At 62.4% G+C, this 54633-nt stretch carries 55 protein-coding genes and 1 riboswitch (2 of these 56 cut by a window edge); of the genes, 25 read left to right on the plus strand and 30 right to left on the minus strand.

What is annotated here, in order from left to right; genetic code table 11:
* Positions 1-674: the 5' portion of an LTA synthase family protein gene (locus ACPDZI_RS01790; protein WP_438833904.1), read on the minus strand. 1291 nt of this gene lie to the left of the window's left edge; only the first 674 of its 1965 coding nucleotides appear in the window; the start codon lies at positions 672-674; its stop codon lies off the left edge, out of view.
* Between the two features lie 259 nt (positions 675-933).
* Here ACPDZI_RS01790 and ACPDZI_RS01795 point away from each other — a divergent pair, with 259 nt between their 5' ends.
* The 3 genes from ACPDZI_RS01795 (at position 934) to ACPDZI_RS01805 (ending at position 5148) form a co-directional block, all read left to right on the plus strand.
* Positions 934-1191 (plus strand): DUF2442 domain-containing protein, encoded by a 258-nt coding sequence (locus tag ACPDZI_RS01795; RefSeq protein WP_438833905.1) that lies wholly within the window; start codon positions 934-936, stop codon positions 1189-1191.
* Positions 1192-1437: 246 nt separating this feature from the next.
* Positions 1438-3405 carry a TonB-dependent copper receptor gene (locus ACPDZI_RS01800; RefSeq protein WP_438833906.1) on the plus strand — a complete coding sequence of 656 codons (1968 nt, stop codon included), beginning with the start codon at positions 1438-1440 and terminating at the stop codon, positions 3403-3405.
* A 123-nt stretch (positions 3406-3528) separates the two neighbouring features.
* Positions 3529-5148 carry an alpha-amylase family glycosyl hydrolase gene (locus ACPDZI_RS01805; RefSeq protein WP_408755827.1) on the plus strand — a complete coding sequence of 540 codons (1620 nt, stop codon included), beginning with the start codon at positions 3529-3531 and terminating at the stop codon, positions 5146-5148.
* A gap of 54 nt (positions 5149-5202) precedes the next feature.
* On the opposite strand, the gene ACPDZI_RS01810 is transcribed toward ACPDZI_RS01805, so the two are convergent.
* Positions 5203-5736 carry an MgtC/SapB family protein gene (locus ACPDZI_RS01810; RefSeq protein WP_175610280.1) on the minus strand — a complete coding sequence of 178 codons (534 nt, stop codon included), beginning with the start codon at positions 5734-5736 and terminating at the stop codon, positions 5203-5205.
* A gap of 24 nt (positions 5737-5760) precedes the next feature.
* Positions 5761-7203 (minus strand): RimK family protein, encoded by a 1443-nt coding sequence (locus ACPDZI_RS01815; protein WP_198505709.1) that lies wholly within the window; start codon positions 7201-7203, stop codon positions 5761-5763.
* A 187-nt stretch (positions 7204-7390) separates the two neighbouring features.
* On the opposite strand from ACPDZI_RS01815, the gene ACPDZI_RS01820 reads away from it, so the two are divergent.
* From ACPDZI_RS01820 to ACPDZI_RS01830, 3 genes are read left to right on the plus strand one after another with little or no spacing between them, the layout of a single operon-like run.
* A complete protein-coding gene (locus ACPDZI_RS01820) occupies positions 7391-7870 on the plus strand; it encodes a GNAT family N-acetyltransferase (RefSeq protein WP_438833907.1) in 480 nt (159 codons plus the stop codon).
* The gene (locus ACPDZI_RS01825; protein ID WP_270831440.1) at positions 7867-8112 is read left to right on the plus strand and encodes a DUF3624 domain-containing protein; all 246 of its coding nucleotides are present in this window, start codon (positions 7867-7869) and stop codon (positions 8110-8112) included. Before ACPDZI_RS01820 ends, ACPDZI_RS01825 begins: the two co-directional genes overlap by 4 nt.
* A 56-nt stretch (positions 8113-8168) precedes the next feature.
* Positions 8169-8915, plus strand: a complete 747-nt coding sequence (locus tag ACPDZI_RS01830) for an SDR family oxidoreductase (RefSeq protein WP_106553476.1) — start codon at positions 8169-8171, stop codon at positions 8913-8915.
* A 61-nt stretch (positions 8916-8976) separates the two neighbouring features.
* Here the strand turns inward: ACPDZI_RS01830 and ACPDZI_RS01835 are convergent, their stop codons facing one another.
* Positions 8977-10449 carry a C69 family dipeptidase gene (locus ACPDZI_RS01835; RefSeq protein WP_438377730.1) on the minus strand — a complete coding sequence of 491 codons (1473 nt, stop codon included), beginning with the start codon at positions 10447-10449 and terminating at the stop codon, positions 8977-8979.
* A gap of 464 nt (positions 10450-10913) precedes the next feature.
* On the opposite strand from ACPDZI_RS01835, the gene ACPDZI_RS01840 reads away from it, so the two are divergent.
* On the plus strand, positions 10914-11366 hold the full coding sequence (locus tag ACPDZI_RS01840; protein ID WP_202011703.1) for a hypothetical protein: 453 nt from the start codon (positions 10914-10916) through the stop codon (positions 11364-11366).
* A gap of 198 nt (positions 11367-11564) precedes the next feature.
* Here the strand turns inward: ACPDZI_RS01840 and ACPDZI_RS01845 are convergent, their stop codons facing one another.
* Complete coding sequence (locus tag ACPDZI_RS01845; RefSeq protein WP_146061944.1) at positions 11565-12146, minus strand: hypothetical protein; 582 nt, start codon at positions 12144-12146, stop codon at positions 11565-11567.
* A 211-nt stretch (positions 12147-12357) separates the two neighbouring features.
* Here ACPDZI_RS01845 and ACPDZI_RS01850 point away from each other — a divergent pair, with 211 nt between their 5' ends.
* Positions 12358-13533 (plus strand): iron-containing alcohol dehydrogenase, encoded by a 1176-nt coding sequence (locus ACPDZI_RS01850; RefSeq protein WP_080760932.1) that lies wholly within the window; start codon positions 12358-12360, stop codon positions 13531-13533.
* A 136-nt stretch (positions 13534-13669) separates the two neighbouring features.
* Here the strand turns inward: ACPDZI_RS01850 and ACPDZI_RS01855 are convergent, their stop codons facing one another.
* From ACPDZI_RS01855 to ACPDZI_RS01865, 3 genes are all read right to left on the minus strand, one after another.
* Positions 13670-14299 (minus strand): glutathione S-transferase family protein, encoded by a 630-nt coding sequence (locus ACPDZI_RS01855; RefSeq protein WP_026080202.1) that lies wholly within the window; start codon positions 14297-14299, stop codon positions 13670-13672.
* A 108-nt stretch (positions 14300-14407) separates the two neighbouring features.
* The gene (locus ACPDZI_RS01860) at positions 14408-15676 is read right to left on the minus strand and encodes an O-acetylhomoserine aminocarboxypropyltransferase/cysteine synthase family protein (RefSeq protein WP_011704479.1); all 1269 of its coding nucleotides are present in this window, start codon (positions 15674-15676) and stop codon (positions 14408-14410) included.
* A 156-nt stretch (positions 15677-15832) separates the two neighbouring features.
* Positions 15833-16009 (minus strand): hypothetical protein, encoded by a 177-nt coding sequence (locus tag ACPDZI_RS01865; protein ID WP_438833908.1) that lies wholly within the window; start codon positions 16007-16009, stop codon positions 15833-15835.
* Between the two features lie 100 nt (positions 16010-16109).
* Between ACPDZI_RS01865 and sgrR the strand changes: the two genes are divergently transcribed.
* Genes sgrR through ACPDZI_RS01880 form a run of 3 tightly spaced genes read left to right on the plus strand, consistent with a single transcriptional unit; the run spans position 16110 to position 19019 of the window.
* Complete coding sequence (gene sgrR, locus ACPDZI_RS01870; RefSeq protein WP_438833909.1) at positions 16110-17843, plus strand: HTH-type transcriptional regulator SgrR; 1734 nt, start codon at positions 16110-16112, stop codon at positions 17841-17843.
* Positions 17844-17878: 35 nt separating this feature from the next.
* Positions 17879-18274 carry an acyl-CoA thioesterase gene (locus tag ACPDZI_RS01875; protein WP_011704482.1) on the plus strand — a complete coding sequence of 132 codons (396 nt, stop codon included), beginning with the start codon at positions 17879-17881 and terminating at the stop codon, positions 18272-18274.
* Positions 18275-18305: 31 nt separating this feature from the next.
* Positions 18306-19019 carry a hypothetical protein gene (locus tag ACPDZI_RS01880; RefSeq protein WP_438833910.1) on the plus strand — a complete coding sequence of 238 codons (714 nt, stop codon included), beginning with the start codon at positions 18306-18308 and terminating at the stop codon, positions 19017-19019.
* A 45-nt stretch (positions 19020-19064) separates the two neighbouring features.
* Here the strand turns inward: ACPDZI_RS01880 and ACPDZI_RS01885 are convergent, their stop codons facing one another.
* Together ACPDZI_RS01885 and ACPDZI_RS01890 are read right to left on the minus strand one after the other, a co-directional pair.
* The gene (locus ACPDZI_RS01885) at positions 19065-19820 is read right to left on the minus strand and encodes a lipase secretion chaperone (RefSeq protein ID WP_438833911.1); all 756 of its coding nucleotides are present in this window, start codon (positions 19818-19820) and stop codon (positions 19065-19067) included.
* A complete protein-coding gene (locus ACPDZI_RS01890; protein ID WP_438833912.1) occupies positions 19817-20728 on the minus strand; it encodes a lipase family alpha/beta hydrolase in 912 nt (303 codons plus the stop codon). The genes ACPDZI_RS01885 and ACPDZI_RS01890 overlap by 4 nt, the downstream gene beginning before the upstream one ends.
* A gap of 290 nt (positions 20729-21018) precedes the next feature.
* Here ACPDZI_RS01890 and ACPDZI_RS01895 point away from each other — a divergent pair, with 290 nt between their 5' ends.
* Entirely contained in the window at positions 21019-21444 is a 426-nt protein-coding gene (locus ACPDZI_RS01895) for a hypothetical protein (protein WP_438834545.1), read from the plus strand.
* Between the two features lie 21 nt (positions 21445-21465).
* Positions 21466-22080 (plus strand): superoxide dismutase, encoded by a 615-nt coding sequence (locus tag ACPDZI_RS01900; RefSeq protein WP_336989398.1) that lies wholly within the window; start codon positions 21466-21468, stop codon positions 22078-22080.
* 53 nt (positions 22081-22133) lie between these two features.
* On the opposite strand, the gene ACPDZI_RS01905 is transcribed toward ACPDZI_RS01900, so the two are convergent.
* From ACPDZI_RS01905 to ACPDZI_RS01915, 3 genes are all read right to left on the minus strand, one after another.
* Positions 22134-23093 carry a SanA/YdcF family protein gene (locus ACPDZI_RS01905; RefSeq protein WP_408800132.1) on the minus strand — a complete coding sequence of 320 codons (960 nt, stop codon included), beginning with the start codon at positions 23091-23093 and terminating at the stop codon, positions 22134-22136.
* 211 nt (positions 23094-23304) lie between these two features.
* Positions 23305-26052 (minus strand): collagenase, encoded by a 2748-nt coding sequence (locus ACPDZI_RS01910; protein ID WP_438833913.1) that lies wholly within the window; start codon positions 26050-26052, stop codon positions 23305-23307.
* 500 nt (positions 26053-26552) lie between these two features.
* The gene (locus ACPDZI_RS01915; RefSeq protein ID WP_175610277.1) at positions 26553-26876 is read right to left on the minus strand and encodes a fimbrial protein; all 324 of its coding nucleotides are present in this window, start codon (positions 26874-26876) and stop codon (positions 26553-26555) included.
* 93 nt (positions 26877-26969) lie between these two features.
* Positions 26970-27055, minus strand: a riboswitch (cyclic di-GMP riboswitch).
* A gap of 1038 nt (positions 27056-28093) precedes the next feature.
* Between ACPDZI_RS01915 and ACPDZI_RS01920 the strand changes: the two genes are divergently transcribed.
* The 6 genes from ACPDZI_RS01920 to ACPDZI_RS01945 all read left to right on the plus strand — a co-directional run bounded on the left by ACPDZI_RS01920 (position 28094) and on the right by ACPDZI_RS01945 (position 34066).
* Complete coding sequence (locus ACPDZI_RS01920) at positions 28094-28636, plus strand: fimbrial protein (RefSeq protein WP_076361601.1); 543 nt, start codon at positions 28094-28096, stop codon at positions 28634-28636.
* 99 nt (positions 28637-28735) lie between these two features.
* On the plus strand, positions 28736-29125 hold the full coding sequence (locus tag ACPDZI_RS01925) for a hypothetical protein (RefSeq protein WP_323934269.1): 390 nt from the start codon (positions 28736-28738) through the stop codon (positions 29123-29125).
* A 67-nt stretch (positions 29126-29192) separates the two neighbouring features.
* Positions 29193-31727, plus strand: a complete 2535-nt coding sequence (locus ACPDZI_RS01930; RefSeq protein ID WP_168967962.1) for a fimbria/pilus outer membrane usher protein — start codon at positions 29193-29195, stop codon at positions 31725-31727.
* Positions 31728-31737: 10 nt separating this feature from the next.
* Entirely contained in the window at positions 31738-32469 is a 732-nt protein-coding gene (locus ACPDZI_RS01935; protein WP_438833914.1) for a fimbrial biogenesis chaperone, read from the plus strand.
* Between the two features lie 5 nt (positions 32470-32474).
* Complete coding sequence (locus ACPDZI_RS01940) at positions 32475-33503, plus strand: fimbrial protein (protein ID WP_124252487.1); 1029 nt, start codon at positions 32475-32477, stop codon at positions 33501-33503.
* Between the two features lie 11 nt (positions 33504-33514).
* On the plus strand, positions 33515-34066 hold the full coding sequence (locus ACPDZI_RS01945) for a fimbrial protein (protein ID WP_438833915.1): 552 nt from the start codon (positions 33515-33517) through the stop codon (positions 34064-34066).
* A 2-nt stretch (positions 34067-34068) separates the two neighbouring features.
* On the opposite strand, the gene ACPDZI_RS01950 is transcribed toward ACPDZI_RS01945, so the two are convergent.
* The 7 genes from ACPDZI_RS01950 to ACPDZI_RS01980 all read right to left on the minus strand — a co-directional run bounded on the left by ACPDZI_RS01950 (position 34069) and on the right by ACPDZI_RS01980 (position 42676).
* Positions 34069-35304: a winged helix-turn-helix domain-containing protein gene (locus ACPDZI_RS01950; protein WP_438833916.1), complete on the minus strand. Its 1236-nt coding sequence runs from the start codon at positions 35302-35304 to the stop codon at positions 34069-34071.
* A 301-nt stretch (positions 35305-35605) separates the two neighbouring features.
* Complete coding sequence (locus ACPDZI_RS01955; protein WP_438833917.1) at positions 35606-37012, minus strand: 2-succinylbenzoate--CoA ligase; 1407 nt, start codon at positions 37010-37012, stop codon at positions 35606-35608.
* 10 nt (positions 37013-37022) lie between these two features.
* A complete protein-coding gene (gene menC, locus ACPDZI_RS01960) occupies positions 37023-37952 on the minus strand; it encodes an o-succinylbenzoate synthase (protein ID WP_146061929.1) in 930 nt (309 codons plus the stop codon).
* Complete coding sequence (menB, locus tag ACPDZI_RS01965) at positions 37952-38812, minus strand: 1,4-dihydroxy-2-naphthoyl-CoA synthase (RefSeq protein WP_039215084.1); 861 nt, start codon at positions 38810-38812, stop codon at positions 37952-37954. Before menB ends, menC begins: the two co-directional genes overlap by 1 nt.
* The gene (gene menH, locus ACPDZI_RS01970; RefSeq protein ID WP_438833918.1) at positions 38805-39575 is read right to left on the minus strand and encodes a 2-succinyl-6-hydroxy-2,4-cyclohexadiene-1-carboxylate synthase; all 771 of its coding nucleotides are present in this window, start codon (positions 39573-39575) and stop codon (positions 38805-38807) included. The genes menB and menH overlap by 8 nt, the downstream gene beginning before the upstream one ends.
* The gene (gene menD / locus ACPDZI_RS01975; RefSeq protein WP_438833919.1) at positions 39565-41295 is read right to left on the minus strand and encodes a 2-succinyl-5-enolpyruvyl-6-hydroxy-3-cyclohexene-1-carboxylic-acid synthase; all 1731 of its coding nucleotides are present in this window, start codon (positions 41293-41295) and stop codon (positions 39565-39567) included. Before menD ends, menH begins: the two co-directional genes overlap by 11 nt.
* Before the next feature lie 34 nt (positions 41296-41329).
* Positions 41330-42676 carry an isochorismate synthase gene (locus ACPDZI_RS01980; protein WP_438833920.1) on the minus strand — a complete coding sequence of 449 codons (1347 nt, stop codon included), beginning with the start codon at positions 42674-42676 and terminating at the stop codon, positions 41330-41332.
* A 207-nt stretch (positions 42677-42883) separates the two neighbouring features.
* On the opposite strand from ACPDZI_RS01980, the gene ACPDZI_RS01985 reads away from it, so the two are divergent.
* Positions 42884-43789, plus strand: a complete 906-nt coding sequence (locus tag ACPDZI_RS01985; RefSeq protein ID WP_175610276.1) for a 1,4-dihydroxy-2-naphthoate polyprenyltransferase — start codon at positions 42884-42886, stop codon at positions 43787-43789.
* Between the two features lie 106 nt (positions 43790-43895).
* On the plus strand, positions 43896-44111 hold the full coding sequence (locus ACPDZI_RS01990; RefSeq protein WP_268014277.1) for a DUF6500 family protein: 216 nt from the start codon (positions 43896-43898) through the stop codon (positions 44109-44111).
* 76 nt (positions 44112-44187) lie between these two features.
* On the opposite strand, the gene ACPDZI_RS01995 is transcribed toward ACPDZI_RS01990, so the two are convergent.
* On the minus strand, positions 44188-45585 hold the full coding sequence (locus ACPDZI_RS01995) for a PepSY-associated TM helix domain-containing protein (RefSeq protein WP_168967971.1): 1398 nt from the start codon (positions 45583-45585) through the stop codon (positions 44188-44190).
* A 273-nt stretch (positions 45586-45858) separates the two neighbouring features.
* Here ACPDZI_RS01995 and ACPDZI_RS02000 point away from each other — a divergent pair, with 273 nt between their 5' ends.
* Positions 45859-46254, plus strand: a complete 396-nt coding sequence (locus ACPDZI_RS02000; protein WP_146061927.1) for a hypothetical protein — start codon at positions 45859-45861, stop codon at positions 46252-46254.
* Positions 46255-46423: 169 nt separating this feature from the next.
* Here ACPDZI_RS02000 and ACPDZI_RS02005 read toward each other — a convergent pair whose 3' ends face one another.
* Together ACPDZI_RS02005 and dbpA are read right to left on the minus strand one after the other, a co-directional pair.
* Entirely contained in the window at positions 46424-46714 is a 291-nt protein-coding gene (locus tag ACPDZI_RS02005) for a YkgJ family cysteine cluster protein (protein WP_016349308.1), read from the minus strand.
* 72 nt (positions 46715-46786) lie between these two features.
* Positions 46787-48163, minus strand: coding sequence for an ATP-dependent RNA helicase DbpA (gene dbpA, locus ACPDZI_RS02010; protein WP_011704511.1), 1377 nt, complete (start codon positions 48161-48163; stop codon positions 46787-46789).
* Positions 48164-48727: 564 nt separating this feature from the next.
* On the opposite strand from dbpA, the gene ACPDZI_RS02015 reads away from it, so the two are divergent.
* Complete coding sequence (locus tag ACPDZI_RS02015; protein ID WP_016349310.1) at positions 48728-49933, plus strand: NupC/NupG family nucleoside CNT transporter; 1206 nt, start codon at positions 48728-48730, stop codon at positions 49931-49933.
* Between the two features lie 92 nt (positions 49934-50025).
* Here the strand turns inward: ACPDZI_RS02015 and ACPDZI_RS02020 are convergent, their stop codons facing one another.
* The 4 genes from ACPDZI_RS02020 to ACPDZI_RS02035 all read right to left on the minus strand — a co-directional run bounded on the left by ACPDZI_RS02020 (position 50026) and on the right by ACPDZI_RS02035 (position 52065).
* Positions 50026-50526, minus strand: coding sequence for a metal-dependent hydrolase (locus ACPDZI_RS02020; protein WP_039215114.1), 501 nt, complete (start codon positions 50524-50526; stop codon positions 50026-50028).
* Positions 50527-50618: 92 nt separating this feature from the next.
* Positions 50619-51173, minus strand: coding sequence for a cytochrome b/b6 domain-containing protein (locus ACPDZI_RS02025; RefSeq protein WP_043125554.1), 555 nt, complete (start codon positions 51171-51173; stop codon positions 50619-50621).
* Between the two features lie 48 nt (positions 51174-51221).
* Positions 51222-51491, minus strand: coding sequence for a PepSY domain-containing protein (locus tag ACPDZI_RS02030; protein ID WP_011704515.1), 270 nt, complete (start codon positions 51489-51491; stop codon positions 51222-51224).
* A gap of 121 nt (positions 51492-51612) precedes the next feature.
* On the minus strand, positions 51613-52065 hold the full coding sequence (locus ACPDZI_RS02035; protein ID WP_011704516.1) for a YaiI/YqxD family protein: 453 nt from the start codon (positions 52063-52065) through the stop codon (positions 51613-51615).
* A 105-nt stretch (positions 52066-52170) separates the two neighbouring features.
* Between ACPDZI_RS02035 and zntB the strand changes: the two genes are divergently transcribed.
* Both zntB and ACPDZI_RS02045 read left to right on the plus strand, forming a co-directional pair.
* Complete coding sequence (zntB, locus tag ACPDZI_RS02040; protein ID WP_168967975.1) at positions 52171-53163, plus strand: zinc transporter ZntB; 993 nt, start codon at positions 52171-52173, stop codon at positions 53161-53163.
* Between the two features lie 9 nt (positions 53164-53172).
* Positions 53173-53691, plus strand: a complete 519-nt coding sequence (locus ACPDZI_RS02045; protein ID WP_039215075.1) for a mechanosensitive ion channel domain-containing protein — start codon at positions 53173-53175, stop codon at positions 53689-53691.
* Positions 53692-53733: 42 nt separating this feature from the next.
* Here ACPDZI_RS02045 and ACPDZI_RS02050 read toward each other — a convergent pair whose 3' ends face one another.
* From ACPDZI_RS02050 to ACPDZI_RS02060, 3 genes are all read right to left on the minus strand, one after another.
* The gene (locus ACPDZI_RS02050) at positions 53734-53982 is read right to left on the minus strand and encodes a hypothetical protein (protein ID WP_016349316.1); all 249 of its coding nucleotides are present in this window, start codon (positions 53980-53982) and stop codon (positions 53734-53736) included.
* A 63-nt stretch (positions 53983-54045) separates the two neighbouring features.
* Entirely contained in the window at positions 54046-54621 is a 576-nt protein-coding gene (locus ACPDZI_RS02055; RefSeq protein ID WP_438833921.1) for a DNA-J related domain-containing protein, read from the minus strand.
* On the minus strand, positions 54618-54633 hold the 3' end of the coding sequence (locus tag ACPDZI_RS02060; protein WP_438833922.1) for a cation:proton antiporter. It continues 1772 nt past the right edge of the window; the window shows 16 of its 1788 coding nt (coding positions 1773-1788); the start codon falls outside the window, past its right edge; its stop codon occupies positions 54618-54620. The genes ACPDZI_RS02055 and ACPDZI_RS02060 overlap by 4 nt, the downstream gene beginning before the upstream one ends.

A 54633-nucleotide genomic window follows, 5' to 3' on the forward strand; every position in this document is an offset into this window, starting at 1 on the left:
AGGGAGTAGGAGGAGTTGACGGTGAGCGCATTGACCAGCGGATCGCTGGCAAACGCCACCATGGCCGGGTTGAGGGCGCGGTGACCCAGGCTGGAGCGGGCACCGAGAAAACCGATGGCCAGGATCAGCAGGGCGAAGGCGGGCCGCCAGTACCAGCGCGGGAAGCTGATGCCGCGCAGCAAGCGGCCGCTCAGCCACCAGCCGCCCGCCAGCACGGCGCCGCTGAACAGCAGTGCCAGCATCAGCTCGCCCTTGCGGCCGGCCCACAGCATGGCGAACACTTCTTTGGGATAGATGAGGTATTCAATGTAGAGGCGATTGGGCCGCACCCCGTACTCGGTCACGAAGGAGGGGGTTGAGATCTCCAGGAAGAGCAGCAGCCAGAGCCCCAGGGTCAGCCAGACCCGGATGAACTGCAGCCAGGCACGGCCCACGGCATGGGGGCCGGCCAGCAGCAGGGTGAACACGGCGGGCACGCCCCACAGCCAGCAGAGGGTGGCGAAGTCGACCCGCAGCCCCTGCAGCAGCATCTCCTGCCAGCCGGCGACGGCGTCTACCCGTTCCAGCTGCCAGAGGCCGAGCGCAAGCCGGCTGGTGGAGAGAGATACGAGCGCGATCAATGAAAAAATGGCGATGGGCCAAAACGGTCCCAGCCATCGTCTGATAGTGGTCATTGTTGTTCCTACAAGCCTGTTTGCACCCGTCCACGAGCGCATTGTTTTTATATTGCAGGGTTATGACAGCGGGCCCGGGGAAAGGTTGCGTGTAGGTGCTGTTTAAAAGGATGTTTTGGCACGATTTATGATTTTTATGTGAGGGCGCGCAGGGATTGAAGACAGCATAAACGGCTGGAAAAACTGTGATCCTGCTGGCAAAGCGGTGCGGGGGGCTTATCTATAATGGCGCCGAATTTTCTCAATCGGAGCCGAAGGGATGCCGGTCTTTATCGATGTGGAATATTTGCAGGGGTGGAGCCTGTTCGTGGTGCTCTCGGACGGTACCACGGGGGCGCTGGACCTGACTCCCTGGCGCACCCAGCCGCTGTTTGCGGCGCTGGATTTGGAGCGGCGCTGCGCCCGGGTCTTCATCAATCGCCACCACCAGCTGGAGTGGCCCGCCGGCTGCATCCTGTCGGCCCACGAGGTCTATCACCTGATCAAGCCCATCGACGAGCGGGAAGCGTTCAGCTAACCCCCTGTTTTTGTGAGCCATCCCAAGATTCCTGTAACGGGAATGTTTGAGCGTTTGCCTTCCTTACCCAATTTGGGTAAAACCTGCGCAACATTTTGCCAACCCTAGCTTGGCTTCGCCTTAGAGGGCTTGCCGCCACTGCGCCGCAGGCCTTTACTGCAGCCTGACTGCAAACCTTCCAGCAGCTGAATGGTTTTGGCGGTTGGAATTAAAACAACAATATAAACAGAGAGATAAGGAAAGAGTATGGCTTGTCATATGCGCACCCCGCTGGCCCTGCTGGTGGGCGGTTTTGCCTGTCACGGCGCCGCCGGCCAGGAGCCGGTCCAGCAACTGGAGCCCATGGTGGTGGTCGCCAGTCGTCCCGCCAGCACCCTGGAGGTGACCCTGGATCCCAAGAAACCGGGCTCCCCCATGCCAGCGGCCGACGGTGCCGGTTACCTCAAGAACGTCACCGGCATGAGCATGGTGCGCAAGGGGGGCTTGGGTGGCGATCCCGTACTGCGGGGAATGGGCATGTCCCGCCTCAACGTGCAGATGGATGGCGGCATGCTGGCCGGTGGCTGCGGTGGCCGGATGGACCCGCCCACCGCCTACGTCTTTCCTCAATCCTTCGACCGGATCCGGGTGCTGAAGGGGCCACAATCCCTCGAGCAGGGGGCGACCCTGGCGGGCACCGTGCTGTTCGAGCGGGACAGGCCCGAGTTCACCGCCCCCGGCGTCAAGGCCGAGGCATCGGCGCTCTATGGCAGCTTCGGGCGTGACGACCAGATGCTGGATGCCACCGTGGGGGCGCCGCAGGGCTATCTGCGCGGCCAGTTCACCCACTCCGACAGCGATGACTATCGCGACGGCCACGGCGACAAGGTGCGCTCTTTCTACCGGCGCGAGAACGGCACCGCCCAGCTTGGCTGGACGCCCAGTGAGCACACCTGGCTCGAACTCACCGCCGAGCGCAGCAACGCCCGCGCCGCCTATGCGGATCGCACCATGGACGGCCCCATGTTCGATCGGGAATCCTTCGGCCTCAAGCTCAGGCAGGAGCAGATCAGCCGCCACTGGCAGCGCAGCGAGCTGACCCTGTGGGACAACGACATCGACCACATCATGGACAACTTCAGCCTGCGTCCGAACAGCGGCATGAAGATGCTCTCCAACCCGGACCGGCGCAACACCGGCGGGCGCTGGGCCAACGACATCGCCCTGCCGGCCGACTGGCTGCTGACCGCCGGGCTCGACAGCAACCGGGATCAGCACCGCAGCCGGGGCGGTGTCGACTATGCCACCAAGGATCGCCAGCGCACCCTGCGTTTCGAGCAGCAGGGCGGCTTTGCCGAGCTGGGCCGCCAGCAGGGGGCTCACAGTTACAAAGGGGGTTACCGGCAGGACAGGGTTGAGACTACCCGTTATGGCGCGGGGGATCAGACCCTCTACAGCGATACCCTGACCCTGGACAGCGGCTTTGGCCGCTACGAATACCAGTGGTCGCCGGCCTGGTCGAGCTACCTGGCCTGGGGCCAGGCGAAACGGGCTCCGGACTACTGGGAGCGCAGCAAGGACAGCGTGCCCTTCATCCTCAACCCCGAGCGCAGCCGCCAGTGGGACGCTGGGCTGGCCCTGCGCAGCCGCGAATTGGATCTGACCCTCTCCCTCTTTAGCGCCGACATTCAGGACTATCTGCTCTATAACAACAAGTCGAACAAGGTGCGCAACATCGACGCCCAGACCCGTGGTGGCGAGCTGGAAGGACGCTGGCAGTTTGCCGAGCAGTGGCGCCTCGACGGCGGTCTGGCGGTGGTCTATGGCGAAAACCAGAGCGATCACCTGCCGCTGGCCCAGATGCCGCCGCTCGATGGCAAGCTGGCGCTGGGCTGGCAACCAGCCGAGGCGTGGAACCTGACCCTGCTGGGCCGCGCCGTGGCCGCGCAGGATCGGGTTGATGTGGGCTCCGGCACCGTAGCCGGTCAGGATCAGGGGGAGACCCCAGGCTTCTTCACCATGAACCTGAGCGCCGCCTGGCAGTTCCAGCCGGGCTGGCAGCTGTCGGCCGGGGTCGACAACCTGTTTGACACCTTCTACTACGAGCACCTCTCCAAGGCGGTACACGCCAGTCAGGCCGGGCTGGGCTACGAGCAGGTAGGGCGGATTCCGGAGCCGGGCCGCGCCTACTGGCTCTCGGTCAGTTACCGTTTCGCCTCGGCCGGCGTGCTCTAGGTCGGCGCGCCAACCGACTGAGCCAGGTAACGTTTTCAGTCACAGACCCGTGCGGACGGGGCCGCTATCATGGCCCCAGTGCGGCGCTTTGGGCGCCGATACCACCACAGCGGGAACATAACAATGAAACAAGGAACGTTGCGCCATGGCGGCCTCATCGGGGCCGCCCTGTTATTGACGGCTTGCGGCAGCGGAGGCGGGAGCGGCTCCAGCGAGCCCCAGCAGCCCCCGGTCACCAACCCGCCGCCGGCCACCGCCAGCCGCGCCTGCTACGGCAATGATCAGCCTGCCTGCAATCTGCGCACCTATCAGGTGATGGTGGAGTCGTTCGTCGACGGCGACGGCAGCGCCAACTACGGCGTCGGTTACGGCCCCTCCCAGCACAACGGCGATCTGCAGGGGGTCATCGACAGCCTGGACCATATCAAGAGCCTCAACGTCAACGCCATCTGGCTGACCCCGGTGTTTGACTCCTGCGCGGGACAAGGCGGTGACGACAAGCTGGATGCCACCGGCTACTTCGCCTGCGACTTCTTCAACGTGGACCCCAACTTCGGCAGCAACGTCCAGCTCAAGAAACTGGTGGACGGAGCGCATCAGCGCGGCCTCTACATCTTCCTTGACGGGGTGTTCGGCCACGTCAACAAGGTGGGGGTGAGCAAGCCTTCGCCCGAGGGACGGCTGCCCGCCCTCAAGAGCGGCGGAGCCGGTTATCCCGGTCAGCTGGTGGATTACAGCCAGCCTCAGAGCCTGGCCTACTTCAAGGAGGTGGCCCGCTATTGGGTCGAGCAGTACGGCATCGACGGCTGGCGCCTCGATCAGGCCTATCAGCTCGGCCTCGACGACTGGCGCGCCATTCGCAGCGAAGTGGAACGGGCCAGCGCGGCGCGCAAGGCCGCCGGTCAGCAGTGGGGCACCCTCGGCTACATGGTGGGCGAGGTGTGGAAGGGCGCCGACGACATTCGCGCCGAGGCTTACGGCAGCAGCGACAACCCGGCGCTCTCGTCGGCGTTCGACTTCCCGCTGCGCTACGGCCTGGTGCAGGCGCTGGCGGTGGAGGAGTCCGGCAAGGGCGGGCAGGGGGCCAGCGTACTCGACGCCAGCTGGAACAAGGTGGAGAACTACCCGAATCACGCCATGCCCAACCTGATGCTGGGCAATCACGATCTGGTGCGCTTCGGCGATCTGCTGGAGCGCGGCAACTTCAATCCGGCGGATTACTGGCAGCGCCACAAGGCGGCCTTCAGCTTCCTGGCGGCCCGCTCCGGCCCCATCACCCTCTACTACGGCGAGGAGTTTGGCGACGAGGTGCCGGGTTTTGCCAAGCAGGTGGGAGGCGACTGTGCCGTGCAGGGGCTCTGTGACGATCACGTGGCCCGCAGCGATGGCAAGGTGCCCGGTGTCACCGGCTTCGTGCCGAGCAGCGAGCAGAGCGAGCTGAAACAGTGGCTCAGCCAGCTGCTGGCCCTGCGCGCCGCCCACCCCGCCCTCTATCAGGGGGAGCGGGTCAAGCTGGTGGCCGAGGGGAGCGTCTATGGCGACATCAAGCAGACGGCGGCAGAGCAAGTAGTCTACCTGCTCAACGTCTCCGGCACGCCTCAGAGTTACGCGGTGCCGGTCGGCAAGCTGCGCAGTGCCAGTGCCCTGGTGGATCTGCAGAGCGGCGAGAGCCTGGCCATCGGCGGCAGCAGCGTGACGGTGGATTTGCCGCCGCTGAGCGGTCGCTTCCTGCTGGTGCGCTGAGCGAGGTTGGCAACAAAAAGGGCTCCGTGATGGAGCCCTTTTTCATGGGGGAAGTTACTTCTCGATACCGCTGCCGAGTTCGTCCTGATGGGGGGCGGCCTGTGCGTGGCCATTGCCGTGCCGCCAGCTCTCCAGCCGGTTGTGCACCCCGCGGCGCAGGCTCTTGAAGCTGGTCTCCAGGTAGTCCACCCCCACCAGAATGGAGAGGGTGACGCCGGTGAGCAGCAGCGCCTGGTGCAGCATCTGCATGCCGATGAGGGCGCCGAGGGCGGCCAGCATCCAGACGGTGGCCGCGGAGGTGACCCCCAGTACCTGCCCATCCCGGGTCATCATCACCCCGGCGCCGAGAAAGCCGATGCCAGTGATTAGCTGGCCCAGCACCCGCGCTTGATCGGCGCTCTGGGGGCTGAGGGCGGCACCGATGGCAAGAAAGCAGTAGGTGCCGAGGATGATGAGCGAGGAGGTGCGGATGCCGACCGGCTTGCCGCGCAGCTGGCGCTCCAGCCCCACCAGAGTGCCGCACACCAGACAGACCAGGATGTTCTCCCAGCCAAGGGGCGCAATGTCCCACCAATCAGTCGTCATCATATCCACCTCTGCTATCGATGCTTGTTATCCGGCCGCGCTCTGCCCCCGGTTTTCCAGCCGCTGGCGGAAGGCGCGGGCGAGGCGCTCGTAGAGGTCCTTTGCCTCTCTGTCCTCAATATCGCCACGTATCCAGGGATTGTCGATGATTTCCAGCAGCACGCAGTCGCGCCCCTGCTGGCGCAGGTCGACTCCGAACAGGCCGTTGCCGAGCTGATGCACCGCACGGCGGGCAGTTTGCAGCACCCGCTCCGGCACTTCGTTGAGCGGCAGGGCTTCGATCCGGCTCATGTCGAGGGGGTGCTTGCGGCGGCGGATGCGGTTGCCGGGCTCGGGGCGGAAACGGCGGCAGGCAAACAGCGGCGAGCCATCGAGAAAGCCGATGCGCCAGTCGAACTCGGCGGGGATCCGGCTCTGCACCAGCAGCAGGGCGGAGCGGGCCAGCCCCTCGTCCAGCAGGCGAGCCAGCTGCTGCTCGTCGCTGGCCATGGCGAGGTCGCGCCCCTGTGCGCCGTCGGGCACCTTCACCATCAGCGGCAGGCCGAGCCGCTGCACCAGCTCGTCAACGTGGTGGCGGCCGCGGCGGGTCACCACCATGGTGGGCGGCATGGGCACGCCGCTACGCACCATCAGCTCGTAGAGATAGAGCTTGTTGCTGCAGGCGAGGATGGCGCGGGAGCTGTCGATCACCGGCATCTTGAGCTGCTCGGCGCGGCGGGCAAATTCGAAGGTGTAGTGGCCGACCGCCGTCTCGGAGCGCAGCCAGAGGGTATCGAACTCCGGCAGCCGCTCGATGGCAGACGGCGCCAGGATCTCGGCCCGGATCCCCTGCGCTGCGGCTGCTTTGATAAAGCGCTCCAGCGCCACTGCATCGCTGCTGGCGCGGCCGTCGTTGGGGTCGACCAGAATGGCGAGCTGATAGAGCGGCGCCGCCTGCTCCTCGTCGCCGGTGCCCACCAGTGCCTGGGCGTGGTGCAGCATCAACTCTTTCTCGCTTGGGCTCAGCGCCAGCGGCGACAGGCTCTGCTGCTGGCGCACCGACCAGCCGTGGCGGCCGCGCTTGAGGGTCAGCTCCTGCAGCGGCAGCTGGCTCAGGCCGTAGTAGTAGCGGGCCAGCCCCGCCAGCTCGCTCTGTTCGCACTGGCCGAAGATGGCGCGCACCCGGATTCGGTCCTCGCTCTGCTGGGCCAGCCAGCCCTGCAATTTTCGCCACAGCTTGGCCGGTGGCTGCTGGGGTTGCAGCTGGCTGATGGCCTGCAAACCCGGCAGGCAGTGGTGGCCGCGGGCCTGGGCCAGCAGCGAGCAGTAGTAGCCGGCACTGAGGTGCTCCAGATTGCGGCAGAGGTTGATGATGCGGGGGCGGCCGCCGGTGGTGGGCACCCCGTGTTGCAGGTAGGTGCGGGCGGTCAGCAGATAATCGGCATGGCAGGGCCAGTCGCCCAGCTCTTCGACGATGACGTAGGTACTCATATTTTTCGGCTCCACAGATGAAACTGCCTTAAGCGGCAGGATCCCCAGTGGGCTTCGATGCACCGACAAGCACGACAATGGCGCGAGGGGAAACAAGAGGTTACAGTGCCTAATATTCTGCCTTGGTAACTTGTGATACAAGTCGCATTTTTGGTGCTGAGGATAAATAACCGAACAAGGACTCCCCGTGTTGACCGTCCGCGCCGCCCGACCCAGCGATCTGGGCGCCATCGTTAAACTGGAACGCTACTGTTTTCCTCCCGAGGTCGCCTTTGGCCGCAGTCGCTGGCACTATCTGCTCGCCCAGGCCAGAGGCCGCACCCTGCTGGTGCTGGATGAGAAGGAGCTGCTGATGGGCTATCTCTGTCTGCTGGAGCACAAGGGGTGGGATCGCCTCATCGTGCAGACCCTCGCCATCCGCTGGACCATCCGTCGTCAGGGCTGGGCGCGGCGCCTGCTGGAGCAGGTGATCCGCGAAGGGCAGGAGGCTGGCTGGGGGGCGATCCGGCTGGAGGTGGCAGATGCCAACGCCGAGGCGCTGGCGCTCTATCGGGGGCTGGGGTTCAAAGCCACCCAGCGGCTGCCCGACTACTATGGCCCGGGTCAGCATGCCCATCGGCTGGTGTTGAAGCTGGCCGGAGAGAGGAGAGAAGAGGAGAGGGGATGAGCTGCGACAACTGCCTCGCCACTGCCATCAAGGCCAAGCTGGGGCGCTGCCCGGTTTGCGCCTGCCAGACCTTCGTCATCGGCCTGATCGGCTGGCTGGTCTGGTGGTGGTGTGGCGCCGACACCTCGGTCAACGCCCTCACCGGCCTGCTGTTCGCGCTGGGGGGATCGGGCCTCTTTCTGCTCCACCTGCTGGTGTTTGTCTGGCGCAAGGTGACCGGACGTGAATTGAGCGATGAATGAATCAGATTGATTTCAAACAGGTAAATAACAATAGCGCTGTAGATATGGAGGTTCAGATGATAGCAATGGTAACGGGCGCCTCGTCCGGATTTGGTGAGTCCATCAGCCGTCAGCTGGTGCAGGCGGGCTACCGGGTGATCGGTACCGGCCGCCGCGCCGAACGGCTGGCGGCGCTGGCCGACGAGCTGGGTGCGCAGTTCCTGCCGCTAGCGTTCGACGTGCAGGACAAGGCGGCCACCCGCGCCGCCATCGACGGGCTGCCTGCCGAGTGGCGCGAGGTGGACCTGCTGGTCAACAACGCCGGGCTGGCGCTGGGGCTGGAGCCGGCCCACAAGGCGGATCTGGAAGACTGGGAGCAGATGATCGCCACCAACATCAGCGGTCTGACCCTGCTCACCCGATTGCTGCTGCCGGGCATGGTGGCGCGCAATCGCGGCCACATCATCAACATCGGCTCCATCGCCGGCACCTACCCCTATCCGGGCGGCAACGTCTACGGCGCCACCAAGGCGTTCGTGAAGCAGTTCAGCCTCAACCTGCGCGCCGATCTGGCGGGCACCGCCATCCGCGTCACCAACGTGGAGCCGGGCCTGTGCGGTGGCACCGAGTTCTCCAACGTGCGCTTCCACGGTGACGATGCCAAGGCGGCCACCGTCTATCAGGGGGTGCAGGCCATTCAGCCGGAAGATATCGCCAATACCGTGCTCTGGATCAGCCAGCAGCCGGCCCACGTCAACATCAACAGCATCGAGATCATGCCGGTGGCGCAGACCTTCGGCCCGCTCAATATCAGCCGTCGCTGATGGCAGCAGCTGACGAAATAAAAGAGGCTCCCCTGGGAGCCTCTTTGCGTTGGCGAGCCGATTACAAGCTCATGATCTTCTTGAACTCCTCCGGCGAGTACTTCTGTTCGGTGCGCTTGGTGAGATCCGTCATCAGCTTGTAGCGCAGCTCTTTGGCCATCTGATAGGTCTGCTCCAGCTGGCCATAGGAGTAGTCGGCGGCCAGCCCGATGGCGGTGGCCTTGTCGCCGGCATAGGCCTGCTTCAGGCTCTGGTCGAGCAGGGCCACCTCCTGGTAGAGCTTGCTGCTCTCCTTGCCCCAGACGCCGCGCAGCAGCGGCAGGTACTTGTCCGGATCGGCGCTGGCCAGTGCGGTCAGGCTGCGGAACTGCCAGTAGGCGGAATCATCGGAGTAGCTGTCGCTGCCGCTGCGATAGGGCAGGGGGTAGGACTCCAGGGTGTTGTAGAGCGGCACCATCACGGATTCGGCCAGCACGCCGTAGCTCTGCCAGATCAATCCCTGCAACTCTTTGGGCATCTCCTTGCGCAGCTGGATGACGTGGGATTCGAGCTGGCGATCGATACGGATCGGCCGCTCCGCCTTGCCCGCCAGCGGCGTGCCGTCATAGGTGGCGCTCAGCAGCCTGGCCACGTCCGGCACGGCGATGGGGGCATCCGGCTTCATAAAGAGCGGATATTGCGCCTGCCGGGTCGGCTGCGGGTGGCTGGCGGTCAGCATCTTCTGGCCGAGCCACTCCCGATCCACGTTGTAGGGGTCGGCGATGACCCCGAACGCCTTGGCGAAGTTGAACTCTTTCGGGTCGGCATTATCCAGCAGTTTGTGTTCGCGTACGAACTCCAGCAGCTTGGGCGAGTGCAGCACATCGGCGCTGTCGAGATTGACGCCGTGGATGCGCAGGCCGTTGGCCACCATGGCGTAGCTGTCGTCCGGCACCCGCACCGCAATCCAGTGGTGGCCGGAGCCGATCTCCATCAGCCAGGCCTCGTTCACATCCGCCAGATAGAGGCTGTTGCCTTCCCCGGCGCCATATTGCTCCACATAACGGCCGAGCAGTGCGACCCCCTCTTTGGCCGTTTTGGCCTGCGGCAGGATCAGGGTGGGAATGATGGCTTCAATCACTCCCTTCTCGATCAGCGGATCGGCCTTCTGGGCCTTGTCGTTGACCTCGGCGCTGGTGGTGGCCGAGATGGCGACGTTGAACTCGTTGATGCCGCGCTCCTCGTAATACTTGCCTGCCGGGTCGCTGGTTGTGGCATCCCAGTCACGAATGGCTGAGTAGGCGAAAAACGCCTTTGGCATCGGTACTTCCAGCCCGTTGCCCAGTTTCCAGACCTTGCCCTCGTTCTGCTGGGCGGGCCGGAAGGCGAGGTACTTGTTCCAGTTGTTGACGCCAAAATCCTCGTTTCTGGCGATCATCACGCTGCCATCGGCAGTGGCGCCCTTGCCGACGATGAGGCCGGTACAGGCGTCGGCACTGGTGCCAAGCAGGGTGAGCAGGGTGGCGGAGAGAAGACTCAAGGTGTGTTTTTTCATGGGATTGCCCGAAGCGTAACTGTGAGTGAAAGCCAGGCGGTGGGATGCAGGTCTGCCGCAGTGCGATCAGCCGCCGATACGCTGCCGGGGGATCGTGCTGCTCATGGTCGATGACGCAAACATTTCATCCATAACACTGCTTGCTGGTCGTTTTGTGCGCCGAAATTGTATGCCTCGCTGGTTGTTTGTTTTGTGATCTATGAGTCGTTCCTTTGCTTTGTCTGGTAAAGCGTGAAAAAGCAGCGATATGCACCAGAAGCTGCCGATTGGGCAGCGCAGCGTCATGATTCTGACGTCGAGATGGTCATGGATCAGCTCGCGAGCCCGTGCGAGCCTGGATCTGCACCAATCTGGCAAGTTGGCCTGCAACTTGCTGGTTTTATTGCCAATGATGGGGCCTGGCGCCTCATGCCATCGAATCAGCGACCTCGTCATGCCGGATCGGCATGCAGACTGGAGCCCCCATGGATATCAAACCCTACAGCCAGCAGCTTGCCCAGAGCGCCTCCAACAACCGTGCTCTCGCCACCCTCAGCAGTGCCGACAGCGGCCAGGGTGGCGGCTGGGAAGATCTGGTCAACCTCTCCTCCCAGCGGATCACTGGTCAGGCCCAGCAGGCGCTGACCTATGAACACCTGGCCAAGAACAGCAAGCTGCCGCCGGCGCTCGACATCGGCTCCGACAAGGGGGGCGTGATGCAGCAGCTGGTGGACAAGGCGCTCGGCTTTGATCGCAAGAAGTTCAACGAGATAGAAGAGAAGCTCAAGACGATTGCCGACAACAAGCAGCTGACTGCCGAAGAGCGGGCGGCGCAGAGCAAGCCGCTCAACGAGCAGCGGGACGCCATGTTGCAGGATGCGATGGACCGCCTCACCGGCAAGAAGAGCAGCGCCAAGGAAGAGACCAAGAGCGCCTGAGCGGCGGGATGACTCGAACGGCAATCCATGGTCGGTGGGGGCAATCACTTGCCCCTGTCTGGGCACCATGAGCGGGTTGCCGATGCGGCGCAGCACGGGACGCTCTGCGCCGCTACAACGGCAACAAAAAAGGGAGGGCGGCTGCCACTCTCTTGATGACCGGACGGCGTCCGGCCGCTGCATCGGCTCAGGCCATCGCTACTTCTTCTCGGGCAGAATGCCGATCCCCACCGCCTGGGTCTGCACGGCCTTGATCTGGTCGCCCTTGGCGATCAGCGCAAACTGGGCCGGGTTGTGTACCTTGAGCACCAGGGTGTGATCCACCCCCTTCACCGTGATGGTCTGCTGCCCCTTATCGACCGCGATGACGTCGCCATAGAGAGTGACCTTTTTGCCGATCCCGGCGCCCGGCTTTTCGCCCGCCTCGGCCTTGTCGGCCGCCACTTCCACGATGCGTTTTCTCACCCCGGCGGTGCCCTTGAGCAGCTCCAGATCCAGCATCTGCAGGTAGCGGAGCGCCACCACGTCGCCCACCTTGAGGTTGGCCAGGTTGGTGACCTGCTCACCGGCGACGATGTCGAACGACTCGCCGGCGGCATTTTTCAGGCTGACCTTGCGGCTGGCCATATCGATGGCGGTGACCGTGGCCTGGGCCGAGACGGCCTCCACCAGGTTGGCCTTGCCAGGGGCCGTGGTGACTTCGGTTGCCACCTCGGCGGCCTGTGCCAAGCAGGTTGAAAGGGAGAGTAAACCGGCAATCCATGCATGTTTGAGTTTCATGTGTCAGACCTTATGAACAAAAGAGTGAGGAGGGCGGGAGTGGGGCGATGAGAGTGGAACACCCGGTTCCCAGAGAGACCATAGCAGAGCGGCACAGAAACAGGGGCGGCGCCGCACGACTTCCTTACGGCGGCCCGCCCCCCGCTGTGCAATTTGATAGCCGGCTCCCGTTTTTTGACCTGCCGGAGCCACAGGCGCACAATTCCCCTGCATGCATTCAACCGAGGGCTCTGCCGTGTACAACTTCCAATATGCCAATCCTACCCGCGTCTGTTTCGGTGAAGGCCAGATCGCCAGGCTGCCCGAACTGATCCCGGCCGGCAGCCGCCTGCTGGTGCTCTACGGCGGCGGCAGCATCAAACAGAACGGGGTCTATGAGCAGTTGACCCAGGCGCTGGCGGGACGGGAGTGGCTGGAGTTTCCCGGCATCGGCGCCAACCCCCAGTACGATCAGCTGATGGAGGCGGTGGCCCTGGTCAAGCGCGAGCGCATCGACTTCCTGCTGGCGGTCGGCGGTGGTTCCGTGGTGGATGGCAGCAAGTTCGTGGCCGCCGCGGCCTGCTTCGAGGGGGCGGATCCCTGGGAGATCCTGCTGCACAAGGCCCCCATCAAGGCAGCGCTGCCGCTGGGCTGCGTGCTGACCCTGCCGGCCACCGGTTCGGAGAGCAACCCGGCCGCCGTGGTGAGCCGCGGGGAGGCCAAGCTCTCCTTCATGAACCCGCTGGTGCAGCCGGTGTTTGCGGTGCTGGATCCCACCACCACCTACAGCCTGCCGCCGCGCCAGGTGGGCAACGGGGTGGTGGATGCCTTCGTCCACATCATCGAGCAGTACCTCACCTTCCCGGTGGGGGGCGAGGTGCAGGACCGGTTGGCGGAAGGGCTGCTGCAGGTGCTGGTGGACAACGGCCCGCGTGCGCTGGCGGAGCCCACCAACTACCAGGTGCGTGCCAACCTGATGTGGGCGGCCAGCCTGGCGCTCAACGGCCTCATCGGTCGCGGTGTGCCGCAGGACTGGTCCACTCACGCCATCGGTCACCAGCTCACCGCCCTGCACGGGCTGGATCATGCCCAGAGCCTGGCGGTGGTGCTGCCCTCCCTGCTGCGGGAGCAATCGGCCCAGAAGCAGGAGAAGCTGGCCCAGTTCGCCGAGCGGGTATGGCACTCCAGCCGCGAGGACAAGGCGCTGCGCATCGAGGAGGCGATCATCCGCACCGAGCAGTTCTTTCAGCAGATGGGGGTGGGCACCCGCCTCGCCGACTACGGCCTGAGCGAGAGCTGCATCCCCGGCATCTGCTCCAACCTCAAGCGCTTCGGCCTGACCGCCCTCGGGGAGCAGCAGGACATAGATCCCGACAAGGTAGCCAGGATCCTTTCCCACGCGCTTTAAGTCAGGGGACTCGCGCCTTGCAATCTGAGTGGCGCGGATCCTTTCCCGCGCACTCTGATCATCTGGCTGACGGCCGTAAAAGAGAACGCCCCGATCATCGGGGCGTTTTGCATGGTGTCGCCGGGCGCACAGCCGTTTATCCGGCGCTGCGGTCCAGCTCGCGCTCCAGCGCCGCCGCCTTCTGGCGGGCCGGATGGGTATTGAGGCGCTGCCAGTAGGCTTGCAGATGCGGGAACTGGGCCAGCTGACCGCTTTGCGCCAGCAGATCCACCAGGAAGGAGTTCAGGATGTCGGCGCCGGTGAGGCGATCGGCCACCAGATAGCGGCGGCTTGCCAGCACCTCATCGAGGTAGCCCAGCACCTTGGCGCACTCGGCTTTGGCGTAGTCCGGCAGGAAGCGCATCGGGCTGCCGTCCTTGCGCACGAACATGTCGAGCAGCAGCGGCAGAATGCCTGAGCTCTCGGCAAAGTGGAGCCACTGCAGATATTCGGCATAGTCGGGGCTATCTTGAGCCGGTGCCAGCCGTTGTGGGGCATGGCGGGCGATCAGGTACTCGGTGATGGCACCGGATTCCGCCAGCACCCGGCCGTCGAACTCGATGACCGGCGACTTGCCGAGGGGGTGGATGGCTTTTAGCTCGGGCGGCGCCAGAAAGGTGGTGGCATCGCGCTGATACGCCTTGATCTCATAGGGCAGGCCCAGCTCTTCGAGCAGCCAGATGATGCGTTGGGAGCGGGATTTGTTCAGGTGGTGCAGGACTATCATGGAAACCTCGACGCAGTGACGGAAGGCGGTGATACGCAGCGATGCGGTGGCAGGTTCACTGCTGGCCAAAAAAGAGCGGGCTGGATGCCCGCTCCTGCGTTGATTGACTCAGGCCTCCAGCGCCTGATCCAGATCCGCCAGTATGTCCTCGATGGCTTCGATCCCCACCGACAGCCGGATCATCTCGGGTTTGACCCCGGCCTTGGCCTGCTCCGCCTCGCTCAACTGGCGATGGGTGGTGGAGGCGGGGTGGCAGGCCAGCGACTTGGCATCGCCGATGTTGACCAGCCGCTTGAAGATCTTGAGCGCATCGTAGAAGCGCACGCCCGCCTCATAACCATCCTTCAGACCAAACGAGAGGATGGCCGAGGGGCGACCGGCCATGTATTTCTCCGCCAGCAGGTAGTGGGGGTGACCCGGCAGACCGGCGTAGCTGACCCAGGCCACCTTGGGGTGGTGCTTGAGGTGATGGGCCACCCGCAGGGCGTTGTCCACGTGGCGCTCCATGCGCAGGCTCAGGGTCTCCAGCCCTTGCAGCAGCAGGAAGGCGTTCATCGGCGCCAGCGCCGCGCCGGTATTGCGCAGCGGCACGGTGCGCACCCGCCCGATGAAGGCGGCCGGGCCAAAGGCCTCGGTGTAGACCACCCCGTGATAAGAAGGCTCGGGTTTGGTGAGTTGGGGGAAGCGCTCGGCGTGATCCGCCCAGGGGAACTTGCCCGAGTCGACGATGACGCCCCCCAGCGAGTTGCCGTGGCCGCCGACATATTTGGTCAGGCTGTGCACCACGATATCGGCGCCGTGTTCGATGGGTTTGCACAGCACTGGGGTGGCGACCGTGTTGTCGACGATGAGCGGCACGCCACGGGCGTGGGCCACCTTGGCGAAGGCCGCTAGGTCGACGATGTTGCCGGCCGGGTTGCCGATGCTCTCGCAGTAGACCGCCTTGGTTTTGTCGTCGATGAGGGCGGCGATGGCCTCGGCACTGTCATCCTTGGCGAAGCGCACCTCGACCCCGAAGCTCGGCAGCATGTGGGCGAACAGGGTGTAGGTGCCGCCATAGAGCTGGGGGGTGGAGACGATGTTGTCACCGGCGGCGGTCAGCGCCTGAATGGCATAGGTGATGGCGGCGGAACCCGCCGAGACCACCAAGCCGGCGATGCCCCCTTCCAGCGCGGCCATCCGCTGCTCCAGCACATCGTTGGTGGGGTTCATGATGCGGGTGTAGATGTTGCCTGGCACCGCCAGATTGAACAGATCCGCCCCGTGCTGGGCGCTCTCGAACTCGTAGGCCACCGTCTGGTAGATGGGCACGGCAACGGCCTTGGTTGTGGGGTCGCTGGTAAAGCCGTGGTGCAGGGCCAGGGTCGCATCTTTCATCACACACTCCTTGTTGGATGTTGCTGGGTAGCAGTTATAGATGGATAGACGTCCAATCTATCAGGCTCAGCGCCGATGTAAACCACCCAATCCGGCAAAGCAATTGCGCCCGCTGGCGAACTGCGACCTCCGTTGCGTGACCCGGGCGAGCGGGGCTCAGAGGCGGCGGCGATACTCCCGATCGTCGATCTGCTGCATGTCCCACTGCATCAGGCGGTTGAGCTGGCTCATGGGATCCTCGATCAGGGTCAGCGGCCTGGGCTGGATCCGCTTGAAGTAACGGCGCAGGATCTGCTGGATCCGGTTCGGTTTGATGGGGTTGGCGTGGCTCATGATGGTGCTCCTGTGTTGTGGTTCTCACGTTCGCCAGCAGTATTGAGCTAAAATGCGGAAGTAAAAACTGATGACTTTAAGCAACTGGATTTCCTCTTTTATGCCCACCAGCCGCCTTTACCAGCAATTCCAACGGCTCGCCCAGCAGCTTGGCTGTGACGAGCGGGAGATCAGCCTCGCCGAGGTGGCGGATCTGCTCTGCTGCACCCCGCGCAACGCCCGCCTGCTGCTGCGCCGCATGCAGGATCAGGGCTGGCTCAGCTGGGCGGCGGAGGCCGGGCGGGGGCGGCGCTCCCGGCTCACCCTGCTCGACAACCAGGAGAGCCTGACCCGGCGTCGGCTGCGGGATCTGCTTAGCCAGGGCCACCTGGCGCAGGCGGTACGGCTGGCCGAAGATCGCCTCGATCTGCTCACCCCGCTGCTGATCGAGCAGCTCGGCCAGGCCACTCGGGAAGGGCGCCAGATCCTGCGGGTGCCCTACTACCGGCCGCTGCCGCGCCTGCTGCCCACCGGCCCGCTGCGCCGCTCCGAAATCCACCTGAGCCGCCAGATCTTCAACGGCCTGACCCGGCGAAATGAGGAAAATGGGGAAATCGAGGGGGATCTGGCCCACCACTGGGAGTGTCTGGGCCCCTGCCACTGGCGTTTCTATCTGAGGCCGGCGGTGCGCTTTCACCACGGCCGCGAGTTGGTGGTGGAGGACGTGGTGGAGAGCTTGCTGGCCTTGCGGGATCGCCCGCTGTTCGCCCATCTGGCGCGGCTGGAGAGCCCCTGGCCGCGCACCCTGGATCTTCATCTCGACAGCCCGGATCCGCTGCTGCCCCAGCTGCTGGCCGAGCCGGTGGCGGCCATCCTGCCGCGCGAGCTCAAGGGGGAGGCGGGCTTTGCCCTGCAACCGGTGGGCACAGGCCCCTACCGGGTGACCGCCAACGACCCGTTGCAGCTGTGCCTCGAGGCATTCGACGACTACTTCGGCCTGCGCGCCCTGCTCGACGAGATCGACATCTGGATGCTGCCGGAGCTGGCGGAGCGGCTGGAGAGCCACCTGCAGCTGGGGCGCGACAGCCCCGAGCTCGGCACCATGCGCGGCGAGTCCGAGCTGGAATCCGGCTGTTACTTCCTGCTGCAGGACGACAGATCCGCATCCTTGCAGGATCCCGCCCTGCGCCAGTGGCTGGCTGGCCTGCTCAACCCCATCGCCCTGATGGCGCGGGTCGCCCCCGAGCTGCAGCGGGGGTGGACCAGCGCGCTCGGGCTCTTGCCCCACTGGCGCGAGGCGCAGCCGGCCCCGCTGCCGATGCCGAAACAGCTGCCGCGTCAGCTGGTGCTGGCCTGCTTCAACCAGCACCTGGAGTTCAACGAGTGTGCCAACGCCATGAGCAGCCTGCTGGCAGAGCAAGGGATCCGGCTCGAGGTGCGCACCCTGGATTACGGCCGCTGGGTGAGCGGGGCGGACGAGGATGTGGATCTCTGGCTCGGCACCCTCAACCTGGAGCACGAGCACGCTTTCGCCCCCTACGCCTGGTTGCAGGGCACCCCGCTGCTGCGCAAGGTGTGGGGCAGCCAGCAGCGCCTGTGGCAGGGGCTGACGCAGTGGCGCGCCAGCGGCGAGGAGCAGGGGCCGCGCGCCCTGCTGGCAAGCGTGCAGCAGCAGGGCTGGTTCGTGCCGCTGTTTCACCACTGGCTGGAGCTGGAGAGCCGGGTCGGCGTGCACGGGGTGCGGATGACGGCGCTCGGCTGGTTCGATTTTCGCAGCGCCTGGCTGCGCCCGGAGCTGGCCGTCGGCGCCGGCGATACGACGGGGGAGCTTGAGTCCAAAGGCGGGCCGCGTTAGCCTGAGCGCGGTCCCACGACAAGGAGTCGATATCCATGCTGGAAATGCAGATCCAACCCCGTTTTCAAGAGACAGATGCCCTCGGCCACATCAACAACACGGTGCCGGCGGTCTGGTTTGAATCGGCCCGCGACCCGCTGTTTCGCATCTTCTCCCCCGAGCTGGATGTGCACAACTGGCATCTGATCATCGCGGGCTACACGGTGCAGTTCAAACGGGAGCTGTTCTACGGCCAGCAGGTATTGATCAAAACCGGGGTCCGCCGCATCGGCTCCAGCTCCTTCACGCTCTGGCAGGAAGCCTGGCAGGGGGACGAGCTGGCGGTGACCGCCGAAACCACCCTGATCCATTTTGACTACCAGTCCCGCCAGTCCATCCCCCTGAGCGATCGCCACCGGGAGGGGCTGCGGGCCTGGCTGATAGAAAGCTAACCTTGGCCCACCGGCCAATCACAGGACACTTATGCGCAATACCGTGATCGCCCTGAGCCTCGGCTTGGGACTGGGGCTCTGCTCCCTGCCTTCCGTGGCAGCCTCCCTCGCCGAGCAGTTCTCCCTGATGGAAAAGGGGGCCGAGAGCGCCCTCGATACCCGTCTGTTCAGCCACGATGGCGTCGACATCAAGGCCTGGGTGGATGGCGCTCCCGTCATCATCGCCGTGCCCATCATGAACGAGCAGGGTAAGCTGGAAGGGGAGAGCCGCTACTACTTCAAGGGCGGCAAGCTGTTCGGGGTGAAGGAGCCCGCCGCCCAGTTCGCCTTTGACGATGGCGGCAAGCTGACCCAGTGGCTGGACGAGAAGGGCCAGCCCGCCGAGTTCGTCAGCAAGATGAGCATGCAGCAGCGGGAAGTCTGGCTCACCAAACGGGCGGCCGAGCTGGGTCAGCTGTTTGCGCCGAGCGTCGCCGAACAGAAGGCGGCCAAGGGGGGCGTCAAGCTCAAGGGGGCGGAGCTGGCCCACTGGCTCTGCAACGGCAAGCTGATGGCGCTGGCCGGGGGTGACAAGGTGACCTTCGAGCAGGCCAAGCTCAAGACCCGCGCCGAGGGCATAGAGGGGGAAGTCTCCCTGCGCCAGGAGAAGGGGTGGCAGGATCTGAGCCTCAAGTGCGAGGTGCAGGGACCCCAGGTGACCCGCCTCACCTGGCAGCCGCTGCCGGGGGCCAACAAGCCGCTGTAAGTACGGTAGTAGCAAAACGAGGGGGCCCAGATTCGGGCCCCCTTTTTATTGCGGTGACGGCTCGCCCAGTCTGAGCCGGGTGAGGGCTTCCACCCGTCGCCACTGGCCGGGCTCGAACCAGCGCGCCAGGAGCTCCGGCTGCTGTTCGGCCCGCCGCTCGGCGGGCAGGGGCTTGAGTTCGGCCAGATAGCCGGCCAGCTGCTGCTCGAACCCCTGCTGGCTTTGCGTCAGCTGGTGCAGCCGGTCTGCCGCCTCCGGCCCCAGCTGCTCGCGCAGCACGGCGTCACGCTCGGCCGCTGGCAGCCGCTCCAGACTCTGCAGGTCGCCGAGCAGGCGGCTGTTGGCCTCCGCCTCCCGAAACCACTGGGGCTGCTCCGCCAGCCAGAGCTCGAGCTCGCTCGCCAGCAGCGGCTTGTCGGCATCGCCAGCCTCCGCCAGCGCCTTGCGGCGCAGGGTCCACTGCTCCATCAGCCGATCTTCGGCAAACAGCTGCTCCTGCTCGGCCGGGGTGAAGCTCTGCTGGCGCAACTGCTCGCGCTCGTCGAACAGCACCTGCAGGCTGGCCAGGCCCGGATCGGTCGGCACCGTCAGGCTGCCTTCGGCGGCGAGAAAGGCTTCATAGCGGGCCTGCAGTGAGGTCTCATCGGGCGAGGAGGTTACCTGCCTAGCCAGGGGGGCGCTCGACCCGGCCTCGTCCACCGGGGGAGCGGCTGGGGTGGAGTTCGGGGCGGGCCACAGCTGCCAGCCGCCCAGCAGCAGGGCCGCACCCAGCGGAGCGGCCATCAGCCATGCCTTGTTCATAACCCCAGTCTCTGCAGGCGGTTGGCGTGCTGGCGATAGAGGCTGATCGGGTCGGTCTCGAACAGGTGGCGAATGCCGAACGATTGGTTCACCTCGTCCAGGTGGTTCATCCGGTAGTCGGTGCCGATCACCTTGCCGAGGTGGCTGCTGCATACTCCGACCAGGCCGTCGTTGGGCTCCTTGAAGAAGCTGCCGGTCAGCGCCAGCGCCGGATCCACCGGATCCAGGATGTTTGTCATGGTGCCGCGCCCGCTCCAGGAGAAGTAGTAGACCCCGTTGGCGGCCTGCATGGGCCCTTCACCGCAGTACTGGTTGGGCAGCCCCTCCGGGTAGCGCTGGTTGAAGCGCTGGGCGCCGGCGCTGGTGAGGGCGTCGAGGGCGGCGAGGGGATCCTGCGGCAGCTGGCTACCGCCGGAGAGCAGCGAGATGACCCCGGACAGGGCGGAGGCGGCGGCCACCGCCAGCTTCTCGGCCACCGAGCCTGGTGCCACGTTGGCGCGCACCAGATCGGCGATCTCCGAGCCGTAGTTGACCCCGCCCACACTGGTGGCGGAGGCGACCAGCTCAGGGGCGACCGAGGCGACATAGCGAATGGTGGGGCCGCCGTGGGAGTGGCCGATGAGGTTCACCTTCTCCGCCCCCGTGATGGCGAGCACCTGCTGCACCTGCTTGAGCAACTGCTCGCCGCGCAGTTCCGAGCTCTGGGTGGCGGAGACTTGGGCCACATAGACCCTGGCGCCATCCCGGGTCAGCGCCTGGGGGATGCCGTAGAAGTAGTCGACCCCGAGCAGCTTGTCGAAGCCGAACAGACCGTGCACCAGCACTATGGGGTAGCGGGTCTGGGTATAACCTGCCGCCTGGCCCAGCATGGGCAGGGCGCACAGCAGCATCAATAGCCATTTTTTCATCTTGTCCATCCTTGTGAATAAGGTTGCCACAGCGGCAACCACCGGCCTCATGCCAGTACCGACCAGCATGACGGAGCGGGACGTTTGCATCTGTGCAAATGATCACCAAACAGACAGATTCAAAAAAGCCCTACCCATATGGGCAGGGCTGTTGGCGGTGCTGGCACAACTATCCCTTGTGTTCGCCGCCCACATAAGTTAAATAATAATTATTATCATTTGCGGTGTTGAGGATCATGGCGGCGAGCTGGGTAAGAGGATGGGTGGGGACGGAGGAGAGCGACAGCAGCATGGTGCACTGGAAGGTGCAGACCATGAGCGGCAATCGCCACTTCGATGCCGGTGAGTACGGCAAGGCGCTCTCCTGCTATCAGCAGGCGTTGTGGCTGGCGCGCCAGCAGTTTGCCGGCTGGCCCGACGTGGACGAGGCGGTCGCCGCGCTGGTGGTGGCCCACCACAATCTGGCGGATCTGCTGATCGCCATGGCGCGGCCGGAGCGGGCTGCCGACCTGTTGTGCCACATCCACGACTGCCTGCTCGCCACCAGCCAGTCGCCGGCCAGTCCCGATCCTTTGCGGGATGCGGCCTTGCGCCATACCCGCAGCACCCATGCCGAGCTGCTCGCCTTCCTGCGCAAACACGGCAACCACGACGGCATCCGCCGCTGCCTCGGTCAGTGCCTGTGCCAGACCGAGTCCGCCCGCCAACTGCATTAATCACAATAAACAGAGGTGACCATGAGCCATACCCTGCCAGCCCTTGCCTATGCCTATGACGCGCTGGAACCCCACATCGATGCGCTGACCATGGAGATCCATCACAGCCGTCACCATCAGGCCTACATCAACAACCTCAATGCCGCCCTGGCCGATCTCCCCGAGCTGGCGGTGCTGCCGGTGGAGGAGCTGCTTGCCCGCTTCGACAGCCTGCCTGGCAAAGTGCAGGGGGCGGTGCGCAATCACGGCGGCGGTCACGCCAACCACAGCCTGTTTTGGCAGGTGATGAGTCCGCAGGGCGGTGGTGAGCCAGCCGGTGAATTGGCTGCGGCGATCGAGCGGGATCTGGGCGGACTGGAGGCCTTCAAGCAGGCCTTTACCCAGGCGGCGCTGACCCGTTTTGGCAGCGGCTGGGCCTGGCTGGTGGTCGATCGGAGCGGCAAGTTGCAGGTCGTGAGCAGCGCCAACCAGGACAGCCCCCTGCAGGATGGGCTGGTGCCCATTTTGGGGCTGGATGTGTGGGAGCACGCCTACTACCTCAAGTACCAGAACAAGCGTCCCGACTACATAGCCGCGTTTTACAACGTGATCGACTGGAACGAGGTGGCGCGGCGTTACGTGGCGGCGCTGGCCTGATCGCCGGAAATACCGAGCACAATGAAAGAGACCCGCCTGTTGGCGGGTCTCTGCTATTGAGGGGTCGGCGCGCTGCTGGCAGCCGGATTATCCACGGGTGTTGCTTCGCTCGGCACGGCTGCGCTGGTGGCCGGGGCAATGCTGGTTGGCATTGCTGCACTGGCGGCAGCTGGGCTATCCATGAGCGTTGCCTCGCTCGGCACGGCGGCGCTGGTGGCCAAGGCTCCGCTGGTTGCAGCCGCCGCACTGGTGGCGGTTGCCGCGCTCACTGCCGCTGCCGGTTTGGCCTTCGGCTTACGAGGGGGCGGTGCAATGGGCAGGCAGGGCTGGCTCGCGCCTATGGTGCTCAACGCCTGGCAGGGGACCGGGCCGCCGATGACGATGGGCTCGCCGAGGAACTTGGGACCCTTGTCCAGCACGTAGAGGTCGAGCAGCCCCATCAGGCGGGCGAACACCTCGCGCACCCGGGTCTTGATGCCCTGATAGGCGCTCGGATCCACGGCGTTGAAGCCGACCGCCTCGATGCCGAAATGGCGGGCGATGAAGATGGCGCGCTCGTTGTGAAAGGCCTGCGAGACCACGGTGAAGTGGGCCTGACCGAACACCTCCTTGGCTCGCACGATGGAGTCCAGGGTCCGAAAGCCGGCGTAGTCGCTGTAGATGGCGTTGGCCGGGATGCCGGCCTGGATCAGGGCTCGCCGCATCTGGCGCGGCTCGTTGTACTGCACGGTGGCGTTGTCGCCGGAGACCAGGATGTAGTCCACCTTGCCGTTGTTGTAGAGCTCGGCGGCGGCCTTGATCCGGTACTTGAAGTAGTGGTTCGGGCTGCCGCCAATCAGGTACTTGGAGGTGCCGAGCACCAGGGCGACCCGGTTGTAGGGCACCGCATTGACGTCGTCGTAGGTGTAGTGACGGGCGTCCGAGACGGTCCACTCGCTGTAGCCCAGCAGTGTGGCGACGGAGGCCAGCAACAGGCAGAGGCAGGCGAGCAGGATCTTGGCAAACTTCTTCATGCGCGGTGCGGTTCGGGTCTGAAGTAAGAGGTGACAGAGGGTCATTCTATTACAAGTTGCCGTCGTACGTCAGGCTTGATGACCGCCGAAGACGTCACTCGGGCAGAGGTTGTCGCAGGGAGAGGTCGGCTAACTGCTTGATCCTGAGCCGATTAAAATCGTTCATAAGAAGGGGCGGCCATGGCCGCCCCTTGTCATAGCCGTCTCGTCCTCAGTGGGATGAGTCGTTGGCCTTGCACTCGTCGGAGTCCTTGTTGGCTTCCCACCAGGGCAGCAGCTCGCGGCCGAGCCACTGCTGGTAGGCCTCGCTGTCATTGGCAATCAGCTGGTCCAGCTCGGCTTCGAAGGCACTCATGGCCTGCTGCTGATCCGGGTTGCGCAGGGCCTGGGCCATGGCCAGCCAGCTGGCGCCGCGACCGGTCTCGTTCAGGAAGCGGTGCACGGTGTAGGACCAGGAGTAGACCATCTCGCCGCCCTTGTCGTAATCCAGGTGCAGGATGTCGGCCAGGGCCGGACGATCGCTGGCCGGGCGGCCGGCGACGTTGTCCAGACCGCGGGCGAAGCACTGGCCGTGGGCGATGAACTCCGCCAGCCCTTCCGACCACCAGGTGGTGCGGTTGAGCGGGTAGTGGCCGAAGCTGCCGTACTGGTTGAAGCGGCCGTCCAGGTAGTGCACGTACTCGTGGCGCAGGTTCCACACCTGGAACGCTGGGCGCTTCCACTCCGCCTCGTAGGCGAAGAAGCGGGCCTGGTTGCCGGGGCGAGCCGGATCCCCTTCGAGGTAGATGCCGCCGTTGTCGGTGGAGACGCCACCGAACAGGGCACTGCCATAGCGTTTCCAGTCGGCGGAGGAGTTGAAGACCACCAGTTCCAGCGCCTCGTTGTGATCGTCCGCCACCGGCTGCCAGCCGGTCTCCATCTGCTGGTGGAACTGCTGCTCTTCGGCACCCAGTTCACGGCAGATCCCCTCGGCCTGAGCCATGGTCAGATCCTGGGCCCGCAGGCGCAGGGTCGGCGAGCAGGTGTGCTCGAAGGGCAGCACGTCCTCCACCCGGACAGGGGTGCAGAGCCCGGCGAAGTCACCGCTGATGCAGGCTTCGCTGGTGCGGTCCGTGTAGGTCAGGTAGTAAGTGGAGAGGGTCAGTGACATGTCTTTCAGCAGGTCCTGACTCTGCTGGCCACCGGGGATCAGGTCGTGGTGGCGAACCAGTGCGATGACGGAGTCATCCAGCAGCTTGCGGTAGCCGTCGAGCTCGTCCGGGCGGGTATAGCGGGCGACCCGGTAGAGGCGGGTGTAGGCATCCAGCACGTTGTTGAGCAGGAACAGATCGGCGCCATCCCTTCCTTGCCACAACGCGAGTTCGCTCATGCCGAGGGCGTGCAGCTGCTTGCGCAGCTCGCCATCCTGCTGGCGGAAGTCGTTGGCGAAGGGGTCGCTGTAGTCGCTGGCGAAGTCGAGGAAGTTGAGCAGATCGAACAGACCGGTCGCCCAGGCGTGCTGACCGTTGATCTCGCTGGCATGGCGGGTACTGTAGGCCAGCATCTGGTTGAATTCGCCGAGCAGGGTGCCAAAGCGGCTCTGCACTGCCGGGCTCTTGAACTGACCGTGCAGGGCGATGCTCCAGGCACCCATGACGGCACCTACCTCGTCGCTGGCCTGTTCCGGGAAGAGCAGCGGATGGGCGCCCAGCGCGGTCAATGCCTCGGCCAGCGCCTCGGCGGCAGCTGGGCCGTCTTCCTTGTGCTTGCCGTAGTTGTGGTAGTTGTGGGCACGCACGTATTCCAGCAGCAGCTTCATGGCCGGATGGGCCGGTTGATTGGCCGCCAGCAGGCTCTGGATGCCGCGCGACACGGCCAGCAGCTTGGTGTCATCGTGACCATAGTTCTCCTGCCAGACCGGTGCGGGCTGGCCACTGGCATCCTGCACTATCTTGGCCGCTTCGGCGTCCAGCAGTTCGGTGCCCGGCAGATCCGGCTCGGAACAGGCGCGACCGTCGGCACGGCGACAGTCGAGCTGCTCTTCCTTGCTGGCCAGCACGATAGGGCGGTTAAGCACCCGGCTCTCCTGCCACTCGGTTGTTTCCGGCAGGGTCTGCCATTCGCTGCCCCCCACCGGGTATTGATAGCCGGTGTCCTTCAAGACCACCTGCACTTCGCTGCCGGCGGGCAGGGTCTGACGGCACACCCGATAGCTGATGGTCTTGTCCCCTTCCTGACGGGTCTGGGGTTCATCGCACTCCTGTTGGGCCTTGATCTCGTCCAGCAACCAGGTGTACTGGCGCCAGACGTGCAACTCGCTCACCTGCTTGGCGGCCTGGCTGCCCGCGATGGGCTGCAGGCGGAAGAAGATCTGCTCGAGGCGGCCATCCCGTTCATTGGGGGTCTCTTCCAGCACCTTCAATTGCTGCCAGTTTTGCGGCTGGTACTGCCATGCCTGCTCGGCGCAGCGGCCTTCGGCGTTGAGCTCGCAGCGATCCAGCTCCTGCTCGCTGTGACCCAGGATGACCCGCTCAGCCAGCGGCAGACGATCCTGACGCGGCGCGGTCGGGGTACCCGCCAGCGGCTCCCAGCGGCCCTGCTTCATGCCGTAGCCATAGTCATAGCTGCTGGCCGGGACGGCCTTGCCGGCCGGCACCACCTCTTCACAGCTGAGGTAGCGGATCTGCCAGCCCTGCTCGATCTTGAGTTGCGGCTCGCCGCACTGCTGCTCTGCCAGCGCAGCCAGGTTGGCATCGCGCCAGTCGAAGCGGCGATATACCCTCAACTGCTGATAAGGGGCGTCGCCGCTGCGGGCGCTCAGCTCGTAGGTCACTTCGGTGAGACGATCCCCCAGCTGACGGCTGGATTCGCCTTTGAGTTGATACTGTTGCCAGTCGGAGGGGGAGTAGTTGGCCAGCGCCGAAGTGGCAAACAGGCTCGGTGCTGCCAGCAGCAGCAACCTGGTACCCAGATTGTTCATTTTTATCCCTTTGATTGATTGTCTGCGTGATTGACGCGTGCAATCTAATCAGCCCCAAAAGGATATCAACCCACCAGTCAGGCCATATAAATCATTTATTTAGATTAAATCAAAACGAAATAAGCCCCATTAGGGGCTCTACTGATAGCAAGGACTCATCTGCCATCTGGGGGGGCTCTCAGCCTAAGCCTGGCAACTGTGATCAAAGTCTCGTTTGAGGTTCTTTTACCAGATGGGAATACGACAGTCGCAAGCTGGTTAGCAGCAATAGAAAGTACTGAGCTGCCTGAGCAGAAAGCAGGATAAAGCAGGATGTTGTAGTGAGAAGCCACCGGGCGGCAGTCGGTATGGGAATCGAGAAAACGGGTGGGGGATTGGTGGATGGTGAGCGGGTGTTAACAATGACAGCCTAGGGGAGGCTGTCGGGTTCATCTTTCCAAAGGCGAACAGATCCGCCCGAGGTAATGAACAACCCCGGGCGGACGGCTGGCATGACGCAGTTAGAGGTAGCTGACGGTCACGATGGCCATGTTGCTGCTGCCAGCAGACAGCTTGTACTGCATGGTGCTGCTGATGGTATTGAGGCTGCCGGCTTGCTGCAGGCTGGCCAGATCCATGGTCTGGCGCTGGGTGCCGGAATAGCAGGTCACACTGTTGTCGGCGAAGTCGCAGGGGGCTTCATAGATGGTACCGGTGAAGGTGACGGTGCCGTCGGCGGCTGAGGCAGTGGCTGGAAGCAAGGCGGCACCAAGCAGCATGGCTGCGGCGGCAGAAGAGGCGAAACGGATGGCGCTGTTGCGTACGGAAGCGGTAGAAGTGTTCATTTTAATGTCCTTTTCGTCACGTGTCGTTGTACGAAAAGGGCAACGCAATCAAAGAGAATGACACAGATACAACTGATGACATCGCTCTTCTCAGATGGCAGCTCCGCTGTCTTAGGTTATGAACCCTTAGACCGGTGGCTTTGCGTCCCGACCTTTCGACCGGTTTGCCCTTCACTCTATGTTTAGATGATAACATCCCACTTTGAGAAATCAATCGCCATCAAAAAGTGTGGGATATCAGTCACAAATAATATTTTATATATGGTTGTGACAGGAGATATATGGATTGGCCAATATTTGGTGCGCATATCAGATCTTGTCCATCATTATTTTAAACTGGCTTTCGATGAAGTCTTGTTCTGTAGTGAACATGCACGACCGCCATCCGGTTAATTAAAATCAAGGTCACACCGGAAGGTGGTAAGAGCAGATATATCAACTTCCTTCCAGGCCCGATAGGTTAAAATGATTACCTGATTACCTGATTACCTGATTACCTGATTACCTGATTACCTGATTACCTGATTACCTGATTACCTGATTACCTGATTACCTGATTACCTGATTACCTGATTACCTGATTACCTGATTACCTGATTACCTGATTACCTGATTACCTGATTACCTGATTACCTGATTACCTGATTACCTGATGACCTGATTACCTCTTTTGAGGCGGTTTACGAAGTGGGTGATAACTATTATCAAATACTCTCAGGTTATTTTGGTTGTGTTTTTGTTAATTTGCTGTGAGTGATTTTAAATTCACTGTCTGACAATATTGAGATAGATGTTCTTTATATGAATGTTATTTATTTCATGATATCTGAACATGTTTTGGTGCTAGCTTAAGCTATTGTTTTTTAAGTGTTTATAAAATAATTTATATAAATCAAAATGTATTTGATGCGCATCAAATGAGTCGTTAATTTGTTCATCAAGCAAAAGCGGAACACGGCTTTCTGCACAGACGACAGGGATGTATGTAGTTGTGCAGATGAGGTGTAGCGGGAACTGCCCCTGAGCGGTGTGCTGCTTTTGCTTATTTAAATAAACCTTAAAAGGCACAGCTGATTATTGGCATGACCTCTCACCGGCTTAATGAGAGGTTGAGCACCAGCAGTTGCTGTGCTGTATATCGAGGCATCACTGAAGATCGTGACTCCAGCATGATTGGAGTGATGCAGTACAACACACGTTAATGTAGGTATAAACGAATGAAAGCTAACAAGATTTTGGTTGCTATGGGTGTTGGTTCCATCCTGCTGTGCGGCTCCGCTGTTGCTGCCGGTGGCGCTGGTTCAGGCAAAGTCACCTTCAATGGTGAAATCATCAACGCTCCTTGCTCCGTTGCTCCTGAGTCTGTTGATCAAGTAGTTGAAATGGGTCAGATCAGCACCAAAGAGCTGGCCAGCGGTGGCGAGTCCAACTCCAAGCCGTTCAGCATCAAGCTGCTGAACTGTGAAATCTCCGACAAGGAAGATGCCGTCAAGGTGACCTTCAGCGGCGCCAAAGACCCGGTAGATTCCAGCCTGCTGGTTATCGGTGGTGGTGACGCCGCTGGTGCCGGTATCAAGATGACCGCTCCGGGTGGTGCCGCGATCGTACTGGGTACCCCGACTGCCGCTTTCAGCCTGGTCAACGGTGACAACGAGCTGCCCTTCAGCGCCGTACTGAAAGGTTATGCCGATCAGACCACCAACCCGCTGAAAGCCGGCGCTTTCACTGCAGTAACCAACTTTACTCTCTCCTACGAGTAATAGAGTGCCTTAACGTGTGATCAGGGTTGTGGTGGTGCGAGCCACCACAACCTCACACATTCTGTTTCCTCACATCGAACCTTGATCATGAAAACTTCAATGATGGCAGCCATGGTGCTGCAGCTGGTGATGATGGCGGGATCAGTCCACGCCAACGAACGCACGGATGGACTGGCCGAATCGGGTTGTACGCTGGAGGTGCTGCGCAGCATTCCGCTGCAGGCTCAGCAACCAGGCACGCTGAAAATCAGCGGCTGTCAGGTCGAGGGGGCGACGGAGGCATCACTGCCTTTTATTTCCATGTCCGTACGCGGTGCCATGAGCGATGAGCTCGGCATTCTCAACAACGGCCAATATCACAAGGTATCCGGCGAGCATTTTATTGTTTCGGATATCGTTAACAGTGATTTGGAATTCAATTTGGGGCTTACCAGTAGTCAGCTGTTTTTTCCGGACAGTACGACACTGTTTGAACTCAATTATATGTAAGCAAGCCAATTGCTTAGTGTAGATACCTCATTACGTGAGACCGTTATGCAATTCCTAGAGTGAAAATATGAGCGTTTCAACATCAGACTCTGTGAGAAAAAAACATTATTCAAAAATGGCTTTTATGCTATGCGTGCCCGGCCTGATGGCGGTGGCAAATCACGCATGGGCAGAAACGGAGTTTAATATTGATGCGCTCGATCTGGACGAACGGACCAAGATCGACCTCTCCCAGTTTGCCGACGAAGGTTACATCCTGCCCGGCGACTACTACCTCGAAATCGAGGTCAACAAGAACAAGCTGCCCCTGCAGAAGATCCCTTTCTACGAGACTGACACCGGCAAGGGAAAGGGTGGGGTGGCCTGCCTGCCGCAAGAAGTTATCCCCAAGCTGGCGCTGACCGACGAGGCCATCGCCAAGATCGATACCTGGCACGATGGCCAGTGTGCCAACCTGCTGGCGCTGGACGGTGTGGTGATCTCCAATGACATAGGTAATGGCTTGCTGCGCATCGCCGTGCCTCAGGCGTGGATGAAATACAGCGATCCGAACTGGATTCCGCCCGAACAGTGGGATGAGGGGATCCCAGGGATGATGCTGGATTACAACATCAACGCCCAGGTCAACGAAGGGGATGGTTACTCCAATAGCAACATCAGCAGTTACGGTACGCTGGGGTTCAACTACGGCGCCTGGCGTCTGCGGGGCGACTATCAGGCCAGCTCTTACTGGGGCGACAATGAACGGACATCGACCGAGCTGAACCGTATCTATGCCTATCGCCCCTTGACCGACATGGCTGCCAAGCTGACGGTGGGCGAGCAGCAGCTCAACTCCCAGCTGATCGACGGCTTCCGTTATACCGGCGTCAACCTGGCCAATGATGAGCGCATGTTGCCGCCGAGCCTGCAGGGCTATGCGCCGGAAGTGAGCGGCATCGCCAAGACCAACGCCAAGGTCACCATCTCCCAGTCCGGCCGGATCATCTATGAGACCAACGTGCCGGCCGGTCCGTTTCGCATCCAGGGGCTGGACAGTTCGGTGCGCGGTCGTCTCGACGTACGGGTGGAGGAGCAGGATGGCAGTGTCAGCTCGTTCCAGGTAGACACCGCGACCGTCCCCTATCTGACCCGTCCCGGTTACGTCCGATACAACCTGGCGGTGGGTGCGCCTTCCGAGCAGACGGATTCGGTGCACGATGTGCACGGCCCTGCCTTCGTGACCGGTGATTTCTCCTGGGGGGTGGCCAACTCCTGGTCGCTGTACGGTGGCAGCCTGGTTGCGGGTGAATACAACTCCATGGGGCTCGGTATCGGTCGCGATCTCTATGCATTCGGTGCCATCTCGGCCGACCTGACCCAGTCCATCGCCAAGTTGCCGGGCCTTTCCACCAAGATTGGCCAGTCGGTGCGGGTGAACTACGCCAAGCAGTTTGATGAATACAACAGCTCGATCACCTTCGCCGGTTATCGCTTCTCCCAGCACAACTTCATGACCATGTCGCAGTTCCTGAGCAACAAGGATCGGCTGGAGAACAACACCACGACCTCGAGCGATGACTACAACACCTGGGGTGACAAGGAGCTCTACACCATCACCGCCAACAAGACCTTCTGGGCGGAAGATGCGGCCAAGGCGCTGACCGTCTATCTGGACTACACCCACAGAACCTATTGGGATCACGAGGCAGAGGATCGCTACGGCCTCTCCATCAACAAGAACGTGAACATCGGCAGCTTCAAGGATGTCTCCGTCTATGTGTCGGCCTACAAGACCAAGACCGAGAACTACGAGGATGACAAGAGTGTCATGCTGACCCTGAGCATGCCGATCGGGGACAGAAAGAGCGCGGGATATAGCGTGCAGTCCTCCAATGGCAAGGTCACCCATCTGGCCACCTATCAGGATTACAGCCGGCCCGATGATACCTATCAGCTGGGGGCGGGCGTGCAGAGCAACGGCCACGCCGTGGCGCGGGGTTACTACAACCATAACAGCGACATCGGAGCGGTCAGCCTCAATGCCTACAGCGTGCAGAGCGAATACACCTCGGTCGGGGCCAGCCTGCGTGGCGGCTTGACAGCCACTCAGCACGGTGCGGCCTTGCACCAGGCGACCCGTCGTGGCGGTACCCGCATGATGGTGGATACCGACAAGACCTCCGGCGTCTCCTTCAACAATGGCCGCGCCGTGACCAACCGCTTTGGCGTCGCGGTGATCAGCGACATGACCGACTATCGCAAGAGCGATACCCGGGTGGACGTGGATCAGCTGAGCGATGACATTGATGCGATGAACGCCATCAAGCAGGGGACCCTGACCGAGGGCGCAATTGGGTATAATGCCTTCGAAATCGCCGAAGGGTTCAAGCTGCTGGCCAACGTCAAACTGCCTGATGGCTCAGTGCCGCCGTTTGGCGCCACCGTCGTCAAGGATTCCGGACGGGTGCTCTCGGTGGTGGATGAAGATGGCCTGGTCTATCTGACCGGGGTGAAACCGAATGAAGCGTTTGAACTCTCATGGGGCGGGGCCCGCCAGTGCAAGATAGTGGCACCGCAACAAGTAACCGATCTGTCGATGAAGACTCTCACTTGCAAGTAATGGGATACCGATGAAAAAGCTGCTCTCTTATACCTGTCTGGCCGTGCTGGGCATGACCTCGCTCAACGTCAGCGCTGCCATCGTGCTGGACCGTACTCGTGCCGTCTATCCGGGCGGTGCCAAGTCCATCAGCCTCAACATCAAAAACGAGAACCAGAAGCTGCCCTACCTGGCGCAGGCCTGGATTGAAGATGCCCAGGGCCAGAAGATCGCGTCTCCCTTCGTGGTGCTGCCGCCGGTGCAGCGGGTGGATGCCAACCAGAAGTCCATCGTGCGCATCGCCAGCGTGCCGGCCATCGACAGCCTGCCCAAGGATCGCGAGTCCATTTACTACTTCAACTTGCGCGAGATCCCGCCCAAGAGCGAGAAGAGCAACGTGATGCAGATTGCCGTGCAGTCCAAGATCAAGCTGTTCTACCGCCCAGAGGCCATCCTGCCCGCACGTGGTGCCATCTGGCAGGATCAGGTGCTTGTCACCAAGCAGGGCAAGGCCCTCAAGGTCAACAACCCGACGCCTTACTACATCACCTACGTGGGCCTCGGCCATCCGCAGGGCAAGGAGCGGACCACCATCAAGGGTTTCTCCGCCTTTATGGTGGCCCCCAAGTCAGAGCAGACGGTCACCATCCCGGAAACCCTGGGCAATGAATTTGTGATCAGCTACGTCAATGACTACGGCGGATATATGGATATCAAATACCAGTGCACAGGCAATGCCTGTAAAGCCATGAAGAGCGAGTAAGGCCTATGCTACGCTCCATCTTCTGTTCAAGTCTTATGCTGTTTGCAGGAACGGCATTGGCAAATGGCTATGTGACGCCCAACCCAACTCATGATTACTATATATCGTTGGACAAGGCTGATATTCAAAACAAACCTGGTTTTACTACCAAGGCATTTGAGTGGAACTTAGGCGGGCAATATTCAGGTATTGTTACCTGTCCGGATAGAAGCATTCCACAATCTCCAGTGTACTATAAGGCGACCATGACGGATGGCTTGCCTCAAGCTGGTGATGGTTTTGTAAAGCTAAATGACTTTCTGGATATGAAGGTTGAAATTTGGATAGCCGGTTGGAAGAAAAAATTCGTTACAGCACCATTTCCGAATGAAAGTAACGATTACCCAAATTACTCTTGTACTAAAGGGAAAGAGACAAGAATAAGTAATTTCGAAAGTGGTAGCCGCGGGCGAGTAACCTTCCGTATAAGAAAGCAAATAATTAACGGTGTACAAATATCAGACCGTCAAGTGGTAGAAATGTATGGCCGCTTAGGGTCTACGACTACAGATTTCAATAATTTGCCAATGTCTCGAATTACGATTACATCTGCAATCTTATATGTTCCAGAAGAGTGCGTGATTAATGGTGGGCAGACTATTGAAGTAGAGTTTGGTGATTTGCCTGGCTCTGGATTGGATGGGAATAATTTTGAAAAGACGGTTCCTCTGACATTTCAATGTCGTGGTGGTGTCTTCGAAGGGGATGCCTTGAAGATCAATCTTGGTATTTCTGGAAAGCCAACCTCTTTCAGTCAAGACTATCTACGGACAACCCGGGATGGCTATCAAGGTGGAAATGTCATTTCCGATTTGGGGATCAAGTTCAAGCAGCTGGATGGTTCTCAGTTGCATTTGAATACGTTTTATCCGGTTTCCATGCAGGGAAATATTGGTGACTGGGGCTTTATCGCCGCACCGGTAACACCAGTAGGTGCGGATATCCCGGCCGGTGACTTTTATGCCACTGCTACTATCGTTGCCGAGTTCCAATGAGGGGTTGTTTTATGCTACGGACATTGTGGATAGGCTTGGCGCTGTGCCCGTTGTTGGCGGTAACGGCAGCTCCCCGTGCCAGCAATGACCTGGAGTTGCTTGGCAATACGGTCCATCTCCATGGCCGGATAATCGACCAGCCCTGTGTGGTTGCCCCCGAATCCCTTGAGCAGGAGGTCGAGATGGGGGTGGTCGATGTCAGGGAACTCTATGCCAACGGGGCTGGGGCTCAGGTGCCCTTTGTCATCCGCCTGACCAACTGCAAGCCGGGTATCTTCCGTATGGCCAAGGTGACCTTTACCGGTGCGCAGGACGCTCAGCTCAGCGGCGGGCTGGCCTTTACCGCGGGCATTGCCAAGGGCGCCGGCATCCGTTTGTATGACGTGACCCAGTCACCCTTGACGCTGGGAACGCCCTCCCGTGGCTATCTGCTGGGCGGCACGACGGAGAATGAACTGCAATTCTCTGCCCGGGTGGAAGGGCACCCGGACGCGCTGGCGGCCAAGAATATTCAGCCCGGTGACTATACCGCTGTGGCCAATTTCATCGTGGCTTATGAATAAACTCAGAGGTCGTTGCGTTGGACGACCTTTGAGTTACCGAGGCTGGGCCAGGTGATGACGCCACCCAGATAATTGGAGAGATAAATGCCGCCAGGCAGCTGAATAAATTGTGCCGTTTGTTTGGGGGGCGTCAGTGCCGCCACCAGAGTTGCCACCATGCCATTGCTGGTCAGCGCCTGCTGATCAATGAAATTGACGATGGTATTTTTTACCTCGACCGAAATATCGCCATCATCCCTTTCCAGATCCCCGACAGAATCGAGATTGAACAGAGTCTTTCCCTGGTTATCTGTGGCGATCACGGTTGCCACCACTATTTCCCTGTTCATGGTAACAATAAATCTGCTCTTTCTGGTCATCTCCACCCAGTTGTCCGGCGCCTGACAATTTCTGTGATATCGGACCGTGGTGTCAGGGTTGTGGTAATAGTTGTGGGAAACATTGTCTCCCTGCTGGGTCATGGTGGTGATCACACATTGCACTTCTTCAGCCACAGGGTGACCGCTGCGCAGCAGAAAGACGTTCTCTGATAATTTCCTGCTGTTATTGTCGATGGAAAAATAGCTGATGGCTTCTTTGCCAACCAGAATGGAAACCTGTTCATCCGCCTTGCGTGAAATACGCTGTATCAAGGGGGACAGCGAATCGATTTTCACATTCAGCGCCTTTTCCGTCTCGCTGGTCATATAGAGGGAAATCTGGCTGAGATTGATGGTCCGCAGCGTATTTGCCGTCGCATAGTTATAGATGACGATGGCCAGTGAAGTCAGTGAGACCAGCAGTAGCGCAAACAGTAGAATACGCTTTGGGCTGAAATAGCGGTCATATTTGCGGCGAGTATATTGCCGTCTGGCCTGAGGCACATGAGAAGGGAGCGCCGCTTGCTTTTCTTCATTTGGAGCTGCTTCTTCGCTCTCTCCTGCAGCCTCAATAGGGGCACAAAAGATATATCCCACTCGTGGAATAGTATCGATCGCGTCCATCAAACCGAATGATTCCAGCTTTCTTCTCAATGAGAGGATCTGCCGGTTCAGGTTGGTATCTGTATTGTCCTGGTTTGGCCACAAGGCATCTTGCAGTTTGCTTCTAGGAATGACACTGCCTGCCTCATCACACAGCATTTCGAGCAGCTCGGCTTCTTTGTTGCTGAGCTTGATGTCCTTTTCTCCCTTAGAGAGTCGGAATATTGCCGCGGAGAAAAATATCTCCTCTGCAATTTTATAATTTTTGTTACTCATGTGTGACTCGCCTTACTGCCAAGGAGAGCATTTTACCACCATGCAGTCTTTGTTCAAATAATGCTAAATTGACAATATCTTTAACTATCAAGCGGTTACCTTTCCATTGAAATGCATGATGGCGGATATGGTACTACAGGCAATTCATTCAGTTCAAAAAACGTGCAAAAAAATAGCCATTTATGTAATCGTTCTCACTTACTCCTGCCCGCGAGGGAGATTTTGACACCGCCAGCATTTTCTTTCGAATAATGTGCGTATTTGGATGACTCCTGCATGCCAAATTCTGTCGCAGGAGTGATTATTGCGTCTTAAGAATATTCTGATATTGCCTGCGCTGCGGCTTGAGGTGGCCGCCCAGATCGGGCCAGGGGTGCCACTGGTCCGGCACCATGAAACCGGGCAGGGCGTGCCGGATCCAGGCCGCCAGCTCGGTAGGGGGCACAGGTGCGCCATGCCAGTCGATGAAGGCGGCCGGCCTCTGCCCCCACTCATCGCTCGGCACCGGCACCACCAGCGCCTGCGCCACGGCGGGGTGATCCACCAGTCGCTGCTCTATGGCCTCGGGCTGGATGTTTTCGCCCCCGGAGATGAAGAGGTTGTCGAGCCGCCCCTCCACCACCAGTTCGCCATCTGCGGTGAAATGCCCCTTGTCACGGGTATGGAACCAGCCTGCCTCATCGAGCGGCCGCTCCAGCCCGCCAGCGTTGAAATAGCCGGCAAACAGGGTGTCACCGCGTACGCAGATCTCCCCCTGCTGGATGCAGACCTCCCGTCCCGGCAGCGCCTTGCCCACCACACTGGCGGTAGATGGCCGACCGGTGCAGACCTGGCTGCCCATCTCGGAGAGGCCGTAGCTCACCTTGGGCACCAGCCCCATGGCGCTCAGCCGGTTCACCAGGGGCTGGGGAATGGCGGCGCCGCCGAGCAGCAGCTCGCGCAGCCGGGTACGGGCGGGATCAAAGCCCTCCGCCAGCAGCCGCCAGAGCTGGGTCGGCACCAGGGAGAGATGGGTGATGGGTTGCTGCTCGAGGCGCTCCCTGAGCGGGCGGCTGCGATCGTCCAGCACCAGGGCAGCGCCCGCCAGAAAGACCCTAAACAGGATGGCGTAACCGCCGACATGAAACAGCGGCAAGGAGAGCAGCCAGCCGCACTCGGCGTCGAGCGGGATCACGGCGGCTGAGCCCCGCGCCGAGGCCAGATGATTGGCCAGCCGGTGTACCACGGCCTTGGGCGTGCCGCTGGACCCCGAGGTGAGGATCATGTTGTTGAGGCGGGCAGGATCCAGCATGCAGTCGCCCTCGTCCGCCGCCAACTCATGGGTGAAGTCGAGCCGCAGTGGTTGCCAGTTGCCGGTCGGGATTTCGCCTGCCGACCAGCAGGCCCTGACGACGAGCAGGGTGGCCAGCTCCGCTTGCCGCGCCAATGGAAAGGCTGGATTGAGCGGGCAGAAGACGATGCCGCTGCGCACGCAGGCCCAAGCCAGCAACAGGTCGGGCAGGGCGCCGCGCACCACGGCGGCGAGGCGATCACCGGCCTGCAGGCCCGCCTGCCCCAGCTGCCGGCACAGGCCGTTGAGTCTGGCATCCAGCTGTTGGTAGCTGAGCGGGTCGGCGGCGTGAATGGCGATGCGGTCCGGGGCGGACCTCGCCCAGTGACGTACCGGGCAGGGTTGCAGAGGGTGGTGATGGTCAGATAGCGGTGGCATGCAGGCCCCTTCAATCACGGTGAAACAGGGGCTCCAGCAGGCTCAGGTCGGGTTTGCCGGTCGCATCCAGCAGATCGGTGGCCAGCCAGCGCCGGGTATCCAGGCCGGGGGCCTGATCCGGCGCCCATTCGCCCGCCAGATGAAACAGCTGGTTCAGGCCGAGGCCGGATTCGAAGCAGGAGGAGACGATCACCTTGAGGCGCAGCTCGCGAGCGCGGGCAACCAGCGCCTCGCAGTGGGCCAGGGAGCCGAGCAGAGTGGGCTTGAGCACCAGGGCGCGCAGCTGGGGAATGGGCTCCCACGGCTTGCCCTGGGCCAGCAGCTCGTCGATGGCTACCGGCATGCCGGTGCGATTGGCCACAAAGGCGATGTCGGCAAAGTCGGCGCAAGGGTCTTCCAGGTACTCGATCCGGTTTGGATCCAGATGGCCGCAGAAGGCCCAGGCCTCCTCGCGGGTCCAGCCCTGGTTGGCGTCCAGCACCAGCTTGAGGGTAGGGATGCGGTCGCACAGCAGGCGGATCAGCGCCAGCTCGTCGCGCATGGGGTAACGGGCCACTTTCAGCTTGGCCTTGCTGGGGGTCTTGTGCAACCAGTTCTTCCAGTGCTTGAGCAGCTCCTGGGGGGAACCCTGGATAAGTGGATAAGGCTCCGGCAGCGGGGTGGTCTGGGCAGGCCAGCAGCGGCGGGCGCAGTCCAGCCCGAATTGCACCGAAGGGAGCTGCGGGGCGATTTCCTGCCCCACAGCCAGCTGCTCCAGACAGGCGATGGCTTCGGCTTGCGCCTCGGCCAGGCTCTCGCGGGAGAAGCCGGGCAGGGGGGCGATTTCCCCCCAGCCGTCGTCAACGCGGACCAACAGGCCCTCTCGCGCCACCTCCACCTTGCCGTGAAAGGTCAGTGGCTGGGTAAAAGGCAGTTGGTAGCGATAGAGAGCGAGTGTCATCAGGGATTCCGCTTGTATTTGGAGAAGTCGGGACGGCGTTTCTCGTTGAACGCGTTGCGCCCTTCCTGACCCTCTTCGGTCATGTAGAACAGCATGGTGGCATTCCCCGCCAGCTCCTGCAAGCCGGCCTGGCCGTCGCAGTCGGCGTTGAGGGCGGCCTTCAGGCAGCGCAGCGCCATCGGGCTGTTCTGCAGCATCTCGCGGCACCAGCGCACGGTTTCACGCTCCAGCTCAGCCAGCGGCACGACGGTGTTGACCAGGCCCATGTCGAGGGCTTGCTTGGCATCGTACATGCGGCAGAGGAACCAGATCTCTCGGGCCTTCTTCTGGCCGACGATGCGCGCCATGTAGGAGGCACCCCAGCCGCCGTCGAAGGAGCCCACTTTCGGACCGGTCTGGCCAAACTGGGCGTTGTCGGCGGCGATGGTCAGGTCGCACATCATGTGCAGCACGTGGCCGCCACCGACCGCGTAGCCGGCCACCATGGCAACGACCGGTTTCGGACAGGTGCGGATGTCGCGCTGGAAGTCGAGCACGTTGAGGTGATGAGTCCCCTCGTCATCGCGATAGCCACCGTAGTCGCCACGGATCTTCTGGTCACCGCCGGCACAGAAGGCCTTCTCGCCAAAGCCGGTCAGGATGATGGTGCCGACCTGATCGTCGTAGCGGGCATCGGCCAGCGCCTGCAGCATCTCTTTGACTGTGCGGGGGCGGAAGGCGTTGCGTACCTGGGGGCGGTTGATGGTGATCTTGGCAATGCCATCGTCGGACTTGTGATAGAGGATATCCTCGTAACCGGCGGAGCAATCACGCCACTCGACGGGGGCATAGAGTTCCGCTTCAGTCATTGCTTCAATCATGACGCTTCTCTTCTTGTTGTTGGTTGGCCCACTCCGCGAGGAGTCGGGCAAAAGTCTCAGGCTGATGGGCATGCAGATTGTGGCCGCCATCCAGCTCCAAGTGGTTGATTTTGCGATGCTGACTTACCATGAGGCAAGCCAGCTGATGGAATTTGTGATCCCGCTTGCCGCTCACGTAGGTGACCGGCAGCGCACCTTGTGCCAGCCAGTCGCCGAGATCCGGCTGCCGCCCCAGAGAGGTGGCGCGCAGCATGGCGGCCACGGCCTTGCCGTCGTTGCCAAGGCGGCGAGCTATCTGGTGGGCGCGGGCATCCTCGCCCAGATCGGCGAACACCCCCTGCCGATACCAGTCGGCCAGCACGGCCGCCAGGGGCTCCTGCTCGAAGCGCTGGGCCCAGCCCTCATCGTGGGCGAGGCGGGCGGGCCGCTCTGCCGGTGGCAGGCCGGAGTGGCAGTTCTCCAGCAGCAGGGCCTGCAGCCCCACCGGCGCCTGGCTGGCGTGATAGAGGGCGAGCCGACCGCCCAGCGAATAGCCAGCCAGTTGGTAGCGGCCGATGCCGCGTGCGGCCAGCTCTTCGCACAGCCAGCGATGGGCCTGCTCGAAACCCGCTACCCGCACTGCCTGGTTGCTGCCGTGGCCCGGCAGATCCAGCGCCAGGCTGGGGAGGCCGGCCAGGGCCGCCTGCACGGGTTGCCAGTCGTTGGCATCGCCGAGCAGGCCGTGCAGCAGCACCAGCATCGGCTGGTCGGCACTAGCTGCCACGGATCGCGCTTCCCAGTGCCTTCAGATCCTCGGCGACTTCGCTGCTGGGGACCTTGATTTCAATCAGCGTTACCCCCTTTTCCAGCGCGGCGGCGTAATCCCGTTCAAATTCGGCGAGGGTGGCCGGCGCCCGGTAGTGGAGGCCGAACATGGCGGCGGCGTGTTCGAAGTGCAGGCCGTGGGGCAGGCAGTAGTAGGTCTCCAGCAGCGCGTCCTGGGTCGGCACCGGCAGCATGCGAAAGATGCTGCCGCCATCGTTGTTGAGCAGGATCACCACCAGCGGCCGGCTCGATTTGCCAAGCAGCGCCAGGCTGTTGAGATCGTGCAGGGCGCTGAGATCGCCGAGCAGCAGTGTGGTGGGCTCATTGCTGCCTGGCTGGACCGATTGCGCGAAGCCGTAGGCGGTGGCGATGAGACCGTCGATGCCGGAGGCGCCGCGGTTGGTCATCACCCGGCTGGGGCCCTTGCCCGCCTCGCCGAGCATGTCCATCAGCCGGGCCGGCATGCTGTTGCCGACAAACAGCTGGCCCCTGATCAGCTGATTCAGACGATGGCACACCCCAAGCTCGGAGAAGCGCTCGCAGGCGCTGCGCACCTGCTGGCTCACGGCCTGCTGGCGCTCCGCCAGCCGGTGCCAGGGCAGGTGCGGGTGCGCCACCGGATGGGCGGCGGCAAAGGCGGCGGGTTCGCACAGCAGGCGGCGGCGCAGCCGGTAGTCCGGGTCGAGCCGGGCTGGCTGCGGGTCGATGAGCCAGTATGCCTGCCAGGGTTGCTGCTTGATAAACTGGCCGAGCCGCTTGGAGATGAGGCGGGCGCCGAATTGCAGCAGCACCTCGGCCCGGGCCAGCTCGGCCACGAAGCCGCAGTGTTGCAGGGCGAGATCGGCGTGCACCAGGTTGCGGCCATCGAAGCGCAGCTGGCTCTGCAGGTCTGCCAGTAGAGGCCAGCCGAGCCGCTCGGCCAGGGCGGCGACCGCCTTGGCCTGAACCGGATCCTGAATGCGGCCGGCGACGATGAGGCCGCGCTTGCCCTGCAGCTCGTCCCAGTCGGGCTGACGCGGGCAGGGGGCCTGCGCCAGTTGCCAGGGGCTCCAGGGCTCGGATGAGCGGAGCCAGTCGCCGAGGGGGGCCAGATAGGCTGAGAAGTCCAGGTAGGCGTCGCCCGGATAGAGCGGCTCGGGGTACATGCAGTTGAAGTGCACCGGCCCTGGTGTGCGCGCCTGCTGGGCCAGCGCCTGATCCACCGAGCTCAGCACGAAGGCTGCCGGGATGGTGGCGGTGGGGCTCGGCAGGTTCTGCTGATAGACGGGGTAGCGGCCGAAGATCCCCTGCTGGTCGATGGCCTGGTTGGCCCCGTTGTCGATGAGCTCGGGCGGCCGATCGGCCGAGAGAATGATGAGCGGCACGCCGGTGAGCTGGGCTTCGGCCACCGCCGGCCAGAGGTTGGCCACCGCCGTGCCCGAGGTCATGATCACCGCCACCGGGCGGCCGCTGCCCTTGGCCAGCCCCAGCGCCATGAAGCCGAGGCCGCGCTCGTCAAAGTGCAGATGGCGGCGAAAGCCGGGGTGGGCGGCGGCTGCCATGGTGAGCGGCGCCGAGCGCGAGCCGGAGGCCAGCGCGATGTCGCGCACGCCGAGGCGAAAGAGCTCCTCCAGCAAGAGGGAAGACCAGACGTGGTTGAAGGTGGCATGGTGGCTGGCAAACTCTTGGCGCGCGGACATGAGGCTCTCGCAGTGAGGAAACGGTGAGAAAACGCTATCCCAGCAGGGAGAGCACGTTGGCGATCTTGTTGTCGAGTTCGGCCCACTCGGCGGCAGGCTCGGAACCCGCGACGATACCGGCGCCGGCAAACAGGGTTATGGCCTGCGCCGTGATGCGGGCGCTGCGGATGGCGACCGAGAACTCCGAGGTCTCCCGGCTCAGCATGCCGCAGGCGCCGGCATACCAGCCGCGATCATAGGGCTCGCGCTCGCGGATGAAAGCCAGCGCCGCCTCGCGCGGGGCACCGCCCACCGCGGGGGTGGGGTGCAGCGCCTCCAGCAGTTGCCAGTCGCAGACGCCGGGCTTGAGCTCGGCCTCGATGTCGCACTTGAGGTGCTGCAGTAGCCGCAGTTTGAGAATGCGCGGCTCGGTCAGGGTGGCATCTGTGGTGAGCGGCGCCAGCCGGCTGAGGATGTCGGCGTGCACCAGCCGGTTTTCCAGCCGGTTCTTGCTGTCGGCCAGCAGCTCGGCGGCCAGTGCCGCATCGGTCGCCTCGTCGCCGGAGCGGCGAATGGTGCCCGCCAGCGCCTCGGTGAAGAGGTGCTGCTGTTCGCGGCGATAGAGCCGCTCGGGTGAACAGGCGATGAAGCTCTGCTCGGGTGAAAACTGGAAGCCGAAGTGAAAGCAGTCCTGGCCGTGCTGTGCCCAGCTGGCCAGCAGCGACCAGGGGGCGACGGCCTGCGGGTCGGCCGTGCGCGTCGCACCGTCATGGGTGAGCCGGCTCTGGCGCGACAGCACCACCTTGGGGGTGTGAGCCTGGAAGTCGGGGGCGGTGACCTGCTCGACCAGGGTCTGCCACTGCGGCTGGCTCGGGCAATCTTCCCGCTGCCATGAATGACGGGTCAGTGGCGCCAGAGGCGCCTCCGGCCGAAGGGCGTCGAGGGCGGCGGCGGCGGCCTGCAGTTCGGCCTCGAAGGCGTCGCTGTCGGTCTGCTCCGGCAACCAGAGGTTGAGGCAGAGGGTGACGCACTCGCCACGGCGCACCAGCTCGATGCGGGGCAGCACGAAGCGGCAGGGGCCGAACCCCTGCCAGCCGTGCTGGGTGGGGTCGAACGCCAGTCCGCCATAGTAGCGGGGGCTGTCGTCATGGGGCTGGCTGGTCTGTTCGCAGACCTGGCGGATCGCCTGGGGCTCGCTCAGCTCGCGCAGACAACCCAGCGCCACGTATTCGGGACGCTCTTGTCCTCTGGCATGCCAATAGATACGGGGATAGAGGGTCTGCGCCGCGAGCCAGCCCAGAAAGGAGCCGACCTCGATTGCCACGCGCAGCCGCACGAAGCCGCAGGCATTGCCGTGACGCAGGGCGTCCAGTTGTTGCTTGATATGGGTCTGAGCCAACATGGATTTCGTCTATGAGCCGATAGTGACGGTCCATCCTGCAGAAGGATGCCGTTGGTTTATGCCAAAGGAGCGATTATTCCTATATATTATCTGCCCATTCGTCCATGTAAATCGCCCGGGGAGCTGCCTCCCGAGGGGCCAAGTATACCGAAATCCGGTTCGATAACCCTTAACACGATCAATATCTGATTGTTTGGCCATCACAATATGACAAATACCTTATCTATTTGGTTGCTGGCGGCGCGTTTGCGAACGTTGCCGCTGGCGTGCTCCTCCATTTTGCTGGGTTCCGGGCTTGCGGCCAGCCGCGGTGCCTTCGACGGCACCATCATGGCGCTCTCCCTGCTGACCGCCATTCTGCTGCAGATCCTCTCCAATCTGGCCAACGATTATGGGGATGCGGTATCCGGGGCGGACAATGGCGAACGGATCGGCCCCCAGCGTGCCGTGGTTTCCGGCCTCATCACCCGCCGGCAGATGTGCGTGGCCATGGCGCTGACCGCGCTGGCCGCGGTGGTCAGCGGCCTCGCCCTGCTGGGCTGCGCTTTTGGCGATCAGTGGCTGCAGATCCTCACCTTCGTGCTGCTCGGCGGCGCCGCCATCGTGGCCGCCATCACCTACACGGTGGGCAAGACTCCTTACGGCTATCGCGGCTTCGGCGACATCTCGGTGTTCCTGTTCTTCGGCCTGCTGGGAGTGCTCGGCTCCTACTACCTGTTCACCAAGACCCTGCAGTGGGATCTGCTGCTGCCGGCCACCGCCTGCGGCCTGCTGGCCACCGCGGTGCTCAACATCAACAACGTGCGCGACATCGAGACCGACGCGGTCAGCGGCAAGATCACCCTGGCGGTGCGGCTCGGTCGCAACCGGGCCATTGCCTACCACTGGGTACTGCTGGGGGCTGCGTTGCTGACTACCATCGCCTTCCTGCTGACCCAGCCCGCCAGTTTCTGGCCCTGGATCTTCCTGCCTGCCATGAAACCGCTCAGCGATGCCGCCAAGACCCTGCGCCAGAGTTTCGATGGCGAGGTGCTGACCGGAGCGCTCAAGAAGACCGCCATCAGCGCCTTCCTCTACAGCCTGCTGCTCTCCATCGGGCTGGCGCTCTCCTGACTGAGTGCCATGTGATCGGCAAGGCAAAAGGGCTCCCGGACGGGAGCCCTTTTTGTTGGTTGGGGTATGCTGGTCGGCCAATCACTCATCAGGCCGGAACGCCGCCATGCGCGACTCGCTCAAACAGAAAATCATTCAGGTGTGCCATCAGAAAATCGCGCAGAAGGGGGAGGCGGTCGGCGTCTCCTTCTATGCGTTTTTTGCCAACCGCAACGATGACCCCGAGTTGCTGATGGAGGCTGCGACCTGGTGGATCCAGACCCAGCGCCTCGATCACTTCGAGAAGGCGACGAAGATCCTCCAGCTGGTGGAGCAAGCGTAAAGGCGCGCTGAAAGCAGGAGGGCTCCCGTGTGGGAGCCCTCCTTGAGTAGCAATGTGGTGCGGCACGGGCCGTCGACTAGCTGACCCGTGCCAGCCGGGGTGCTCGACGGCGGGCGAAGAGCAGGCTGTCCAGCAGCCAGATCACCAGCATGGAGCCGCCCACCAGCGGGAAGCAGATACCGAGCAGGATCAGCAGGGCAATGGCGCCGCGCATGGGCGGCAGGCTGGCCGGCAATGGCGGGGCGGCGAGGCGACCACTGGGACGACGGCTCCACCAGATCCAGAGCCCGCTCACCGAGCTCAGCAACACCAGCAGGCAGATGAGCAGCATGGCCAGCTGGTGCGGCCAGCCGTAGAGCTTGCCCATGTGCAGCATGACGCCGGTTTCCACCGTCTTGGCGACCGGGCCGTAGTCTTGCCAGCGCACGTCGGCCAGCACCTTGCCACTGTATTGATCGATGTGCAGGGTGGCATCGTTGCGCGGATCATCGGCAAAGATGGCGATGGTATAGACGCCGGTTTCACCAGCAGGCGGTGTGATGCTGTAGCCCGGTGTAACTTGGCGCGCGGTTGCGATGTCGACCACCTGCTGCAGCGGGATGCGGTGCTCCGCCATCACCATGCCGTCATGCTCGCCGCCGTGACCCATGGCGCTGTGGTCGTGGGCCTTGGGCTCGGCCGAGCTGGGGATGGGGGTGTTCTCGACCGCCCAGGGGACTGTCTGTTGATGGGCATGGTTGAGACTGCGCGCCAGGGGCGCCGACTTGGGTACCTCGTTCCACATGGCGGCCGGGAAGCGGTTCCAGACGGCGGCAAACTGATCGCCCCAGAAACCGGTCCAGGTCATGCCGCTCAAGAGCAGCAGCAGCAGGAAACCGGCGCCCCAGAAACCGACCACGGCGTGCAGGTCACGCCACCAGAGCCGCCCGCGCTGGCTCCAGCGCGGCCACAGGATGCCGCCGACCCCTGGCCCCTTGCGTGGCCACCAGAGATAGAGCCCGCTGATGAGCAGCACTATGCCCCAGCCGGCGGCCAGCTCGATCAGCCGATCCCCGCTGGTGCCGAGCAGCAGATCGGCGTGCAGGGCGCGCGCCACCGCCTGCAGATTCCACTTGTTGTCCATGGTGCCAAGCAGGGCGCCACTGGCGGGATCGAGGAACAGGGTCAGCTCGCTACCGCCCTGGCGGACGATGAACTGGGCGCTAGCCTCCGGGCTGACCGGTGGCAAGTACTTGCTCAGGCTGGCATCCGGCATGACGGCCATCGCCTTGACCAGCAGCTGATCGGCGCTGAGCGGCTGGCTGACGGGGGCGACCTTCATCAGCTCGGGATACATCAGGTTGTCGAGCTGGGGCTTGAACAGATAGACGATCCCGGTCAGCGAGAGCAGGATCAGGAAGGGGGCGACGAAGAGACCCGCATAGAAGTGCCAGCGCCAGATGCGCTGATAGTGGTTCGCGTCCCGATTTTTCATCTCTGTTCCTTGCGTCGTGAGTTAACGTTTCAGTTGGTGGAATGTTGGTGGCGCGCGGATGATAGCAGCAACGTTTTGTTAACTGCAACAGAACATGAGGGCTGGTCGATGCGACGGACAAAGGCGTGCTGAGCAGGCCGCCAGTGGGTCAACCGGTGACGCACTCCATCCAGGTTCGCGCCTGGCGGAATGGACTTTTTGCAGATAAATCCTTACCTTGTGGCAACATTAAAGGGTGCTTGCACTACGAAGAATCCAGGGAAGGAGGCAGAGGTGAAGTTGCAACCACACGGCCATTTCGAGATGCAGCGACGAGGTCAGGTGCTGATCTGCCGACCGAGCGGCCCTTTCAATCTGGCGGGGGCCATGGCCTATGAGTCCCAGTTCAGCCAGCAGATCGCCAGCCTGCGCGACGCGCCCTGGGGGATCGTCGAAGTGGCGACCGAGTTCGAGGCGGCGGGCCCCGAGGTGCTGGCCCGCTTTCGCCGCCAGTTCGGCTGGTGCGCCAGCAACGGTTGCGCCTTTCTGGCGGTGGTGCTGGCGGGCAGCTTCAAGCAGTATCTGGCGGATCAGGTGTTCAGCGGTTTGCCGTTTCAGGGCGTCCGCTACTTCGAGCAGACCGACGAGGCACTGCAGTGGCTGGAACGGCAACTGGCGGGGCTGGTCTGACTGCACTGCAGGCTGATCATTACCCGCAGCTCAATTGAGCTTGATAAACCACTTGTCCCGCTCGTCGATACAGTCCGGCTCACCCATTTCAAATTCACGGCATATCAAGGGACGTACTTCATGGATGGGCACATCATCCCGGGAGTGCGATCGAGTGCTCGCCCATCGGTCAGTTGAGCTTGATAAACCACTTGTCCCGCTCGTCAACGCAGTCGGGCTCGCCCATTTCAAATTCACGGCATATCAGGGGACGAACTTCGTAGATGCGGCACATCATGGTGTTGCGGTCGAGCGCCGCGCACCAGCCATCTTCCAGCCGGTGCATCACCGGCACTTCACCTTCCCGCTCTTCCACATAGCGATCCGGTACGCCGGTATCGGTAAACAGCATCACCTCGAGGCGGCAGCAGCAGGCTTCGCAGTTCTGGCAGCTCACTTCGGGTCGGGTTGTCTGGGTCATGGCATCTGCCTTGTTCTCATGGGCACGGATAAATATGAAACAGGCGCCGAACCGGCGCCTGTGTCGTGAACCTTAGCCCAGCTTGCGAGCGCGGTAGCTGCGCCCCTTGATCTTGCCTTCCTGCAGCCGTTTGAGGGCGGCGCTCGCCACCTGGCGCTTCACCGCCACGTAGGAGTACTGCTCGGAAATCTGGATCTTGCCCACATCGGCCCCGGCAATGCCGCCTTCGCCAGTCAGAGCGCCGAGGATGTCACCGGCGCGCACCTTGCTCTTGCGGCCCGCATCGATGGAGAGGGTCACCATCTGCGGTGCGATCGGCTTGATGTCGCGGCCGATCCCGGCCAGGTCGCCCTGGGGAATGGGGGCCTGCTGGTACTCCTCGATGAAGTTGACGCGCTGGGCCTCGTTCGGCTGGTAGAGGCTCAGGGCCAGGCCCTGCTGGCCGGCGCGGCCGGTACGGCCGATCCGGTGCACGTGCACTTCGGGGTCGTAGGTCAGCTCGTAGTTGATGACGGCGCCCAGCTCCTTGATGTCGAGACCGCGGGCGGCCACGTCGGTGGCCACCAGGATGGTGGCGCTGCCGTTGGCGAAGCGTACCAGCACCTGATCCCGCTCACGCTGCTCCAGGTCGCCGTTCAGCGCCAGCGCCGAAAAGCCCTTGGCGGCCAGGTGGTCGGCCACGTCGTTGCAGGCGCGCTTGGTGTTGCAGAACACCACGCAGGAGCTCGGCTGATAGTGGCTGAGCAACCAGCCGAGGGCGTCGAGGCGCTGGCCGGCCGGCACTTCATACAGCTTCTGCTCGATGGCGCTGTCTTCGTGCAGGGACTCCACGCTCACCTCGACCGGGTTGCGCTGCACGCCGCGGCTCATCTGGGCGATCCCCTCCGGATAGGTGGCGGAGAACAGCAGGGTCTGGCGGTCGCGCGGGGCGTGGCTGATGACCCGGTTGATGTCTTCGCCAAAGCCCATGTCCAGCATGCGATCCGCTTCGTCCAGCACCAGCGTCTTGAGGCCGTCCAGCTCGAGGGTGCCCTGCTCCAGGTGCTTGAGGATCCGGCCCGGGGTGCCGACGGCGATGTGGGCGCCAAAGCTCAAGGTGGCGGATTGCGGTGCGGTCGGGGTGCCGCCGCACAGGGTGACCAGCTTGACGTTGGGCAGGGTACGGGCAAGACGGCGGATCTCGGTGGCAACCTGATCGGCCAGCTCGCGAGTCGGACAGAGCACCAGCGCCTGCACCTCGAGCCGGTTGACATCGAGGTTGGCAAGCAGGCCGAGGCCGAAGGCCGCGGTCTTGCCGCTGCCGGTTTTTGCCTTGGCGATCAGGTCTTTACCATCGAGTACCAGGGGCAGACTCTGGGCCTGGATCGGGGTCATCTGCAGATAACCCAGGCTGGCGAGGTTGTCCTGCAGGGCGGGGGAGAGGTTCAGGCTGCTAAATTCGTTGTTCACAAAAAGACTCTATATCGGAGAAAACGGGCTGCGCCGTGCGCAAGGGCGCGCATTGTACCAGAAAGCGCTGCCGGGTGTGGCGGATTTTTGAACGACTGGACGGCGACGGTGGCGAGGCTGCGGCCGGGGGAAAACGGTGGAGGTATGTTATCCGGCTTGCCTGAAAATACCCCACTGCCTTTCGGGAATTAGCTGAAAGAAGCCGGGCTATTCATCGCAAATAAGATAAACGTTTGTCATTTTGATTTGATTAAATAAATTCGCCGTAAATTTAACCTCACCGCTATGACGCCATTCGCCAGGTTTTAAATAAATGTGAGAAAGCTGTGAAAATAGCCCTTTCAGATGGAGTGGTTTATTTTTAACTTGCTGTTTATTAATGGTTTTTATGTTTATTGAACAACGATTAGATGCTTGTGTGAGCGTTTAATTAATTTAAAAACGTTTGTATTATCCAACATGCATATTTTTACCGCAGATTGTGATGGCTATCTGATTTTTAAATATGCAAATGTCTATGATGGCGCCGGTCAAAAAATTACAAATTACTCAGGTGCTACTGGTATGGAATACGTTCACTTTGTGCTCGGACTCGTGATGGTCCTCGCTCTTGCTTTGCTGGCCAACCGCCACAACTGGAAACAGATCAAACTGCGTTATATCGGCCAACTGCTGGTGGTCGAACTGGCGCTGGCCTGGTTCATGCTGAACTCCGAAGTGGGTCTGGCGGTGGTGGGTGGCTTCGCGGCCGGCTTCACCAAGTTGATGGAGTTTGCCAAACAGGGTACCGACTTCGTGTTCGGTGGCCTGGTCAATGAAGGGGCCTTCTCCTTCTTCCTGATGGTACTGATGCCCATCGTCTTCATCTCCGTGCTGATCGGTATCCTGCAGTACATCCGTCTGCTGCCGCTGGTGATCCGCGGCATCGGTACCGTGCTGGCCAAGATCAACGGCATGGGCAAGCTGGAGTCCTTCAACGCCATCAGCTCCATGATCGTCGGCCAGTCCGAGAACTTCATCGCGCTCAAGAACATCCTGCCGCACCTGAACGAGAAGCAGATGTACACCCTGGCTGCTACTGCCATGTCCACCGTCTCCATGTCCATCGTCGGTGCCTACATGCAGCTGATCGAGCCGCGCTACGTGGTGGCCGCGCTGGTGCTCAACATGTTCAGCACCTTCATAGTGCTGTCGCTGATCAACCCCTACGAGCCGGACAACACCGTGACCGACGCCAAGGCGCTGGCCGAAGGTGACGAGCACCACAGCCCGAAGAAAGAGAACTTCTTCGAGATGCTGGGCGAGTACATCATGGCCGGTTTCACCGTGGCGGTCATCGTGGGTGCCATGCTGGTCGGCTTCATCGCCCTGATTGCCCTCATCAACTACCTGTTCGAGATGGCATTCGGCGTCAACTTCCAGTTCGTCATGGGCTACCTCTTCTACCCGATCGCCTGGATCCTGGGTATCCCGAGTGGTGAGGCGCTGCAAGCCGGCTCCATCATGGCGACCAAGCTGGTGACCAACGAATTCGTGGCCATGATGGATCTGGGCAAGATCGCAGCCCAGCTCTCTCCGCGCACCATCGGCATCCTCTCCATCTTCATGGTGTCGTTCGCCAACTTCAGCTCCATCGGCATCATCGCCGGTGCGGTGAAGGCGCTGAACGAAGAGAAGGGCAACATGGTCTCCCGCTTCGGTCTGAAGCTGGTGTACGGCTCCACCCTGGTGAGCCTGCTTTCCGCCGTGATTGCCGGTGTGATGCTGTAATACAGCCACCCGCTCTCACCATGACAAACCCCTGCCTCGGCAGGGGTTTGTTTTTTGGGGCAACAGCAGGCGCTAGCTGGCCTGACGGACCGCTAGCCTGGCCAGTGAGCCCAGTAACCGGCGGCCAGCAGGGTGAGAGTGCAAAAGCCGGTCTCGACGGCGCCGCCGCTTTTGAGCGGCCAGCCCGGCAGCCGGTAGCGGCGCTTGCTGGGCCACAGCAGCGGAATGCCGGCCGGGGTGAGCCAGTCTCCCAGCAGGTGGCTGAGGTAGCCGATGATAAGGGCATCCTTGACGCCGGTGGGCAGCAGGGCGGGAGCCAGGCTCTGATCCAGTCCCCAGATGGCGGCGGCCACCGCCAGCAGGCTGTGGGTGAAGCCGCGATGGCCGAACAGCCGCGACAAGGGTTTGGAAATCCAGGGCAGGCGTTGCCCCAGCACCGACTTGGGGTGGTCGAGGTCCGGCAGCAGGGCGCTGGCCAGTGCAGCAGGAATGGTGTGCCACAGGCTGGCGTCGGCCAGGGCCGGCGTCAGCTGGAGTTTGTGGGCGAGCAGGGTGCAGGTAACGGAGAAGAGCAGGTGCCCTTGGGCGGTCATGATGGCTACGACATGGGGAAAATGGCGGCGCATCTTACCAGTGTCGCGGGCCATTGCAGCAAAAAACCGGGGCCCGAGGGGCAGCCCGGTCATTAACTGCGCGGATCTTCCACCTTGGCGTCGGCGGGCACCCGTTTTTTGCCCAGCACCATGGCGCGCACCAGGTCGCTGCGGGTGAGGCGATCGGTCAGGATCACCACGGCCGCATGGACACCGACGGCGGCCATCAGGGTGTTGGCAATGATGCCGTGCAACTCCTCCAGCCAGTCTTCGCCCCAGAAGGCATCCCAGGTGGTGAGCCAGCCGGTGACCACGGTGCCGACCAGCGACAGCAGCAGCAGCCAGATCATCAGGGCGCCGACCGGGTTGTGGCCGAGGTAGTAGGGGTGACGGCCCTGGGCCAGCTGACGCAGGTAGTAGCGAACCCGGGCCGGGGTCGGCCACCACTGGCCGAAGCGGGCGTAATGGGGTCCGACCAAACCCCACAGCAGGCGGATGATCAGCAGGATGCCCACTGCGTAGCCGGCATATTTGTGGGGCTTGCTGCCCTCTTCCAGCACGAAGAAGTTGAGCAGGCAGAGGGTGACGGTGGCCCAGTGAAACACCCGGATAAGGGGATCCCAGACTTTCACTTCAGAGGTTGTCATGGCGTGGCTCCATAGAAAGGGCCGGCAGGAGACCGGCCCATGGCCGGATTATTCGTCGATCTCTTCTTTCACTTTCTTCAGGTCGGTCGGGTCGAAGTAGATCTCGACCTTGCGCTTCTCTTTGTCCCAACCGTAAATCTCGTAGCAGTTGGTCTTGGTGACCTTGAACTTCTTGATGTCGTAGCCCATCGCCTTGATCTGCTGCTGGGCGTCGGCTTCGCTCATCCACTTGCTCTTGTCGGCCTGGGTACATTGGGGATCGGCCAGGGCTGCGCCGCTCAACAGGGGGATCAGTAACAACAGGGGGGTCAGTTTCATTGCTTGCTCCTTGCGGGTGGTTGGGTCAACAGCCACAAGGTTAGTTCACCAGCCTTAAGAAAGAATTAAGCGAAAAGGGAAATGAATGGGTCTCCCCGGCAGCCGGCCGGGGAGGGGGCAATCAACTCAGCTTGCCCCGGATGAGCCACTTGTCGAGGGCGTTGGCGAAGCGCTGCTTGTCGGCCGCGTTGAGGGGGGCCGGGCCGCCGGTCTGCACCCCGGCCGAGCGCAGCTCCTCCATGAAGTTGCGCATGCCGAGCCGCGCCTTGATGGTCTCGCGGGTGTAGATCTCGCCGCGGGGATTGAGCGCCTCGCCGCCGGCATCGATCACCCAGGAGGCGAGCGGAATGTCGCCGGTGATCACCAGATCGCCGGGTTTGACCTGCTGGGCGATGACATGATCTGCCACATCGAAGCCCTTCTCCACCTGCTGGGTCTTGATGAAGGGGGAAGGGGGCACCCGCAGCCCCTGATTGGCCACTAGCGTGGTCACCACCTGGGCACGGTGGGCGGCGCGGTAAAGGATCTCTTTGACCGGAATTGGGCAGGCATCGGCATCGACCCAGATGGGCATGGCAGGGCTTCCTGTGTCTGAAACGAGTGGCGCATCTTAACACGGTCGGCGCGGGGCGGCTGCCCCGGGGCTGAGTCGGGCCCGGCTTTGGTGTAAGCTGGGCCGATGAACATGAGCGAAAAGGACGAGCAGATGGATCGGGTGCCCAGTGACGTAATTTATGGCCTGACCCTGGATGGCAGGGGTGGCATGCAGCCACTGGTGGTGGGCAGCGAGATACCGGCCAAGCAGCCGGGCTGGCTGCATCTGGACTACGGCAATCCGGAGGCGGCGCGCTGGCTGCTGCAGACCCCGCTGCTCAATGATGCGGCGCGCGAGTCGCTGCTCGGCCAGAGCAATCGCCCCAAGCTGGTCCGAATGGGGGAGACGGTGCTGCTGATCCTGCGCGGCATCAACCACAACAAGGACCACAGACCGGAAGAGATGGTGGCGCTGCGCATCTACATCACCCCGGATCTCATCATCAGCAGCCGGCGCCGGCCGCTGCTGTCGGAACAGGACGTGTTCAACCAGCTCAAGCTGGGGGGCGGAGCCGATACCCCGGCCGACTGGCTGGTGGAGATTTGCGACGCCCTGACCGACCGGGCTGGGGAGTTCGTCGAAGAGCTGCACGATCAGATCCTGGATCTGGAGGAGATGGTGCTGATGCGCGACCTGCCTGCCAACGGCCGGCTGGCGCTGATCCGCAAGCAGCTCATCATGATCCGCCGCTACCTCTCGCCGCAGCGGGATCTGGTGGCGCGCCTCGCCAACGAGAAGATCAGCTGGCTGGATGAAGATGACCGCCGGCGTCTGCTGGACATCGCCGACCGACTGCGGCGCTGGCTGGACGATCTGGATGCCGGGGTAGCGCGTACCGCCGTGCTGGCGGACGAGATCAACAACCTGATGGCGGAGGCGACCAACCGCCGCGCCTACCAGATGTCGGTGATGGCGCTGCTGTTCCTGCCCGCCAGCTTCCTGACCGGCCTGTTCGGCATCAACCTGGGGGGCATTCCCGGGGCCGAGAGTCCGACCGCCTTCTGGATCTTCTGTGGCTCCCTGGTGGCGCTGGCGACCGGGCTGGCGGTCTGGCTGAAACATCGGCGCTGGTGGTAAGGAGCAGACATGACGACATGGGAATCTTTTGGCGTGACCCTGCTGTTGCTGCTGGGCCACACCCTTATTCGCGGGCTCATTCACAAGAGCCTGCTGGCGCTGGCCCAGACCCGGCAGGTGAGCGAGAACCGGGTGCTCTACGTGGAGCACGTGTTCCACTTCCTGCTCGGCTGCGCCACCCTGCTGATCCTGGCCGGGGTCTGGGGGCTCGACTTCTCGCGGCTGGTGGTGCTGGCCTCCTCCTTCTTCGCGGTGCTGGGCGTCGCCATGGTGGCGCAGTGGTCGATCCTCTCCAACATCACCGCCAGCATCACCATCTTCTTCGCCTTTCCCTACAAGATTGGCGACCGGATCCGGATCCTCGACAAGGATGATTCGGTCACCGGGGTCATCACCGAGATCGGCCTCTTCTACGTGCGGGTGCGCGATGACAACGGCGATCTGGTCACCTATCCGGCCAACCTGATCCTGCAAAAGCCGGTCAGGCGGCTGGAGGGCAAGGGGGCGGACCCCCTGCAACCGGAATGAGAAAAGGCTCCCACGGGAGCCTTTTTTGAGCCTGCCGATCCCTCAGCGTTCGAAGAAGCGGTATAGGTGCTCGACCTGGATCGGGCAATCCGCCACCAGGTGCACGTGCTGGCGGGCCTCCTCGACCGAGCCGAAGTAGCGGGGGCAGCCCAGGGTGTCGGTCATCTCGTACAGCCTGCCGTCCTGACCCCTGAACTCCACGATCCAGCCGGGCAGGATGGCGTCCTGCAGGATCTCGGCTTCCTTGAAGGCTTGCTGCTGATAGAGCTGGCGAAGTTCGCTGACTGTCATGACATCCTCCCGTGACGCTTGATGCCACTTCAAGTCTAGTGGCTGCGGTCGGGGTCGGCCGGCTCATTTGGCCGATTTGAGGTGCTCCCAGGCCCAGCGCAGGCGGATGAAGGTGTCGGCATCGCCCCCGCGATCCGGGTGGTGTTGCAGCGCCAGCTCCCGCCAGCGGCGGCGGATGGCATCGGGCTGTGCCCCGGCCGGCAGGGCGAACAGGGTCAGCGCCTCGGCCCTGTGTTCATCCCGTTCACAGGCCCGCCAGAAGCTGCCGAGCAGCGCCTCCACCTCCTCCCGGTCGGTCTGCCAGAACACCTGCCAGTCGAGGTAGTAACTGCGCAGTGCCTCGCCCCGGGCGAGGGCGCTTGCTGCCTCGCGGGTAGTGAGCGGTTCGAGCCGGATATCCAGGGTGCTGATCACCAGCCACCACCCTTCACCATGAAGCTCGGCCTGCAACTGGTAGAGGGCGTTCATGATGAGGAAGTTGAGGCGAAACAGCTGCAACTGCTCATCCCCCGGCAGAGGCGGGATGGCCTCCTGGCGGCGCAGCTCGGCCAGCAGCTCGTGCACCTTGTAGCTGCCGCTTGCCTGCCGCAGCAATGTCAGCAATGGAGCCAGCAGCGGGTTGGGGCGGGTCTCGCTCATGGGGCGGCCGTC

It is taken from the genome of Aeromonas oralensis (assembly GCF_049665575.1).
Lineage (GTDB): Bacteria > Pseudomonadota > Gammaproteobacteria > Enterobacterales > Aeromonadaceae > Aeromonas > Aeromonas hydrophila.

Bases quoted from the DNA above. Each gene is read 5' to 3' on its own strand.
- ACPDZI_RS01950 (WP_438833916.1), bottom strand. From the start codon at position 35,304: ATGAGTAACAAAAATTATAAAATTGCAGAGGAGATATTTTTCTCCGCG.
- menC (WP_146061929.1), bottom strand. From the start codon at position 37,952: ATGACACTCGCTCTCTATCGCTACCAACTGCCTTTTACCCAGCCACTG.
- ACPDZI_RS02045 (WP_039215075.1), top strand. From the start codon at position 53,173: ATGACGACATGGGAATCTTTTGGCGTGACCCTGCTGTTGCTGCTGGGC.
- ACPDZI_RS01845 (WP_146061944.1), bottom strand. From the start codon at position 12,146: ATGAAACTCAAACATGCATGGATTGCCGGTTTACTCTCCCTTTCAACC.
- ACPDZI_RS01935 (WP_438833914.1), top strand. From the start codon at position 31,738: ATGAAAAAGCTGCTCTCTTATACCTGTCTGGCCGTGCTGGGCATGACC.
- ACPDZI_RS02015 (WP_016349310.1), top strand. From the start codon at position 48,728: ATGGAATACGTTCACTTTGTGCTCGGACTCGTGATGGTCCTCGCTCTT.
- ACPDZI_RS01825 (WP_270831440.1), top strand. From the start codon at position 7,867: ATGAGCTGCGACAACTGCCTCGCCACTGCCATCAAGGCCAAGCTGGGG.
- ACPDZI_RS01930 (WP_168967962.1), top strand. From the start codon at position 29,193: ATGAGCGTTTCAACATCAGACTCTGTGAGAAAAAAACATTATTCAAAA.
- ACPDZI_RS01830 (WP_106553476.1), top strand. From the start codon at position 8,169: ATGATAGCAATGGTAACGGGCGCCTCGTCCGGATTTGGTGAGTCCATC.
- ACPDZI_RS01880 (WP_438833910.1), top strand. From the start codon at position 18,306: ATGCGCAATACCGTGATCGCCCTGAGCCTCGGCTTGGGACTGGGGCTC.
- sgrR (WP_438833909.1), top strand. From the start codon at position 16,110: ATGCCCACCAGCCGCCTTTACCAGCAATTCCAACGGCTCGCCCAGCAG.
- ACPDZI_RS01865 (WP_438833908.1), bottom strand. From the start codon at position 16,009: ATGAGCCACGCCAACCCCATCAAACCGAACCGGATCCAGCAGATCCTG.
- ACPDZI_RS01810 (WP_175610280.1), bottom strand. From the start codon at position 5,736: ATGATGACGACTGATTGGTGGGACATTGCGCCCCTTGGCTGGGAGAAC.
- ACPDZI_RS01815 (WP_198505709.1), bottom strand. From the start codon at position 7,203: ATGAGTACCTACGTCATCGTCGAAGAGCTGGGCGACTGGCCCTGCCAT.
- ACPDZI_RS01915 (WP_175610277.1), bottom strand. From the start codon at position 26,876: ATGAACACTTCTACCGCTTCCGTACGCAACAGCGCCATCCGTTTCGCC.
- ACPDZI_RS02025 (WP_043125554.1), bottom strand. From the start codon at position 51,173: ATGACAACCTCTGAAGTGAAAGTCTGGGATCCCCTTATCCGGGTGTTT.
- ACPDZI_RS01855 (WP_026080202.1), bottom strand. From the start codon at position 14,299: ATGATAGTCCTGCACCACCTGAACAAATCCCGCTCCCAACGCATCATC.
- menB (WP_039215084.1), bottom strand. From the start codon at position 38,812: ATGATTGAAGCAATGACTGAAGCGGAACTCTATGCCCCCGTCGAGTGG.
- ACPDZI_RS01995 (WP_168967971.1), bottom strand. From the start codon at position 45,585: ATGAAAAATCGGGACGCGAACCACTATCAGCGCATCTGGCGCTGGCAC.
- ACPDZI_RS01895 (WP_438834545.1), top strand. From the start codon at position 21,019: ATGGTGCACTGGAAGGTGCAGACCATGAGCGGCAATCGCCACTTCGAT.
- ACPDZI_RS01920 (WP_076361601.1), top strand. From the start codon at position 28,094: ATGAAAGCTAACAAGATTTTGGTTGCTATGGGTGTTGGTTCCATCCTG.
- ACPDZI_RS01955 (WP_438833917.1), bottom strand. From the start codon at position 37,012: ATGCCACCGCTATCTGACCATCACCACCCTCTGCAACCCTGCCCGGTA.
- ACPDZI_RS01980 (WP_438833920.1), bottom strand. From the start codon at position 42,676: ATGTTGGCTCAGACCCATATCAAGCAACAACTGGACGCCCTGCGTCAC.
- ACPDZI_RS01985 (WP_175610276.1), top strand. From the start codon at position 42,884: ATGACAAATACCTTATCTATTTGGTTGCTGGCGGCGCGTTTGCGAACG.
- ACPDZI_RS01875 (WP_011704482.1), top strand. From the start codon at position 17,879: ATGCTGGAAATGCAGATCCAACCCCGTTTTCAAGAGACAGATGCCCTC.
- menD (WP_438833919.1), bottom strand. From the start codon at position 41,295: ATGTCCGCGCGCCAAGAGTTTGCCAGCCACCATGCCACCTTCAACCAC.
- ACPDZI_RS01840 (WP_202011703.1), top strand. From the start codon at position 10,914: ATGGATATCAAACCCTACAGCCAGCAGCTTGCCCAGAGCGCCTCCAAC.
- ACPDZI_RS02055 (WP_438833921.1), bottom strand. From the start codon at position 54,621: ATGAGCGAGACCCGCCCCAACCCGCTGCTGGCTCCATTGCTGACATTG.
- ACPDZI_RS02035 (WP_011704516.1), bottom strand. From the start codon at position 52,065: ATGCCCATCTGGGTCGATGCCGATGCCTGCCCAATTCCGGTCAAAGAG.
- ACPDZI_RS01945 (WP_438833915.1), top strand. From the start codon at position 33,515: ATGCTACGGACATTGTGGATAGGCTTGGCGCTGTGCCCGTTGTTGGCG.
- ACPDZI_RS01925 (WP_323934269.1), top strand. From the start codon at position 28,736: ATGATGGCAGCCATGGTGCTGCAGCTGGTGATGATGGCGGGATCAGTC.
- ACPDZI_RS01900 (WP_336989398.1), top strand. From the start codon at position 21,466: ATGAGCCATACCCTGCCAGCCCTTGCCTATGCCTATGACGCGCTGGAA.
- ACPDZI_RS01805 (WP_408755827.1), top strand. From the start codon at position 3,529: ATGAAACAAGGAACGTTGCGCCATGGCGGCCTCATCGGGGCCGCCCTG.
- ACPDZI_RS01860 (WP_011704479.1), bottom strand. From the start codon at position 15,676: ATGAAAGATGCGACCCTGGCCCTGCACCACGGCTTTACCAGCGACCCC.
- ACPDZI_RS02005 (WP_016349308.1), bottom strand. From the start codon at position 46,714: ATGACCCAGACAACCCGACCCGAAGTGAGCTGCCAGAACTGCGAAGCC.
- ACPDZI_RS01800 (WP_438833906.1), top strand. From the start codon at position 1,438: ATGGCTTGTCATATGCGCACCCCGCTGGCCCTGCTGGTGGGCGGTTTT.
- ACPDZI_RS01850 (WP_080760932.1), top strand. From the start codon at position 12,358: ATGCATTCAACCGAGGGCTCTGCCGTGTACAACTTCCAATATGCCAAT.
- zntB (WP_168967975.1), top strand. From the start codon at position 52,171: ATGAACATGAGCGAAAAGGACGAGCAGATGGATCGGGTGCCCAGTGAC.
- ACPDZI_RS01910 (WP_438833913.1), bottom strand. From the start codon at position 26,052: ATGAACAATCTGGGTACCAGGTTGCTGCTGCTGGCAGCACCGAGCCTG.
- ACPDZI_RS01905 (WP_408800132.1), bottom strand. From the start codon at position 23,093: ATGAAGAAGTTTGCCAAGATCCTGCTCGCCTGCCTCTGCCTGTTGCTG.
- ACPDZI_RS01835 (WP_438377730.1), bottom strand. From the start codon at position 10,449: ATGAAAAAACACACCTTGAGTCTTCTCTCCGCCACCCTGCTCACCCTG.
- ACPDZI_RS01940 (WP_124252487.1), top strand. From the start codon at position 32,475: ATGCTACGCTCCATCTTCTGTTCAAGTCTTATGCTGTTTGCAGGAACG.
- ACPDZI_RS02020 (WP_039215114.1), bottom strand. From the start codon at position 50,526: ATGACCGCCCAAGGGCACCTGCTCTTCTCCGTTACCTGCACCCTGCTC.
- ACPDZI_RS01795 (WP_438833905.1), top strand. From the start codon at position 934: ATGCCGGTCTTTATCGATGTGGAATATTTGCAGGGGTGGAGCCTGTTC.
- ACPDZI_RS01885 (WP_438833911.1), bottom strand. From the start codon at position 19,820: ATGAACAAGGCATGGCTGATGGCCGCTCCGCTGGGTGCGGCCCTGCTG.
- ACPDZI_RS01890 (WP_438833912.1), bottom strand. From the start codon at position 20,728: ATGAAAAAATGGCTATTGATGCTGCTGTGCGCCCTGCCCATGCTGGGC.
- ACPDZI_RS02050 (WP_016349316.1), bottom strand. From the start codon at position 53,982: ATGACAGTCAGCGAACTTCGCCAGCTCTATCAGCAGCAAGCCTTCAAG.
- ACPDZI_RS02030 (WP_011704515.1), bottom strand. From the start codon at position 51,491: ATGAAACTGACCCCCCTGTTGTTACTGATCCCCCTGTTGAGCGGCGCA.
- ACPDZI_RS01990 (WP_268014277.1), top strand. From the start codon at position 43,896: ATGCGCGACTCGCTCAAACAGAAAATCATTCAGGTGTGCCATCAGAAA.